The sequence below is a fragment of the Marinobacter flavimaris genome, assembly GCF_002933295.1.
GTDB lineage: Bacteria > Pseudomonadota > Gammaproteobacteria > Pseudomonadales > Oleiphilaceae > Marinobacter > Marinobacter flavimaris.
Window position 1 is genome coordinate 1 of the sequence record NZ_PSSW01000012.1, and the last position, 55,546, is coordinate 55,546.

Consider the following 55,546-nt stretch of genomic DNA (forward strand, 5'->3'; position numbering starts at 1 on the left):
TGACGACCATAGCGGTCTGGAACCACCTGATCCCATCCCGAACTCAGAAGTGAAACAGACCAGCGCCGATGGTAGTGTGGCGTTGCCCATGTGAGAGTAGGTCATCGTCAGGCTCCTAATACCGAAAACCCCAGCATCCTCGATGCTGGGGTTTTTTATTGCCTGAAATTCACGGCCTCACTCACGGCAGGCCGGTGATATACTCTCCCCATAACGAACGACATCTCAGAATGGAGCCTGCCAATGCCTGCCACTGATCACCTGGTTATTTTCGATACAACGCTCCGTGATGGCGAGCAAAGCCCCGGTGCCACCATGAACAAAGCCGAGAAGCTCCGCATTGCGAAAGCGCTGGAAAAGCTCCGGGTGGATGTTATTGAGGCAGGATTCGCGATTGCCAGCCAGGGCGATTTCGAGGCGGTGAAAGCGATCGCCGAGTCCATCAAGGACTCAACGATCTGCAGTCTAGCCCGGGCGCTCGACAAGGATATCGATCGCGCGGCAGAAGCTATCCGGCCGGCACAGCGCGGGCGTATTCATACGTTTATAGCCACGTCGCCCATTCACATGAAGCACAAGCTGCAGATGCAGCCGGATGAGGTGATTGAGCAGGCGGTTCGCTCAGTGAAACGCGCGCGGAGTCATGTCGACGACGTCGAATTCTCCTGCGAGGACGCCGGACGTTCCGAACTGGACTTCCTCTGCCGGATCATCGAGGCCGCCATCGATGCCGGTGCCAGCACGATCAATATCCCGGATACGGTCGGTTATGCCATTCCCGAGCAGTTCGGTGAAACCATCCGTCAGTTGTTGAACCGGATTCCAAACGCGGACAAAGCTATTTTTTCAGTGCATTGCCACAACGACCTGGGTCTGGCTGTGTCGAACTCCCTGGCGGCGGTTTCCCAGGGAGCCCGTCAGGTAGAGTGCACCATCAATGGGCTGGGTGAGCGGGCCGGTAACGCGGCGCTCGAAGAAATTGTCATGGCGGTTCGTACCCGCCAGGATCTGTTCCATATCGATACCCGCATTGATGCCCAGCACATCGTGCCGGCGTCTCGTCTTGTTTCTACAATCACCGGTTTTCCGGTACAGCCCAACAAGGCTATCGTCGGCGCCAATGCCTTTGCCCATGAATCCGGGATACACCAGGATGGGGTTCTGAAGCACCGGGAGACTTATGAGATCATGCGGGCGCAGGACGTTGGTTGGCATACCAACAGCCTCGTCCTGGGCAAACACTCCGGTCGGAACGCCTTCCGTACCCGTTTGCTGGAGCTCGGAATTCAGTTTGAGACCGAGACGGAGCTGAATGAGGCCTTTACACGGTTCAAGGCGCTGGCAGATCTGAAACATGAGATTTTCGATGAGGATCTTCAGGCGATTGCCACCGATACCCGGCAGAAAGAGGAAGACGGCCGTTATGGCCTGGTCTGTATGCAGGTCTGCTCGGAGACCGGAGTCGTACCCAAAGCCAATCTCACGCTGAGCGTAGACGGCAAAGAGCACAAGGTTGAAGCCGAGGGCAGCGGGCCGGTCGATGCCACGTTCAAGGCAATCGAATCTCTGGTGGATTCCGGCTGCAATCTCCAGCTGTATTCCGTAAACAACATTACCAGCGGCACCGATGCCCAGGGCGAGGTGACGGTACGCCTGGAGCGCGGTGGCCGCATCGTTAACGGCGTGGGTGCTGATACTGATATCATCATCGCGTCCGCCAAGGCTTACATTGAGGCCCTGAACCTGATCAGCAAGGGCGGAATTCGACAGCATCCCCAGGTCGCGGATGTGTGAGAATGGTTATTCGGTGAGTCGCGACAGGCGAAGGTAATGGTTGGATCGGAAGCAGAGCGTCAGTTTTATCTGGGAGCAGCGGGGATACGCATGTGGTATGCCCGGCAACCGTTGCCCGGCGCGGCGCCAAGCCCGGATTTTGAGTTTCCCGAGGAGAGTCAGGTTCCGGAGCCAATGCCTGGAACTTCTGAAACCATACCCAGTCCGGTAAGAGATGCCGGTCGCCCTGCGCCGCGTAAACCGACGGGCCCAGATAGAACTGAAGGCGTGGCCCGAATAGCGGATCTTCAGGCCTTGATGGAAGGTGAGGCTGTCGCGCCAGGCAACGCCTCCCGACAGCCTCCCCAATCGCCTGCCGTGTCGGATGACGCTGCGAACTCTCCGGAGCCCGCAGCGCCAGAGGACATGTCAGAGCAGCCTGCCGGGATTCCCTCTGAAAACGTTAACGTCATGATCTGGGCGGGAACCAGGGCGGTACTGATCGGAGGTATGTCTGCGGATGCCAGCAGTCGACTGCAGGAAACCCTCGCACTGAATATTCTCAAGAGCCTTGGTGAGGAGCAGCCTCAAGTGCTCGGGCAAGTCTCCTGGCCTATCTTCAACAATCTGTTGGTGCCCGGGAACTCCGGCCATGACTTTGTTGAGGTGATGCGCAGTGTTCTGTCGGGCCTGGAACGTCAGCAGGTTGTCGTCTTGCAGGGTGGAGAGGATGCAGAAAAAAGCTGGCTGAGCGAAGCCCTTGGACACGACGCAGCAGTCCGGTTTCCGCACACCCTTGCTGAGATTGCCGGCAACCCGACATTGAAGCGCTCCCTGTGGCAACAGATACGGCCTCTGGTCGCCCGTTAATGCCTTATCCGGAAACCTACCAAAAAGTTCTTGATGCCGATCTTATTGTGCGCCCCCTGGTGCCCGAGGATGTCCCGGATGTGCTCGATATAGAGCGCCAGGGTTATTCGCACCCCTGGAGCGAATCGGTGTTTCTGGATTGTTTCAAGGACAACTACCGGCTCTGGGGTGCCTGCCATGGGGGCAAACTCACCGCGTACGCTGTCGTGGCCTACATGGTTGATGAAGCGCATTTGCTGAATATCTGCGTCCACCCGAGAGCCCGCGGTGAGGGGGTGGGGCGCTATCTTCTGAGGCATGTTCTGGCAACCGCAGCTCATGAAGGTATGGCTCAGCTGTTGCTCGAAGTAAGGGACAGCAATCATGCCGCTATCGCGTTGTACCAGAATGAAGGCTTTCACGAGATCGGCCAGCGCCCCGGGTATTATCCGTCTGCCAGTGGGCGGGAGGATGCCCGGGTCCTGATGCTTGCCCTCGGCCAGTGATCACTGCAGTGCGAGTTAGCGTCACAGCGGCATAGGGCCTATAATGGCCGCCTTTTCCAGAACTTCAGATTCAGGTTGCTTTTCGATTATGTCTAACCTTTCCCAGGAAGTGGCCAAGCGCCGCACCTTCGCCATTATCTCGCACCCGGATGCCGGTAAGACCACGATTACCGAGAAGGTGCTATTGTTCGGGCAGGCAATCCAGAAGGCCGGTACCGTCAAGGGAAAGAAGTCTGGCCAGCACGCCAAGTCCGACTGGATGGAAATGGAGAAAGAGCGGGGTATTTCGGTAACCACCTCCGTCATGCAGTTTCCTTATGGTGGCAAGCTGGTGAACCTGCTGGATACGCCGGGCCACGAAGACTTCTCGGAGGACACCTACCGCACGCTCACGGCGGTGGACTCCTGTCTGATGGTTATTGACAGCGCCAAGGGTGTCGAGGAACGGACCATCAAACTGATGGAGGTTACCCGGCTGCGGGATACGCCGATTATCACGTTCATGAACAAGCTGGATCGGGACACCCGGGATCCGGTGGAGCTGATGGACGAGGTTGAGGAAGTTCTGAAAATTGCCTGTGCACCGATCACCTGGCCCATCGGTATGGGCAAGAGCTTCAAAGGGGTTTATCACCTGCTTCGGGACGAGGTTATTCTGTATCAGTCCGGCCAGGGCCATATGATTCAGGACAAGCGCGTTATCTCGGGGCTGGACAATCCCGAGCTTGATCAGGCGATTGGCGCTTACGCCGGCGATCTGCGTGATGAAATTGAGCTGGTCAAAGGCGCGTCCCACGAGTTTGATCAAGAAGCTTTTCTTGCCGGTGAACTGACGCCAGTCTTCTTTGGTACCGCACTGGGTAACTTCGGCGTGGACCACATGCTCGATGGTCTGGTGGAGTGGGCCCCGGCGCCGCAACCGCGGGAAACCGACCAGAGACTGGTCCAGCCGGCCGAGGACGGGTTCTCGGGCTTCGTATTCAAGATTCAGGCAAATATGGATCCACAGCATCGTGACCGTGTTGCCTTCCTCCGCATTGTCTCCGGCAGTTACAACCAGGGTATGAAGGCTCGTCATGTCCGTATTGGCAAGGAAGTCCGGTTTTCCGACGCGCTGACGTTCATGGCCGGCGACCGCGAACACGCCGAGCAGGCGTTTGCCGGCGATATTATCGGCCTGCACAACCATGGCACCATTCAGTTGGGTGATACCTTTACTGCTGGCGACGACATGAAGTTCACCGGCATCCCCAACTTTGCGCCCGAATTGTTCCGCCGGATTCGCCTGAAGGATCCGCTCAAGGCCAAGCAGCTCCAGAAAGGGCTGATACAGCTGTCCGAAGAGGGTGCCGTCCAGGTGTTCAGGCCGCTTCGGAATAACGATCTCATCGTCGGGGCGGTCGGTGTGCTGCAGTTCGATGTGGTGGTCAGTCGCTTGAAAAGCGAATACAAGGTGGAGGCCATCTACGAGCCAATTAACGTAGCTACTGCGCGGTGGGTCACCTGCAGCGATGAGCGCAAACTTGATGAGTTCCAGCGCAAGAATAACGACAACCTGGCCCTCGATGGGAGTGACAGGCTGGCCTACATTGCTCCGACCATGGTCAACCTGAACCTGGCCCAGGAGCGGTATCCGGACATCCAGTTCCACAAGACCCGGGAGCATTAACGGTTCCGGGCGGAGGTGACTGTGCAGCTGATCGACGCCCATTGCCATTTCGATTTTCCCCAGTTCGATGGCCGCCGCGATAAAGAGCTTGAGCAGGGCCGATCGCGCGGACTCCGGGGGCTGGTGATACCCGGTGTCCGGCGAGCGGACTGGGACCGCGTCCGCGAGACAGCGCTGGCTCATGATGGTCTGTTTTACTGTCTCGGCATTCACCCCTGGTTTGTGGAAGAGCATTCTGAAGAAGATCTGACTCAGCTCCGCCGATTGCTGGAGGGTCGTCCCGACCGCTGTGTGGCAATCGGTGAATGCGGACTCGATCGAATCCGGGGAAGTCTCGAAGCGCAGTTGCCCTGGTTTGAAGCCCAGGTGGCGCTGGCTGACGAACTGAATTTGCCGCTGGTGATCCACTCCGTCAAGACCCATGACGAAGTTCACGGTGTGCTCAATCGTCGCCAGTGGCAGGGTCGAGCACTGATTCACGGATTCAGCGGAAGCTTCCAGCAGGCTGCAAAGCTGGTCGATCTTGGGTGCTTTATCGGGGTAGGGGGTGTGATCACCCATCCCAGGGCCCGAAAGACCCGCGACGCAGTCGCAAAATTGCCACTGGAGGCGCTGGTGCTTGAGACAGACGCCCCGGACATGGCGCCGGAAGGCGTGCCACAGGGAGAGAACTCCCCACGCTATCTGCCGGATATTCTGGACGCGCTCGCGGAGCTCCGTGGCACGTCGCCGGAGCATCTGGCGCCGGCGCTTCTGGATAACGTGTCGGGGCTGTACGGTTGGGCGACTGCCGGTATAGGGGAATAACGAAACGAATCGACACAGGGTTGGCTTTCCTGGGTGGTTCGAGTATACTTCGCGCCCTGGCTTTTCAAGGCGATGTCATTATCTCAGCCCCGAATGATGGCAACGCAACACAGGTATGGAACCCCCTCCGGATGCCTTGCATTTACCGGCGGTGGTTTTTAACGTTTCTTATATAGCGTTCAAGGCGGAATCAATGAAGACTCTGAGTGCGAAACCAGAAACAGTAAAACGTGACTGGTACGTTGTAGACGCAGCCGGCAAGACGCTGGGTCGTCTGTCAACCGAAATCGCCCTTCGTCTGCGGGGCAAGCATAAGCCTGAGTACACCCCCCACGTAGACACTGGCGATTACATTGTAGTGATCAACGCCAGCCAGGTGCGGGTTACCGGCAAGAAAGCATCTGACAAGATGTACTACAGTCATACCGGCTTTCCGGGTGGAATCAAATCCATCAACTTCGAGAAGCTGGTCGACAAGGCACCCGAGCAAATCATCCAGAAGTCTGTCAAAGGCATGCTTCCGAAGGGACCGCTCGGTCGCGCCATGTTCAAGAAGCTGAAAATCTATGCCGGCGCTGAGCACCCTCACGCAGCCCAGCAGCCCAAAGAACTCGACATTTAACGGAAGGCGGATATGTCTGTAGCACAAAATTACGGTACTGGTCGCCGCAAGACATCCACGGCTCGGGTTTTTATCAAGCCGGGAAGCGGTAACATCTCCATCAACGGTCGCACCATCGAAGATTTCTTCGGTCGCGAAACCCTGCGCATGATCGTTCGTCAGCCCCTCGTGGTTGCCGAGTCTACCGATCGTTTTGATATCAACATTACCGTTAAGGGTGGTGGTATCAGTGGCCAGGCCGGCGCAATTCGCCACGGTCTGACCCGCGCTCTGATGGATTACGACGAAACTCTGCGCCCGGCGCTGCGTAAAGCGGGTTATGTTACCCGTGATGCACGTGAAGTTGAGCGTAAGAAAGTGGGTCTGCGCAAGGCGCGTAAGCGTCCTCAGTACTCCAAGCGTTAATTTCGCTGGAGCAGGATCCTGGAAAACCCGGCCCTTTTCGGTCGGGTTTTTTTATGTTCGAGTGATCTGTCAGCAAATTGATCTGGAGCAGAGGTGAGGCGCCAGCGGCGGCTTTCTGACTTGTAAGCCTCTGGTAATTTCATTACCATTTGGACGCTTATATTTTTGGGTTGTGAAGTCCTTTTGATGCGCATTGTCGGCTGTGTTGCGGGCGGTGGCATCGCCTGATGGGAGAAGACCATAATGAATAATGGCGACGTTAGCCAAGGCCGGCGCCGGTTTCTGATCGGTGCTACGTCTGTGGTGGGTGGAGTCGGCGTCGTCGGTGCGGCGGTTCCGTTCCTGGGGTCGTGGAACCCCAGTGCAAAAGCGGAAGCAGCCGGTGCACCGGTAACCGTCAATATCAGCAAGATTGAACCGGGTCAGCAGATCACCGTTGAATGGCGGGGTCAGCCGGTTTGGATCATTCGCCGTACCGACGAGATGAATGAGAACATCGAAAAGCTTAACGATCGGGTGAAAGATCCGAACTCGGAAGTGCCGCAACAACCTGAGTACATCGACGGCATACTCCGGTCGCTGAAGCCGGAATTTGCTGTGTTGGTCGGGCTGTGTACGCACCTCGGTTGTGTTCCGTCCTACCGGCCGGAAGTTGCACCGGCAGACCTGGGTGATGAGTGGCTGGGCGGTCTCTTCTGTCCTTGTCATGGTTCCCGCTACGACATGGCAGGAAGGGTATACGAGGCACAGCCAGCACCCACAAACCTTGTGGTTCCGCCGTACCGTTTCGACGATGATTCGACCCTCACGATTGGTCTTGATCCGGAGGCAGCGTAATGAGCAAATTACTTCACTGGGTGGACGAGCGCCTTCCGGTCATCGAAGCCTGGAACAAGCATCTGGGCAAGTACTATGCTCCGAAAAACTTCAACATCTGGTACTTCTTCGGATCACTGGCGATGCTGGTACTGGTTAACCAGCTGGTGACCGGTATCTGGCTCACTATGAGCTATAACCCGTCGGCGGAAGGCGCGTTTGCCTCCGTCGAATACATCATGCGTGATGTGGAATGGGGTTGGTTGCTCCGTTACCTGCACTCTAGTGGTGCTTCGGCATTCTTCGTAGTGGTGTATCTCCACATGTTCCGGGGGCTGATGTATGGCTCCTATCAAAAGCCGCGTGAGCTGATCTGGATCTTCGGTATGCTGATCTACCTGATCCTGATGGCTGAAGCGTTCATGGGCTATCTCCTGCCGTGGGGCCAGATGTCCTACTGGGGTGCGCAGGTTATCGTTAACCTGTTTGGTGCTATACCCGTGATCGGTGAGGATCTCTCTCTCTGGATTCGTGGTGACTACCTGATTTCCGGTATTACCCTCAACCGATTCTTTGCGCTGCACGTGGTGGCGCTGCCGATCGTGCTTCTGGGCCTGGTAGTGCTTCACATCCTGGCACTGCACGAAGTGGGCTCCAACAACCCCGACGGTATCGATATCAAGAAGAACAAGGACGAAAACGGTATCCCCAAAGACGGAATCCCGTTCCATCCTTACTACACCGTGCACGATCTTCTCGGCGTGGGCGTTTTCTTCTTCATCTTCTTTATCGTGGTGTTCTTCTTCCCGGAAGGTGGCGGGTTGTTCATCGAGAAGCCGAATTTCGAGCCGGCAAACCCGTTGAAAACACCAGATCATATTGCGCCCGTGTGGTACTTCACTCCGTTCTACGCAATGCTGCGTGCGGTGACGATCGACCTGTTCGGTCTTGACGCCAAGTTCTGGGGTGTTGTTGTGATGGGTGCGGCAATCGCCATCCTGTTCGTACTGCCCTGGCTGGATAAGAGCCCGGTACGGTCCATGCGTTACAAAGGCTGGTTGAGCCGTATTGCACTGGCCATCTTCGTGGTGAGCTTTGTGATCCTCGGCTATCTCGGTCTTGTACCCGCTACCGAAGGCCGCACAATGGTTGCCCAGATTCTGACGGTGCTGTACTTCCTCTACTTTATCCTCATGCCGTTCTATACGCGCATGGAGAAAACCAAGCCAGTTCCAGAGAGGGTGACAGGATAATGAGAAAGCTGATTTTTGGTCTTTTCATCGCGGTCCTGCCAGCTCTCGGGCTGGCAGCGGGTTCAACCGTGCCGCTGGACAGCTTTGAGTCAGATCACTCTGACAAGGCATCTCTCCAGCGCGGAGCGGCAACCTTTACCAACTATTGCATGGGTTGTCATTCCATGGAGTACGCGCGCTACAAGCGTGTGGCTGAGGATCTCGAAATTCCCGATGAGCTGTATGAGGAAAACCTGATCTTCACCGGCGCCAAAATTGGCGAGCTGATGAAAAACTCCATGAACAAAGACATGGCGGCTGACTGGTTCGGTGCTCCGCCACCGGATCTTACGCTCGAAACCCGTCTGCGTGGCGAAGCGTGGGTATATTCCTACCTCCGCGGTTTCTACAAGGACGAGTCCCGTCCGCTGGGCGTCAATAACGTGGTATTCCCGAATGTCGGTATGCCCCATGTTCTGGTTGATTTGCAGGGGCTCTGCGCCGTTGAACCGAAAATCGGAACGCCGGCCAGCGTTGAACCGTTGAGCGGGAATATCAACAACGCGGACGCTTGCCCGGACTACGCGATTGAAGGCAGCATGTCTGGAGCCGACTTCGACCAGGCGATGTACGACCTGACCAACTTCATGTCGTACATGGCGGATCCGGTCAAGCTTGAGCGTGAGCGTCTGGGGATCTTTGTTCTGATCTTTGTGGCCATCTTCTTCGTGTTCGCTTACCTGCTCAATCGTGAGTACTGGAAGGACGTACACTGAGAAATAGGGTATAATCCCGTCCCCTGAGTTCCAGCGGGCATAACCGGCCCGCTGGATTTTTGCGTTTTTTTCAGGATCATTTCGGTTTGTTTACTCGTGAGGTAGTTCTATGGGCGTTGTGACCAAGCGGTCATCAATGACGTTTTTCTCGGATCCGGCCAGCCATTACAGCCACAGGGTGCGTATTGTTCTGGCAGAGAAGGGTGTTACCGTCGATATCGTTGATGTGGATCCGGATAACCCGCCGGCTGAACTGGCGGACCTGAACCCATACAACGCCCTGCCGACGCTGGTAGATCGTGATCTTGTGCTCTATGAGCCCAACATCATGATGGAATACCTCGACGAGCGTTTCCCGCATCCGCCTTTATTGCCGGTGTATCCTGTGGCGCGAGCCAACAGCCGTCTGATGATCCATCGGATCCAGAAAGACTGGTGTGGCCTGGTCGACCAGATTCTGGCTCAGCCGAACGCCAAGGCGTCCGACACAGCTCGCAAAGAGCTGAAGGAAAGTCTGTTGGCAACGGCGCCGCTGTTTGGTGAGATGCCGTTTTTCCTGTCTGAAGAGTTCACCATTGTGGACTGTTGCATTGCTCCCATCCTGTGGCGTCTTCCGTCGCTGGGTATTGAGCTGAATGAGAAGCAGGCCAAGCCGCTGCAGAAGTACATGGAGAGCATCTTCAGTCGGGATGGCTTCAAGGCAAGCCTGTCAGATCTGGAAGAAGACATTCGCAGCTGATTTGGTAACGTTCCGCTTGCCGGAGCAGGAGAGTGGCAGTGGCTGAGAGTAAAAACACCATGACGTCCAGCCGTCCGTACCTGGTACGAGCATTCAATGAGTGGATTCTGGACAATGACTGTACCCCCTACATTGTAGTGGACGCAGGCATTCAGGGTGTGCAGGTGCCGACAGAGCATGTCGCGAACGGGCAGATTGTGCTGAATATCAGCCCGGGCGCCGTGCGCGGCCTGGTCATCGGGAATGGAGCGCTGGAATTCAGTGCCCGTTTCGGTGGCGTGCCCATGCAGGTGTTTATTCCGTTGCAGGCGGTGATGGCAATCTACGCCAAGGAAAACGGCGAGGGCATGGTCTTCGGCAGTGAGCCGGGCTCTCCCGATCCTGACGGTACCTCGAAGGAGCGCGATGGTGAGCAGGCGTCACCTGGTCAGGAGGATCGCCCCTCTGGCAGGCCTACCCTCAAGGTTGTGAAATAACGCCAGCGCACTCGTTTTGAAAAGCCAGCTTACGCTGGCTTTTTTTATCCCCCGAAGATTTTTGCGTCGATAAGCCCGCAAAGGGCATTGATGATGAGCAGCAGCAGAGGTGTAGCCTCCGTGGGACTGAGATCGTTCAGGGCGATTTCGTGGTCCTCTGGATGCAACAAAGAGGTTATGTCCGATTTCTCCCTGGCACTAAGAACCACAACACTCATTTCCCGATCATGGGCAACCTGGATAGCCTGGATAAGATTTGCCTTGTGGCCATCGTCGACGATCACGAACAACAGATCCCCGGGTTTGCCAATCGCCCGGACCTGACGCGAGAAGGTATCGTTGAAACGGTTATCCCGGCAGATGGCCGAATAGGTCGTTGCGTCGGCGCCGAGATTGATGGCGGGCAGTGCCGGCCTGTCCTGTTCGAAACGGTTCAGAAGCGCGGTACAGAAGTACTGGGCCAGAATGTTGGCATTACCGTTGGCGCAGGTAACTATTTTCCCGTCCTGGAGCAGAGTTTCCACGAAGGCATTGGCAACCTCCTCGATAGCAGGGCCGGCCGTACTCGCGGCCTGCGCGGTATGCTCCATATGGCTTGCGAACCACTGGTTGATCTGGTGTTCGGTGTCGGTCATTTTCGGTATCACTATCCTGCCAGAATTGCATTCCTGATCCATTGTACCCGGTATTTTTTGACGGTACCCGGGCTGATGGCAACCACATCTATCCGTGAGAGACTGTTCCAGAGCCCGTGCCTGTGCAGGTAAAACGAGACTGCACGAATCAGGCGTTTCTGTTTGGGGTAATTGATGGAGCTTGCAGGATCTACAAGGCTGCCAGCGCCCCGATAGCGGACCTCGAAGAATACGAGAGTCTCACCTTCCTGTCCGACGAGATCAATCTCGCCGCCGCGATTGTAGACGTTGCGCCCAATAATCCGGACGCCCCGACTGGCGAGGTAACGGGCTGCAACGCCCTCGAAGTGGTTACCCAGGGTTTTGGTGCCATCCATGGCTACTGTTTTTCTCCGTTGGTGTTATTCGCTGAGAGGTGGGGCTTCCTCTTGAGCGCCTTCCATCTCTCCCTCTTCGGTTACCGGTTCAGGAATGAGTTCAGGGGCGCCGTTGCGGAACTGGGCCCAGAGTTGTTCCCGATGGATGCTGCCCTCGGGCGTCATGGTCAGCACACCTGTTTGGCCTGATATCGAGGCGCTTTCAACCTGTTTCAGCAACGGCAGGCGTTTGCTCAGGTGCCACGCATCGGCGCCCATGGCGAAAAGGCGCCCGGGCTGGCCACGGGTTCCGGACAGATTTTCGGTAGCTCGCGTACGCAGCTCATTGTCGTCGCCCAGTACCCAGGGAATATCAGTGAAAATAACGCCGTTCAGGTCACGGTCCCGTGAAGGTGCGGGTGTGCCCTCATAGATAATGGAAGGCGAGTACACAGGCAGGTCCCCGCCGAAATAGAAGGCGAAAAGCGGTTTGAACTGTCGGGCGACAGTGGGCTCTGCCACCATGACGATGGCGTCGGCATCCTGCCGGCGACGCGGCTCGAATTCGACATTCATGCCAATGGTGCGTTCAACCTGGATGGCCCGGTCGCGGGAAACGGTAATGCCCAGCAGGTCAGCCGTTACCGCCCTGAGGTTGTCTTCCCGATAGAAGCGCTCGATATCCAGGGCAACCCCTTCATGGGACGCCATGCGTTTCAGCAACGCAGCCTCAACGCGATCGCCCCATTCGCCGCCGGGGATAAGCACCAGAACCTGCCGCAGCTGTTCTGCGGCAAGCCGGTCGGCAATTTGCCGGGCCTCGTCCTCTGCCGAGAGACCGAACTGGTAGAGTCCGTCAGCAGGCTTGGTATCCGCCGGCAGGTAATTCAGCCCGAGAGCGGGTACGGGCAGCGTATTCATGGAACCCAGTCCGGCCAGTGCCTCTTTTTCCAGGGGGCCGACAATCAGGTCGATATCCTGTTCCGATAGCTGCTTGTAAAGTTCGCTGAAAGACGTGCCGGCGGTATCAAAGATCCGAATGTCGGTTTTGCCCCGGTCAGCAGTGTCATCCAGGTAGTACGCTGCCAAAAAGCCATCCCGGATGGCCTTGCCCGCCGTTGCCAGCGGGCCCTGGAGAGGCAGGGCAAGAGCGATTTTTTCCGGACGGCTGTCCGCCAGTGTGGCGATCAGTTGGAGTTCCGAGGGCAGAATCTGGGCGGCAGGATGGCCGGGCCAGTTGTTTTGCCAACCCCGGATGAGTCGGCCCTGCTCGTCTATGCCGGTTTCTGCAGTGCGCACCAGGTTTGCCAGCTCCAGCCAGCCCTGGGCCTCATAGCCAATCGCTTCGGCAGAGGCCGAGCTCAGCTCGGTGCCCGGTACCTTCTCCAGCAGGGACCAGATGCGGTTATGAATCTGTTGCGCATCCGCGGTGTTATCCGTCTGGGCCAGCAGGATAAGGGTCATGGCCGCAGGCATCGGCTTGCCCGCCAGGTCATAAGTGTCCGCCTGCAGGTTGGCGGCCCGGGCCATCAGGTCGGCCGGGTACTCTATAAAGGTCGACGGCGTGAGTTCGGCGGCAAGCGCCTCTGCCCAGGATTCGTCCTCAAGGGCCTTGGCGCTTGCCATGGCTAGCAGGAGTTTCTGGTTGCCAAGGTCCGCAGCCGGTTGCGCCAGCTGCGAACTTTGAAGTAGCGTTCGTGCTGCCACGTGGTTGCCCTGGTCCTGAAACCTGCTGGCGATCCGGAGGAGGTAGGCCTGGGCGGTCTCGATATTATCTTCGTTGCCGGCAAGCTCGAGGGCCTGGTCGGCCGTTTGCGCGACGTGGGTTTCGAGATTGACGGTGGCGCAGCCCGCCGACAAAAGGGCGGCAGTAAATACGCTGGCCAGGGCTCGTTGATGAATACGGATATTTAACATGGCAGGCTCGACATACTCCGGATGATTGGGCTTGTAGCGCCAGACTAACGCTGGCAAGTTTAACAGCTCCGGGGTTAATTCACATGACGTAACTGTCACGCTCCCGGATACCCCATCACAGAGGCACACGCTTTGAAAAACGAGGTCAGCGATTACCCGTCGTCCGATAGCCGCAGGGATGAACCGGGCGGCACTCTTTATGTTGTTGCCACCCCGATTGGCAACCTTGATGATCTATCTCCAAGAGCAACCCGGACCCTCGCCCACGTGGATGTGGTCGCGGCAGAGGATACGCGCCACAGTGGCCGGCTATTGAGCCATCTGGGCATTCAGAAGCGAATGATCGCATTGCATGACCATAACGAAAAAGATCGCGCAGCCGGAATCCTCGCTGAGCTTAAGGCCGGGCGCGATGTGGCGCTGATCTCCGACGCCGGTACACCGCTTATCTCCGATCCCGGATACGTGCTGGTGCGCGACGCCAGGGCTGCGGGGTATCGGGTGAGCCCGATTCCGGGGCCCTGTGCACTGGTAGTGGCTCTGAGCGCGGCCGGCCTGCCGACGGATCGCTTTCTGTACGTGGGATTTCTGCCTGCCAAGCGCTCGGGTCGCAGGGCCAGTCTTGAGCCGCTGGCCAGTGAGCCGGCCACTCTGGTGTTCTATGAATCGCCGCACAGGATTCTGGAGTCGGTACGGGATATTGCCGAGGTGCTGGGCGAGGATCGTGAGATGGTTCTGGGGCGGGAAATCACCAAGACCTTCGAAACCTTCTATTCCGGTTCGATTGCGGAGGTTCTGGCAGAGTTGGAGCAGGATCCCCACGGAACCCGTGGGGAGTTCGTGGTCATGGTTCGAGGTGCGATGGCGCAACCTGGTAATGATGACGCGGCTACCATGGATGTGGACCGTGTGCTTCGGGTTTTGCTGGCAGAGCTTCCGGTGAAGAAGGTCGCCAAAATGGCCTCGGAGCTGACCGGTCTGTCGAAGAATGAGCTGTACCAGCGCGCACTGGCGCTGAAAGACAGCTGAGTACAGTGGCGTTTTCCCTTGCAAGGCTCTGAGCGCAGGAGTATTGTCTCGCCCGAGCTCGCCAGACAGTCGCCGCCGGTTTTCCGGGGGAGGAAAGTCCGGGCTCCACAGGGCAAGGTGCCAGGTAACGCCTGGGCGGCGCGAGCCGACGGAAAGTGCAACAGAAAGTATACCGCCTAAGCGCCCTCGGGCGCCGGTAAGGGTGAAACGGTGCGGTAAGAGCGCACCGCGTGGCTGGCAACAGTCCACGGCGATGGTAAACCCCACCTGGAGCAAGACCAAATAGGAATCCAATGGCGTGGCCCGCGCTGGATTCGGGTAGGTTGCTTGAGGTCTGTGGTGACGCAGACCCTAGATGAATGACTGTCCAAGACAGAACCCGGCTTATCGGCGAGCTCGCTCTTTTCCCTTCCTGTGACATTCGTCATTCTCAACAGATGTCCTTTATAGCCAAAAAATCTTAAACCTCACTTGCAGTCTTCAGACTTTTTTGCAGGTATTTGATTTTACTTCTTTTCTTTTCCGTAATCTCACCATTTCATCGAATCCGCCTCCGTAACCTCTTGTCATAAAAGGAACTTTTGCAAGTGTGGCGCTGTTTGCGGCGCTTGCATTGTGTATTGCGTGTTTCTATAGTGTGCAGAAGTGGGAAAAAGTGGTTTCTAGTGGTTTTTTGTGGATATCGGGCACCCAGAGACAGCGTAAATGAGTAATTTTCTCGGCAGTCATGCCATCAATATGGATGCGAAGGGTCGCCTGGCGATCCCCTCCAAGGTACGCGAAGAGCTCGCGCAGGCCTGTGGTGGGCGCATTGTATTGACAGCAAACGCTGACGAGGAGCGGTGTCTGCTGGTCTATCCGGAGCCCGAATGGGAAGTTCTACGTCCTAAAATCGAGGCGCTTCCCAACATGAATAAGGCGGCCCGGCGGCTGCAGCGCCTGATCCTGGGTAATGCTGCGCCCATGGAGCTGGATTCGGCCGGGCGCATTCTGATTCCGCCAACCCTTAGAAGCTATGCCCATCTGGAGAAAAAGCTGATGTTGATCGGGCAAGGCAAGAAGCTAGAGCTCTGGAGTGAAGAGCGCTGGTTTGCCTGGCTGGATGAATCCTCTGATGACGAAGACATGCCGCCCGAGATGGAGGCGCTGTCCTTATGACCACCGATCGCAACCAGGAGGCCGGGGCAGCGTACTCGCATCGCTCGGTGCTCCTGGATTCGGCGGTCGACTATCTGGTCAACGACCCCGACGGTTATTACGTGGATGGCACCTTTGGGCGGGGTGGTCACAGCCGCCTGATTCTCGGTCGCCTCGGCCCGTCGGCGCGGTTGCTGGGTATCGACAAGGATCCCGAGGCGATACGCGCGGCGAAGGAATTGGAAGCCCAGGATAACCGGTTCCACAGTTTCCACGGTTCGTTTGCGGAGCTGGGCGCTGCGGTGGTCGGTCAGGGTTGGCAGACAGTGAATGGTGTGTTGCTGGATCTCGGCGTGTCATCGCCGCAGCTTGATGATGCCTCCCGTGGATTCAGTTTCATGCGTGATGGTCCACTGGACATGCGCATGAATACCGAACAATCGCCCAGCGCCGCCGAATGGCTTGCAACAGCGGACGAGTCGGATATCGCAAACGTGATTTTCCGTTACGGCGAAGAGAAATTCTCGCGGCGCATTGCCCGGCTACTGGTCGAGCGTCGGCAGGAAGCGCCCGTCGAAACCACTCGCCAGTTGGCAGAGTTGGTCAGCGAGGCGGTCCCGAAAAAGGAAAAGCACAAGCATCCGGCTACCCGGACCTTCCAGGCAATCCGGATTTTTATCAACCGGGAGCTGGAAGATCTCGAAGTGGGTCTTCAGTCTGCTGTTGACCACCTCGCTCCTGGAGGGCGTCTGGTGGTCATCAGTTTTCATTCGCTGGAAGACCGGTTGGTCAAGCGGTTCATGAGGGATCTGGCGCGCGGGCCACAGCTGCCCAAAGGGGTGCCCGTAACCGCGGAACAGGAAGCCTCGGATTTCCGGCTCGTTGGCAAAGCCAGCAAGGCCGGCGCCGAAGAAGTAAGTGACAACGTACGTGCCCGCAGCGCAGTCATGCGGGTGCTCGAACGCACCGATATCAGGAAAAACTCGCAGGGGAGCGCGTAACCATGGGCGCTGTTGCCATTGAAGAGCCGGTAAAAACGGCGAAGCTCAACAAGCAGAAGGTCCGGGACGGTGTTGCAACCGCGGTCCGTATCTCAAGGCAGGTTTTCGCTGCCACGAAGCAGGGCAAGGTGCTTGTCTCGCTTGGTCTGGTCGCCGTGTTGCTGGCTTCCTCTATTGGCGTGGTGGTCAGTGCCCACGAGAACCGGGAGCTTTTCAACACGCTGTCGCAACTTCAGTCCGAGCGCGACCGTTATCAGAGCGAATGGAGCCAGCTTCTGCTCGAGCAGAGTGCGTTAAGCGCTCATGGCCGGGTCGAAAAGCTGGCGGCTGAGCGTTTCGGCATGGTGGTGCCGGGACGTCAGGATATTGTGCTGGTGCCACTGATGTCGCCGGTTACCAGCCGGTAATCAACGAGAACAACAACGATTCAGGGTGATCGACGTGTCCGATCAGGGAAAGAAGACAACATGGGGGCAGCGTTTGGCGTCCGGGCTGGCAGCCTGGCGCTTTGGCTCCGTCGTGGGCGTCTTTCTCCTGGTGGTGGGTGTGCTTGGCTGGCGCCTGGTCGATCTCCATGTCGTAGATAATGATTTCCTGCGCAAGCAGGGTGATGTCCGTACGATCCGGGTTGAGAGTATTGATGCTCATCGTGGTGTTGTCACCGATCGTTATGACGAGCCTCTGGCCGTCAGCACGCCAGTGCAGACCATCTGGGCGAATCCTTCTGAAGCCAATCCCTCCGAGGCGCGACTCACCAACCTTGCGCGGCTGCTCGATATCAATGAAGCCTCTCTTCGGCAGCGTCTCGAAGAATACTCCGGGCGGGAATTCATCTATCTGCGCCGCAAGGTTCAGCCGGATCTGGCCAGAAAGGTTCTCGAATTGGAGATTGACGGGATATACACCCGTCAGGAGTACCGTCGCTATTACCCCGCCGGCGAAGTGACTGCTCACGTTGTGGGCTTCACCGACATCGACGAACGCGGGCAGGAAGGGATCGAGCTCGCCTACAACCAGTGGCTGTCCGGTGAAACCGGCCGGAAGCGGGTCCTGAAAGACAACCGCGGCCGGGTTATCAAGGATCTGACCCTGATTCGCGATGCCAGCCCCGGCCAGAACCTCGCCCTCAGCATCGACCTGCGCCTCCAGTACCTGGCCTATCGGGAACTCAAGGCTGTGGTGGCGGCTCATAATGCCAGAGGGGGTACGCTGGTCATGCTCGACGTTGATACCGGTGAGGTCCTGGCGATGGTCAACCAGGGGTCCTATAACCCCAATGACCGCAGTCAGCTCGCAGCGGAAAATCTTCGAAACAAGGCTATCACCGACCTGTTCGAGCCAGGCTCAACCATGAAGCCGATCACCATGGCGGCGGCGCTGGAATCCGGCAGCTACTCGGTTAACAGCACCATTGATACCAACCCGGGTTTTCGCCGTTTCGGTCGTTTCACCATCCGGGATCATCGCAACTATGGCGTCATGGATATGACCGAGATCATCGTCAAGTCCAGCAACGTCGGAATCAGCCGGATTGCTACCGACCTTGGCGGCGATGTGATTCGTGATCTCTACGCCCGTCTGGGGCTTGGCCAGCCAACGGGGATCGGTTTTCCCGGCGAAGCCGTGGGTGTATTGCCATCGCCGCCCAAGTGGCGCCCCGTGGAAGAGGCGACACTGTCCTACGGATACGGTATGAGCGTGAACGCTCTTCAACTGGCCCAGGCCTATATGGTGATCGCCAATGGTGGCGTGCGCTATCCCCTGAGCCTGGTCCGGCAGAACAAGAAGCCGGAGGGGCAGCGAGTGCTCTCGGAGCAGGTCACCCTCCAGGTTCGCAATATGCTGCGCGAGGCCGTTTCAAGGGGTACCGGTAAGCGGGCACAGCCTGGATTCTACTCGGCCGGCGGCAAGACCGGGACTGTTCATCTTGTTGGGGCCCAGGGTTACGAGGATAGCCAGTACAAGGCGATTTTTGCCGGTATGGCGCCTATTGATAACCCCAGGCTGGTTACGGTTGTGGCCGTTGATGCGCCGCAGTCCGGAGAATACTACGGTGGTGAAGTGGCCGCGCCAGTATTCTCACGGGTAATGAGTGACGCACTGCGACTGTTGAATGTGAAGCCTGAACTGGAAGTGGGAGAGGCCGAAATGGCTGCTTCTGCATCCGGAGAGCGAGGGTAGGCCTATGTGCATCACATCTCTCAGCACGTTATTGCAGGGTATCGTAGCGGTTCCGTCGGTGTTCGACGTGACCATCCACGGACTGAAAACCGACAGTCGGGAAGTCGCCTCCGGCGATGCCTTTATCGCCCTCTCGGGCGCCCGAACGCCGGCTGACTTCTATGTCGATAAGGCCATTGCAGCGGGCGCAACGGTCATCCTCCTGGAAGCGCAGCAGGCGGGAGAGTGCACCGAACACCACGGTGCCTTGATCGTACCTGTCGCTGGCCTACGCAGTCTGGTGGGGCGAATCGCTGATCGCTTTTTCGAGCATCCGTCGCAACGACTTCGCCTGATTGGCGTGACCGGAACCAATGGCAAGACGTCGGTCTGCCAGTATGTCGCACAGCTGCTCAAGGAAACGGGAACGCCCTGCGGCATCCTCGGCACCCTGGGCTATGGCATGCCCGGCGCCCTGCAGCCTGCGACGCATACGACACCGGATGCGGTTCAGGTTAACCGGGTGCTGTCCCGGATCGTGAAACAGGAAGGTCGGGCAGCCGTGATGGAGGTGTCCTCCCATGCCCTTGATCAGGGCCGCGTGGATAACCTCTCGATGACCGGCGCTGTATTCACGAATCTGACCCGGGATCATCTGGATTATCACGGTTCCATGGAAGCCTATGGTGCCGCCAAGGCGCAGCTTTTCCAGCGTGAAGAGCTGCATTTTTCGGTAATCAACTTTGACGATCCATTTGGTCGACAGCTCTTCGAACAGCTGGACGGCAAATGTGATCGCGTGCGCTACAGCCTGCACGAGGCCCAGACCGAGCTCTGGTTACGGGAATTCCGACCAACCGACGAAGGCTTTGAAGCTGAGGTCGATGGCGAGTGGAGCCGGTTTGTTGTCTCGGTTCCGCTGATGGGAAGTTTCAACGCGAGCAATGTGTTGGCGGCTATGGCAACGGTTCTGACGCTTGGCGTGCCGATCGAGCGCGTGCAGCAGGCTGTGGGTCGGCTCACACCGCCACCGGGCAGGCTGGAGCGGTTTGTGGGTGCTAATGGTGTCAGGGTGGTGGTCGATTACGCCCACACCCCGGATGCCCTCGCCAATGCTCTGACAGCACTGCGTCCGCACGTTACCGGTGAACTGGTGTGCGTGTTTGGTTGCGGCGGTGACCGTGATGCCGGTAAACGTCCGGAAATGGCCCGGGAAGCCGAGAGGCTTGCAGATCGGGTGGTCGTTACTGATGACAATCCCCGCAGTGAGGACCCCGAAACAATTGCGCGGCACATCCTCGCCGGTTTCACGGACGCTGCCCGGGTCTCTGTTATCCATGACCGGGCCGAGGCCATTCAGTCGACGATCCGCTCGGCCACGCCAAACGACGTAGTTCTGATCGCAGGGAAAGGCCACGAGGCTTATCAGGAAATCGCCGGCCAGAAATACCCGTTCAGTGATGCGGAGCAGGTTCGCCACGTCTTGAAACTCAATGGGGGTGTGGCATGATGCGCGCCTTTTCGCTGGCGGAAGCCAAGGGTTGGCTGGGCGCCCAGTGCGCTTCGGGCGACCTTGCGTCGGTGAGCTTCGCCGGGGTTTCCACTGATACCCGCACCCTCGAGCCTGGCCAGCTGTTTGTGGCCCTGCGCGGCGAAAATTTCGATGGCCACCGTTTCCTGCAACAGGCCATGGATAAAGGCGCAGTTGGCCTGGTGGTCGATACGTCTGATACCAACCTGGCTCTGCCTCAGTTGGTAGTGAATGACACACTGGAGGCCCTTGCCCGGCTAGCGGCCGCCAACCGTGAAGAAAGCACAGCGGCCATCCTCGCGATCACTGGCAGCAGCGGCAAGACCACCGTCAAGGAAATGTGCGCCGCCATTCTGTCGCAGATGGGCAAGACGCTGTCAACGAAAGGCAACCTGAACAATCACATCGGCGTTCCGCTTACGCTGTTCGGCCTTTCTCCGGAACACCAGTACGGCGTGATTGAACTGGGTGCCAGTGGGCTGGGTGAAATTGCCCATACCGTCGCCCTGGCAAAGCCCCGCGTTGCCATTCTCACCAATGCTGGCGAGGCCCATCTGGAAGGGTTTGGCAGCTACGAGAACATTGTCCTGGCCAAGGGCGAAATCATTGACGGCGTCGCGTCAGACGGGCTGATGGTGCTCAACGGTGACGATCCGGCCTTCGCGCAGTGGCGCACCCGAGCCGGGGCCCGCCGCGTCGCAGGTGTCAGCCGTCTCGGCGCCGAGGCGGATTATCACGCAGTCATTGAGGGCCAGGACGCCGGAACCAGAACCTTTCAGGTCAGCGGCCCGAACGGCTGGCTATGCAGGGTCACGCTGGGCCTGGAGGGCGATCACAACATCACCAACATGCTGCTTGCCATCGCGGCAACCCGTGAGTTGGGTGCCAGTGATCAGGCGATTGTTGCAGGGCTGGCCAGTGTTGCGCCGGTGAAAGGGCGGCTTCAGGTCTTGGAGTTGTCGCCGGAAATGACGCTGATTGACGACAGTTACAACGCCAACCCGTCGTCCATGAAAGCCGCGCTCGGCGTGCTGGCCGGCCGTGCAGGTCAGAAGATTGCTGTACTCGGTGCCATGGCAGAGCTTGGCGCCAAGGCAAATGCGTTGCACAGGGAAGTTGGAGTGTGCGCCCGGGAGCATGGTATCGATCGACTGATTACCGTGGGGCCGGGTTGTGAAGGTTATGCCGACGGGTTTGGCGAGTCCACGGAACTCGGGCTGAGCCATGAGCAGGCCGTTGAATCGGCGATTGGGGATAAAAACACACCATTGACAGTGCTGGTCAAGGGTTCTCGCAGTTCCGCCATGGAGCGTGTGGTGGAGGGAATTAAAGAAAAGGTGAATAACTCATGCTGCTCTGGCTGACAGAGGTCCTATCACAGTATTTCTCCGCACTGACGGTGTTTCAGTACCTGACCCTGCGTGGAATTCTGGGCACACTCACCGCGCTGCTGATTTCGCTGATCATCGGCCCCGTGATGATCCGCAAGCTGAGCCAGTACCAGATTGGTCAGGCGGTGAGAGATGACGGTCCGCAAACCCATCTCAGCAAAGCTGGCACCCCGACTATGGGTGGCGCACTGATCCTGGTGGCCATTGGCATCAGTACGCTGCTCTGGGCGGATCTTGGTAACCGCTACGTCTGGGTCACCCTGCTGGTGACGCTCCTGTTCGGCGCAATCGGTTGGGTTGATGACTATCGCAAAGTCGTGGAACGTAACCCGCGGGGCCTGCCGGCCCGCTGGAAGTATTTTTGGCAGTCGGTTATCGGCGCTACGGCGGCTGTAGTGTTGTTCTTCAGTTCCGCCTTGCCCCAGGAGACGTCTCTGTATGTGCCCTTTGTAAAGCAGGTATCCCTCACCCTTGGCCCGGTGCTGTTCATTCTGCTCACCTATTTCGTGATCGTTGGCAGCAGCAACGCCGTCAACCTGACCGACGGCCTGGATGGTCTGGCAATCATGCCAACGGTGATGGTCGCCGGAGCGCTTGGTATCTTCGCTTACCTGTCCGGCCACGCCCAGTTCGCCAATTACCTGTTGATCCCGCATCTCCCGGGCACCGGGGAGCTTATCGTATTCTGCGGCGCACTCGTTGGCGCCGGGCTTGGTTTCCTCTGGTTCAACACCTACCCGGCTCAGGTTTTCATGGGGGATGTGGGCGCCTTGGCCCTCGGTGCCGCCCTGGGTGTGGTCGCGGTGATTGTTCGCCAGGAAATAGTGCTGTTCATCATGGGCGGTGTGTTCGTGATGGAAACCGTGTCGGTGATCCTGCAGGTAGCGTCCTTCCGTCTGACCGGGCGGCGGATATTCCGCATGGCGCCGCTGCATCACCACTTTGAACTGAAAGGCTGGCCGGAGCCACGAGTGATTGTCCGGTTCTGGGTTATCACGGTCGTTCTGGTCCTGATTGGCATTGCCAGTCTGAAACTGAGATAGGAAAGCGCTGCAACTATGAGTGTCATTGTTTCGGATCGTCGCACACTGATCGTAGGGCTCGGTAAAACCGGGCTTTCCTGCGTGCGCTATCTGTCCGAACAGGGGCGGGACGTTGCTGTGGCCGATAGCCGCACGGCTCCTCCGGGTCTTGATCAGCTGAAGGTCGGTTGGCCGGATATTCCGGTACACCTCGGGACCTTTGACGCAGAGCTGTTTGCCGGTTTCAACGAACTGGTGGTCAGCCCGGGAATCAGCATTGCCGAACCAGCCATTGCAGCTGCCGCCCGCCAGGGAGCAAGAATCCGGGGTGACATTGATCTGTTCGCCGAGGCTGCCGATGCGCCGATCGTCGCGATCACTGGCTCCAATGGCAAAACCACCGTCACCACACTGGTGGGTGAGATGGCCAGAGCGGCGGGCCGGACCGTCGCCGTTGGCGGCAATATCGGTACCCCGGCCCTTGATCTTCTTGGCCAGGGCGCAGACCTGTATGTGCTCGAGCTTTCGAGTTTCCAGCTTGAGACCACGGACGAGCTGAACGCCCTTGCGGCAACGGTGCTCAACCTCAGTGACGACCACATGGACCGTTACCCCAACAAGATGGCGTATTTCCAGGCCAAGCAGCGGATATTCCGGGGTTGCAAGAACGCCATTGTTAATCTGGACGATGCCTTGAGCACACCCATGGCAAGGGACAACCTGAGGTTCCTGTGTTTCGGCTTCCATCGGGTGAATCCGGAGACGTTCAGCACCCGGGACGATGACCAGGGCACCTGGATTACCTTCGGGTTTGATAACCTCTTGCTGGCCAGCGAGTTGAAGCTGATGGGTCATCACAACATCAGCAACGTGATGGCCGCTCTGGCACTGGGCCATGCCGCTGGTCTGCCCATGGATGTGATGCTGACGGTCGCCCGTGAATTTCCGGGGCTGCCGCATCGCTGCGAGTTTGTGCGCCGGCTGAACGATGTGGATTTCATCAATGATTCCAAGGGCACCAATGTCGGAGCCACAGTGGCCGCCATTGAAAGCCTTGCACCGGACAATGGCAAAGTCGTGCTGATCGCCGGTGGTGATGGCAAAGGTGCCGATTTTATCGCCCTGGAAGCGCCCATTGCATTGCATTGCCGGGCTGTGCTGTTGATTGGTCGCGATGCGCCGGCCATCGCCGATGTGCTGGGCAGCGGTATTCCGGTTCACCGGATGGACAGCCTCGCCGAGGCGGTTGCCCGTTCCGCCGAGCTGGCGGTGCCCGGGGATCGGGTATTGCTCTCGCCGGCCTGCGCGAGCTTTGACATGTTCCGTGATTATCTTGATCGCGGTGACCAGTTCCGTTCTCTGGTGGAGGCGCTGTGATGCACGCAGATCTTTCCCTGCAGAACCGGAACCAATGGCTTGGCGAGGTTCAGCCTCTGCCCATGCTGGTGATCAGTTCGGTCGCATTGCTGGTGATGGGCGTTGTCATGATTTCCTCGGCATCCATGGATATGGCCGCTGAAACCATGGGTAACAGCTACCACTATGTGATTCGCCAGCTGATGTTTGCCGGTCTTGGTTGCCTGCTGGCGCTGGTAGCGGTGAACGTGCCGGTGGCCTGGTGGGAGCGCAGCGGCTGGCTGCTGCTGGGCATCGGTCTGTTGGTCCTGGTTCTCGTGTTGACGCCCCTGGGCCGTACCGTGAACGGCTCCACCCGCTGGATTCCATTCGGCCTGTTCAACGTCCAGGTCTCGGAAGTGGCGAAACTCTGCCTGATTGCCTACCTGGCCGGCTACGTGGTCCGTCGCCGGGATGAACTGCTCAATACCTGGCCTGGTTTCCTGAAGCCGTTGGTCGTCCTCGGTTTGGCATCGGTTCTGCTGGTTATTCAGCCGGACTTCGGTGCCACTGTGGTGTTGGTGACGGCAGCGGCGGGGATGATTTTCCTGAGCGGTGTCCGGCTGAGCCGGTTCGTGCCCCTGATCGGCACGCTGGTGGTCCTGGGTGCCATTCTGATCGTTACCCAGCCTTACCGTCTGAAACGGGTTGTCAGCTATCTCGATCCCTGGAAAGACCAGTTCGACAGCGGTTACCAGTTGACCCAGTCCCTGATTGCCTTCGGTCGCGGAGACTGGGGTGGTGTCGGCCTGGGTAACTCCATCCAGAAGCTGTTCTATCTGCCGGAGGCCCACACCGACTTTATCTTCGCCATTATCGCTGAGGAATTCGGTCTCCTGGGATCCTTGCTGGTACTTAGTCTGTTCACTCTGCTGGTGGTGACCGGATTCGTCATTGCCCGCCGGGCCGAGAAGGCGGACATGCCGTTCGGCGCGTGTTTTGCCTATGGGCTGACCCTGCTGATTGGCCTGCAGGCAGGCATCAACATGGCGGTTAGCACCGGGCTTCTGCCCACCAAGGGGCTGACTCTGCCGCTGGTGAGCTACGGTGGATCCAGTCTGATGATTACCTGTATCTGCATTGGCGTTCTTGCCCGTGTGGAAATGGAGCGCCTGGATCAGGAAAAGCTGGCCCGAGAGAAGACCGGTCCGAAGACGCGGGGAGGTGCGGTGTATGACTGAACAGCGTCGCTTCCTGATGATGGCCGGCGGTACCGGCGGGCACGTGTTCCCGGCCCTGGCAACGGCTCGGGCGCTTGAGGCTCGTGGCCACCAGGTGTACTGGCTCGGAGCCAGTGGCGGAATGGAACAGAGGCTGATCGGCGAAACCGATATCCCGCTGTCACTGATTCATATTTCCGGTTTGCGGGGCAAGGGTAAGCTCGCTCTCTTGCTGGCGCCGTTCCGGCTGATGCGGGCGCTGGGTGAAGCCTTCACCATCCTGCGCCGGGTTCGCCCGGATTGCGTTGTAGGCATGGGCGGATTTGTTACCGGGCCCGGTGGTGTTGCCGCCTGGCTGAACCGTACGCCGCTGGTGATTCATGAACAGAACGCCATCGCCGGAATGACCAACCGCATCCTGGTCAGGTTTGCAGAAACCGTGCTGGAGGCTTTTCCGGGTAGCTTCGGGCCGAAAGTGGTTACCCGCTGTACCGGCAATCCGGTGCGGGAAGACCTCGCGGCCTTGCCTGTTCCGGAAAGGCGCCTGGCGGACCGTGAAGGTGCTCTCAGATTGCTGGTGATCGGCGGCAGTCTCGGCGCGCAGGTCTTTAATGAGCAGCTCCCCGAGGCGCTGGCGATGTTGCCGGAAGGTGACCGGCCCGTGGTCCGCCACCAGTGTGGTGAGCGCCATGCCGAGGCGGCGAAGCAGGCCTATGAGGAGCATGGCGTGGAGGCGGCCGTTGAGCCGTTCATCAAGGACATGGCCGAGGCCTATCAGTGGGCCGACCTGGTGCTGTGCCGGGCAGGCGCGTTGACCGTTTCGGAATTGTGCGCCGCGGGTATCGGCGCTGTCCTGGTGCCTTTTCCCCACGCCGTGGATGATCACCAGACGAAAAACGGGCAACAAATGGTGTCGGCGAAGGCAGCCATTCTGATTCCACAGGCAAAAATGACCCCGGCGGTGCTTGCGGAAACCCTGGGTGATCTGGCCCGGAATCGTGACCGGGTAAACGAAATGGCGAAGGCCGCCCGAACATTGGCCCGCCCTGATGCAACGGAGAGAGTCGTGAATTACTGTCTGGAGGCCGCCAATGGCTGATGCAAATAATCCGCCCCTGGTCTATCAGGTGCCTGAAATGCGCCGGATCCGTCACATCCACTTTGTGGGGATTGGTGGTGCGGGGATGAGCGGCATCGCCGAGGTTCTCAAGAATCAGGGCTACGACGTTTCCGGATCGGATCTGAAAGAAGGGGCGGTTACCGATCGTCTCAAGGGTATGGGCGTAGAAGTGCAGATCGGTCACCGGGAAGAGAACAGCGCCAGTGCCGATGTGGTTGTGGTGTCTTCAGCGGTGTCTGCGGAAAACCCGGAAGTCGTGGCGGCCCGCAGTCGTCGGGTGCCGATCGTGCCCAGGGCAGAAATGCTCGCGGAAATCATGCGCTATCGCCACGGCATCGCCGTCGCTGGAACCCATGGCAAGACCACAACCACCAGCCTGATCGCATCCATTCTGGGTGAGGCGGGCCTGGACCCGACTTTCGTGATTGGCGGCAAGCTGAACAGCGCCGGCACCAACGCTCAGTTGGGCGGTTCCCGCTATCTGGTGGCGGAGGCAGACGAGAGTGATGCGTCCTTCCTGCATCTGACGCCGGTGATTTCAGTGGTAACCAACATCGAAGCGGACCATATGGATACCTATGGCGGCGATGTCGAGAAGCTGAAGCAGACCTTTGTGGACTTTCTGCACAACCTGCCGTTTTACGGTGTTGCGGTGATGTGCGTCGATGACGGTTACGTTCAGGAGATCATCCCCCGGATATCCCGCGCCATCATCACCTACGGAATTGACAACCCGGAGGCGGATTACCGGGCCGAGAGTATCAATTCCGACGGTTTGCGGACCCACTTTGTGGTGAAGCGTCCGGCCGGGCGCAGCGACCTCGCGGTCGAGCTGAAAATGCCGGGCCGTCATAACGTGCTGAACGCGCTGGCGGCCATAGCCGTGGCCACAGACGAAGGCGTCGCCGATGATGCAATCTGCCGCGGGCTGGCCGGATTTGCCGGTGTCGGTCGCCGGTTCCAGGTCTACGGCGATTACCAGACCCCCAAGGGCACGGTCACCCTGGTGGACGATTACGGTCACCACCCGACGGAGGTAGAGGCTGTTATCCGGGCTGCACATGATGCCTGGCCCGATCGGCGTCTGGTCATGCTTTACCAGCCGCACCGCTTTACGCGGACCCGCGACCTTTATGAAGACTTTGTCCGGGTGCTTTCGGAAGTGGACGGCCTGCTTTTAATGGACGTGTATTCCGCCGGCGAACCGGCGATTCCGGGGGCCGATGGTCGGGCCCTGTGCCGCAGTATTCGCCAGCGGGGGCAGGTGGAACCGGTATTTGTTGAGGACAACCTGGAAATCGAGTCCCTGCTGGCCAATGTGCTGCAGGACGGTGATCTGCTGATAACCCAGGGCGCCGGCGATATTGGCGGCGTGGCAGCGCGGCTGGCAGCCGCGGGAGTGATAGCTGGTGAGTGACATGCATCATGGGGAACCACAGGCTTATCAGGCCGAACCGGAGCTCGTTCGGTCGCTCGGTCGGGTGGCCGTGTTCATGGGTGGAGATTCCGCTGAAAGGGAAGTGTCCCTGAAAAGCGGCAAGGCGGTACTGGCGGCGCTGGTGTCAGCCGGCGTGGATGCGTTTGCCGTGGACGTCCGCGGCTGCCTGCTGAGAACCGTCGACAACCCTGATTTTGACCGGGTGTTCATCGCGCTGCATGGTCGTGGAGGCGAGGACGGTACCTTGCAGGCCATCCTTTCGCAGGCCGGTATTCCCTACACCGGCAGCGATGTGCTGGCCTCGGCACTGGCCATGGACAAGCTGAGAACCAAGTACGTGTTCGAAGGCTGTGGCCTGCCAACGCCGAAGTTCCGCACCATGTCCGGAGCAGATCAGGCCGAACAGATCATTGGTGAACTGCGGGCGCCCTTGAGTGTGAAACCTTCCCGGGAAGGCTCCAGCATCGGCATCCGCAAGGTACACACGGCGGCCGAACTGGCTGACGCCTACGAAGCCGCCGCCGCGCTGGACAATCTGGTGCTGGTGGAGGAGTGGATCGAAGGGCCGGAGTTCACCGTCAGTCTGTTGCAGGATCGGGCGCTTCCGGCCATTGGCCTGAGCGCAAGCACCGAGCACGTTTTTTACGATTACGAGGCCAAGTACCTGGCAGACGATACCCGGTATCGCATTCCCTGTGGTCTGGCGCCTGAAGACGAAGTCCGTCTTCAGCACCTGGCACTGGAGGCCTTCCGGGTTGTTGGCTGTCGGACCTGGGGCCGGGTCGACATCATGCAGGACAGCGACGGCAAGTTCTGGCTGCTGGAGGTCAATACCGTGCCCGGTATGACGGACCACAGTCTTGTGCCCATGGCTGCAAAGGCCGCAGGCATCAGCTTCGAAGAGCTGGTGGTCCGGATACTGAAAGACAGTCTGGAGGGCGCCAATGCTTGAAACACTGCTGATCCGGAGCCGGGCGATTCCGTCCGAGCCCCCGCGACGCCGGGGGGCAACGTCCCTCGGTCCCGAGCGGGACCGGTTTGGCGTGTTGAAGGGTGTGCTGGCAGCTGTACCCTGGCTCCAGGTGGGCATGGGCGCGGTGATTGTGCTGTTGGCTGCACTGGTGCCCTGGGGCACTGGCAAGGTGCTGGGCGCCATGGATCAGCAGATCCTTGCCGTCGATGTGAAGGGAGAATTTGTGGGCGATAGCCGGGTCGCCATTGAGCGCGCCGCTGGCGACTGGATCGGCAAGAGCTATTTCGCCACGGATCTTTCGGAAATCAAAGACAGCCTGGAACGTCGGCCCTGGGTTGCGTCCGCGGCGGTGCGTCGGGTATGGCCGGATCGCCTGGTGATCGATATCAGGGAGAAGAAACCCCTGGCTTACTGGACCGATGGACGTCTCGTAAGCCGCACCGGTGAGCTGTTCGCGCCGGCGAATCCCGAAGTTGCGGGTCGGTTGCCACGACTCGCAGGGCCGGATGAAAGGGTGCGGGATGTGATCGATATGGCGCGGGACATGAGCGACAAGCTGGTCGCCCGGGGGCTTGGATTTTCAGGCCTGACGCTGGAACACCGGGGTGCGTGGACCCTGCAGCTGGCCAACGGCATCGAGGTGGTGCTTGGCCGCGATCAGGTGGCGCAACGGTTTGATCGGTTTATCACGGTTTATGAAAACCGACTGGCAGCAAGGTCGGACGAAGTCAGTCGGGTAGATGCCCGCTACACCAACGGTGTGGCGGTCAAGTGGAAGGCTGTCGAGACAGCCTCCAGCCCAAAATCATAGCAACGGTTAATTCAGACCTACGGTTTGGTGGAACACATGTCATCGGTTGAAACGGAAAACATGATTGTCGGCCTCGATATCGGAACCTCGAAGGTGGTTGCGATTGTCGGCAAGCGCAAGATGGACGGCACCATCGAAGTGGTGGGCATTGGTTCCCATCCTTCCCGGGGCCTCAAGCGTGGAGTGGTGGTGAATATTGAAACCACCGTCCAGGCAATTCAGCGCGCGGTGGAAGAGGCGGAATTGATGGCCGGGTGCCGCATTCACTCGGTGTATGCGGGTATTGCCGGCAGCCACATCAAGAGCCTGAATTCCCACGGCATTGTTGCAATCCGTGACCGTGAGGTCACCCAGGCCGATATAGACCGGGTCATTGACGCCGCCCAGGCGGTTGCGATTCCTGCAGACCAGAAGATTCTCCATATTCTGCCCCAGGAGTTCGTGATCGACAGCCAGGAAGGCATCAAGGAACCCATGGGCATGTCCGGTGTGCGCCTGGAGGCAAAGGTTCATCTGGTGACCTGCGCGGTCAATGCTGCCCAGAACATAGAGAAATGCGTGAAGCGCTGCGGGCTTGAGGTGGATGACATCATCCTGGAGCAGCTGGCATCCAGCCACGCCATTCTCACCGAGGATGAGAAAGAGCTGGGTGTCTGCGTGGTGGATATCGGTGGTGGCACCACGGATATTGCGGTGTTTACCGGCGGTGCTATCCGGCACACGGCGGTGATTCCGATCGCCGGCGACCAGGTGACCAACGACATTGCCATGGCGCTGCGCACACCGACCCAGAATGCTGAAGAAATCAAGATCAAGTATGCCTGTGCACTGACCCAGCTGGCCGGTGCGGATGAAACCATCAAGGTGCCCAGTGTTGGCGATCGCGCGCCGCGCGATCTGTCCAGGCAGGCCCTGGCGGAGGTGGTGGAACCGCGCTACGAGGAGCTGTTCACCCTGGTTCAGTCAGAGTTGCGCCGGTCCGGATTTGAAGACCTCATTCCGGCAGGCATCGTGATAACCGGCGGTTCCTCCACCATGGAAGGCGTGGTGGAGCTGGCCGAAGAGATCTTCCACATGCCGGTAAGGCTGGCCTGTCCGCAGGCGGTTTCCGGCATGACGGAGGTAGTCAACAATCCGATCTACGCCACTGGCGTTGGGTTGTTGATTCATGGTTTCCGCCAGATGGATCTGGGGCGGGCACCGGTGCTCAAGGGTGAAGATGCACCCTCGCTGTTTGAGCGCATGAAAGCCTGGTTTACCGGTCATTTCTGACGGGGCCGGGCGGGTAGTACACGAAGGTATCTCGAAAACACAATCTCGAACAAACAGCCCGGAACAAGGGCTGAAAACAGCACGAAGGAGTAGGGGAAATGTTTGAACTCGTCGATAATGTCCAGCAAAACGCTGTCATTAAAGTCGTCGGTGTAGGCGGTGGTGGCGGCAACGCCGTGCGCCATATGCTTAACAGCGACATCGAAGGTGTGGAATTCATCTGCGCCAACACGGACGCCCAGGCGCTGACCGATATGGACGCGCGTCAGATCATCCAGCTCGGTGGCAACATCACCAAGGGGCTGGGTGCCGGCGCCAATCCGGAAGTCGGTCGCCAGTCTGCCCTGGAAGACCGCGATCGTATCGCCGAAGCCATCAAGGGCGCGGATATGGTCTTCATTACCGCGGGCATGGGCGGTGGTACCGGTACCGGTGCCGCGCCGATCGTAGCGGAAGTAGCCCGCGAACTGGGCATCCTGACCGTTGCCGTGGTCACCAAGCCTTTCATGTTCGAAGGCGGCAAGCGCATGAGCGTTGCTGAATCCGGTCTGAAAGAGCTGGAAGAAAGCGTCGACTCCCTGATTACCATTCCCAATGAAAAGCTGCTGGCGGTCATGGGCAAGAAAACCAGCCTGCTGGACGCATTTGCCGCAGCTAACGATGTGCTTCTGGGCGCAGTTCAGGGCATCGCTGATCTGATTACCCGCAACGGTATGATCAACGTCGACTTCGCCGACGTGAAGACGGTCATGTCCGAAATGGGTATGGCGATGATGGGCACCGCCCGTGCCACGGGTGAAAATCGTGCGCGGGAAGCCGCCGAAGCGGCCGTTCGCAGCCCGCTGCTCGAAGACATCAACCTGCAGGGTGCCAAGGGTATTCTGGTCAACATTACCGCGGGCATGGATCTCAACCTGGGCGAATTCTCCGAGGTTGGCGACATTGTGCGTGAGTTTGCTTCTGACTCTGCCACCGTTGTTGTCGGTACCGTTATTGATCCGGAAATGACCGACGAACTGAAGGTAACGGTTGTTGCGACCGGCCTGGGTGGTGATCGTGAGAAGCCGACCAAGGTGGTGGACAATACCCGCACTCTGGATGGAAAAACCGATTACAACCAGCTGGATCGTCCCGCTGTTCTGCGTCGCCGGGCCGTTTCCCATGGAAACGTGGCTATCGACCAGAGCAAGGATAGCGAGGAGCAGGGTGTCGACTATCTCGATATTCCCGCATTCCTCCGTCGGCAGGCTGACTGATAATCTGGTGCAATTGTGATCCGGTTGTGGTTCTTGTGCGAAACATGGAACCCGGCATCCGGTAAATACGTGCACTGATTGCCATGAGTTGGATGCTGGATGAACATTCAGCAACAACGGATTGGTTAAATGGTATTCAGTCTTATTTTCTGATATTCTCCGGGCAGATTTTTGCCTAGAATATCGCCTTTTTGTGACGGAATTATGTACCGATGATCAGACAACGGACACTTAAAAACACCATCCGTGCCACCGGTGTTGGCTTGCACTCGGGTGAGAAGGTCTACCTGACCCTCAAGCCTGCCCCGGTGGACTCCGGTATCATCTTCCGCCGTACCGATCTTGACCCGATGGTTGAGATTCGTGCCTGCGCGGAAAATGTAGGTGAGACCATGCTGTCCACGACGCTGGTGAAAAACGGTGTCCGTGTGGCGACTGTGGAGCATTTGCTCTCGGCCATGGCTGGTCTCGGGATTGATAACTGTTTCGTCGAACTAAGTGCCGCGGAAGTGCCCATCATGGACGGCTCTGCCGGTCCTTTTGTGTTCCTTCTGCAGTCCGCCGGCATTGCCGAGCAGGATGCAGCCAAGCGTTTCATTCGCATCAAGCGTGAGGTAACGGTTGAGGAAGGCGACAAGAAGGCCACCCTGCTGCCTTTCGAAGGCTTCAAGGTGAGCTTCGGTATCGACTTTGATCACCCCGTGTTCAAGGGCCGCGCCCAGACAGCAACCGTCGATTTTTCCAGCACCTCCTTTGTCAAGGAAGTGAGTCGCGCTCGGACTTTCGGGTTCATGCGTGACATCGAAAAATTGCGTGCCATGAACCTTGCTCTCGGCGGCAGTGTGGACAACGCCATCGTTGTTGATGACTACAAGATCCTCAACGAAGACGGTCTGCGCTATGACGACGAATTTGTGAAGCACAAGCTGCTTGATGCCATCGGCGATCTCTATCAGTTGGGCAACAGCCTGATTGGTGAGTTCCGGGGGATCAAATCCGGCCACGATCTGAACAATAAGCTGTTGCGCAAGCTCAGGGCAGAAGAGGATGCCTGGGAAGTGGTTACCTTTGATGACGAGGCCACTGCCCCGATTTCCTACATGAAGCCTGTGCTGGCGGCGGGCTGAAGCAGGACGCTTTAATCCCGGACGTGGCTAGCGAGTTTTTCGAGAACCTCGCGTAATGCTTTATCCTTCGTGTGCCCGGCCTCCTCTTTGAGGAGCCGGGCATTTTCTTTGCTCAAGGGTTCTTTTTTGAACACCGGTTTTTCCCGAAATCTGGGCGGTGCAACCTTGACCTTCAGTTTCCAGACGAACCGGAACAGTTCGTTCTCTCGCAGCTTTTCCATGATTTCGTGCTGGCGGAACCGGATCTGACTCGCTTTACCCGCGGTTTCGGTGGTCAGGACCAGCTCTCCGTCCTTGCAGCTGACAAAGCGTGTCCCGTTGAACAGCTCGCTCGGCAGGGCGGCCAGGACTTCTCCTTCCGCCTGTCGATGGAGCTCGGCCTTTGCCACAAGATCCTTCAGTACCGGGGTTCTGCCAAGCTTGTCGAAGGTCATTTTTTGTTCGCTTTTGCGTTTCATGGCGGCGTTTTTACTCGACGGCTGCGTTTACGATTGGTTACACTTCGGCACGGTTTATGCGTAGTGCCTGTATTACACTCGTTTTACATTGTGATAAATGAGTATGTCTACCGGGCGCTGCAATTTTTTCAGTATGTAGCTGTTGCCAAAGGATGGCAGACCCCCTTCGGATTTTTCCGGGGCGCAACACTACAGGATGCGGTTGCGGCTCAACGATGAAACCAGATGACGATATGAACATTATTCTCGTTGGCAAACGCCACGGAAAGTCCCGTGTGCTGTCGATCAACAGCACGCTTGCTGCCGGCTTGCTGTTCCTCGTGCTCTCCCTGCTGGTCGCGGCCGGCTGGGCCGGGTATCAAATGGCTGTGCAGCAAGTAGAGGCCAGAGAGCCCACCAACTCCGAGCTGGTCGCCGAGTGGAAGCAGAAGCTGGCAGACCAGAAGGCAGAACTGGCCAGTATCGAGGAGAACGTCCAGCAACAGGTGGATGCGCTGACTCTTCGTCTCGGCGAGATCCAGGGCCGTCTCCTGCGGCTGGATGCGCTGGGCCAGCGGTTTGTTGAATCCGGCCTGGTGGCCAGTGACGAATTCAACTTCGATCAGCCGGCTGCAGTCGGCGGGCCAGAAGATGCCTTGTCCGGGGATTCCTTCTCCGCACCTGAGCTGACCCGGATGATTGAGGAAATGGAATGGCGAATCGAAGACCGCGAACAGCAACTGCGGTTGCTCGACCAGCTGGCCTCCAGCAAGCGGCTCGAAGACGAATTGTACCTGGAAGGCCGCCCGATCACCTGGGGCTGGCTGTCTTCGAAGTACGGTTACCGGTCCGATCCGTTTACCGGCAAGCGGACCTGGCATGCCGGTGTTGATCTGGCCGGCAAGGATGGCAGCGACATTATTTCGGTCGCCGGCGGTGTCGTTACCTATGCCGGAGAGCGCTATGGCTACGGTAACCTCGTGGAAGTCGACCATGGTGATGGTCTGATAACCCGCTATGCCCACTGCAAGACTATCAAGGTGAAGGTGGGCGATGTTGTCCAGAAAGGCCAGGTAGTCGCGCTGATGGGCAGCACAGGGCGTTCCACCGGGCCTCACGTGCACTTTGAAGTCATCCGGAATGGCAAGTCTGAAAACCCGGAAACCTACATCAAGCGGGCGAGCCGCTAATTCGGTTCCGGCCCGCAAGCCGTTGTCAGTACTTTCCCGCCAGTCGGCCTCCGGCCAGTTTTTATCCGTGAATCCGGTGCCTCATCAGCGACTTATTGCGCCTGTGTGAGGCCTACCTTTTGTCCTGTTACAAAATAAGGTTAGAATGCCGGCTTCCTCCGTTTAATCAAAGAAGCAGTGGTCTATGTTCACAAAGCTTGCAACCAAGATGTTCGGCAGTAAAAACGCCAGAGAAATCAAGAGAATGCGCAAGACGGTCATGCGCATTAACGAGCTTGAAGAGCAATATGGCAATCTGTCCGACTCCGAGTTGCAGGGTAAGACCGCGGAGTTTCGTCGTCGGATCGACGAAGGCGAATCCCTGGATGCGCTTCTTGCGGAAGCCTTCGCAACCGTGCGTGAAGCGGGCCGCCGGGTTATGGGCATGCGTCATTACGACGTCCAGCTGATCGGTGGTATCACCCTGCACGAAGGCCGGATCGCGGAAATGAAGACCGGTGAGGGCAAGACGCTGGTTGCTACCGCTTCCGTGTACCTCAACGCGTTGTCCGGCAAGGGTGTCCACGTGGTTACCGTGAACGATTACCTGGCCCGTCGTGATGCCGACTGGATGGGCAAGCTCTATCGGTTCCTGGGCATGCAGGTGGGTGTCGTGGCCTCGGGCCAGCCAGCGGAGGAAAAGCGGGCAGCCTACCAGGCCGATATTACCTACGGTACCAACAACGAATTCGGCTTCGACTACCTGCGCGACAACATGGCGTTCAGTACCGAAGACAAGGTCCAGCGCGGGCTGAACTATGCGATCGTGGACGAGGTGGACTCCATTCTGATCGACGAAGCCAGAACGCCGCTGATTATCTCCGGGGCAGCCGAGGACAGTTCAAAGCTGTACCAGGCCATCAATGAACTGATCCCCAACCTCGAAAAGGGCGAAGTGCCTGAGGAAGGAGAGCCGACCGGTGACTTCACCATCGATGAGAAATCCCGCCAGGTCGAGCTGACAGAGAGCGGTCACGAGAAGGTTGAAGAGCTGCTGCTTGAGCGTGGCCTTCTGAAGGAAGGTGAAAGCCTCTATTCCGCCGCCAACCTCAGCCTGTTGCACCATGTGCACTCAGCATTGCGGGCCCACCACCTGTTCCAGAAAGACGTGGATTATATCGTCCAGGGCGGCCAGGTGGTCATCGTCGACGAGCATACCGGTCGTACCATGCCGGGTCGTCGCTGGAGTGAAGGTCTGCACCAGGCCGTTGAGGCCAAAGAGGGCGTCAAGATTCAGGCCGAAAGCCAGACGCTGGCATCGACCACCTTCCAGAATTATTTCCGGCTGTACGACAAACTGGCCGGCATGACCGGTACGGCAGATACCGAAGCCTTCGAGTTTCGCCAGATCTACGGCCTCGATGTGGTGGTCATTCCTCCCAACAAACCGATCCAGCGGACCGATTACAACGACCTGGTCTACCTGACCCAGGAAGAGAAATTCCACGCCATTATTGACGAGATCAAGGATGTCACTGCCGAAGGACGTCCGATTCTCGTCGGTACCGCCTCCATCGAGGCCTCCGAACTGCTCTCCATGCTGCTCAAGAAGGCGCGGATCGAACACAAGATCCTGAACGCCAAGCAGCACGAATCCGAAGCCCATATCATTGCCCAGGCGGGCCGCCCCGGGGCGGTCACCATCGCCACCAACATGGCCGGCCGTGGTACCGATATCGTGCTGGGCGGTAACTGGGAACACGAAGTTGCCGCCATGGACAATCCCTCAGAAGAGGAGATTGCCCGGGCCAAGGCCGAGTGGACCGAGCGTCACAATCAGGTGCTGGAGGCCGGTGGTCTGCACATCATTGGTACCGAGCGTCACGAATCCCGTCGAATTGACAACCAGCTTCGCGGTCGTGCCGGGCGTCAGGGTGATCCTGGCTCCTCAAGGTTCTTCCTGTCTCTGGAAGACAACCTCATGCGCATCTTTGCCCCAGACCGGGTGAAGAGCCTGATGCAGGCCATGGGCATGAAGAAGGGGGAGGCCATCGAGCACCGGATGGTGACCAACGCGATCGAGAAATCCCAGCGCAAGGTGGAAGGTCGCAACTTCGACATGCGTAAGACCCTGCTGGAATACGATGACGTGGCCAACGACCAGCGCACGGTTATCTACGACCAGCGCAACGAAGTCATGTCTTCCGACGACATTTCGGACATGGTGACGACCATTCGGGAAGACGTTGTCGACTCGCTGATCAGTGAATACATTCCGCCCCAGAGTATGCCGGAACAATGGGACGTCGCCGGGCTGGAAGCACAGCTCCAGTCGGAGATGGCGATTGATCTGCCGGTTCAGAAGTGGCTGGAAGAAGACAACAAGCTGTACGAAGAAAACCTGCGCCAGAAGATTCTCGACGAGATCGTGGCTGCCTACCAGGCCAAGGAAGAGATTGCCGGTTCCGAGGCCATGCGCAAGTTCGAGAAGCAGGTGTTCCTGCAGGTGCTCGATACCCTCTGGAAAGAGCATCTTTCCAACATGGACCATCTGCGCCGTGGTATCCATCTGCGGGGTTATGCCCAGAAGAACCCCAAGCAGGAGTACAAACGCGAGGCGTTCAACCTGTTTGAAACCATGCTTGATACCATGAAGCGGGATGTTACCCGGGTACTCTGCCACGTGCGTGTCCAGAGCCGTGAGGAGATGGAAGAAGTCGAGCGCCGTCGCAAACAGGAGCTGGAAGAAGAGCTCGCAAAGGCCCGTCTGCGCCACGACGAAACCAGCGCCACGGCCCAGAGCCAGGGTGAGGGTGAGGCTGACGAAGCCCGGCAGTCGACTCCGGAAACCTTCGTTCGACAGGAGCGCAAGGTGGGTCGAAACGAACCCTGCCCCTGCGGGTCCGGCAAGAAGTACAAGCAGTGTCATGGCAAGGTCAGCTGATTCAGAGCACTGACCGCACCATCGGAACCCGCACTCTGCCAGCCACAACTGGTGGGATGCGGGTTTTTTCGTTTTCAGCGGGTCGTGTGTTACCTCGAACGCACCCCCAGACAAGAGGAGTGGCAGAATGGCGGTAGGTCCGGGAACCTTACCTGAGTTTTATCCGGTAGCCGGAATCAAGGTCGGCATAGCCAGTGCCGGTATAAAGAAGCCGGGACGTAAGGACGTGGTTGTTTTCGAGCTGGCCCCGGAAAGCCGGGTTGCCGGTATCTTCACGAAAAACCAGTTCTGTGCAGCACCGGTTACCCTCAGCCGCCGGCATCTGGCCGAGACCTCGCCCCGGTACCTCTTGATCAACACGGGCAATGCCAACGCCGGTACTGGTGAGCAAGGTATGCGGGATGCTATGGCCTGTTGCCAGGCCCTGGCAAAGCAGGCGGGCGTCACGGAAGCCGAAATTCTGCCGTTTTCCACGGGGGTGATTGGCGAGCCGTTGCCGGTCCAGAAGATCGTTGGCGCGCTTCCGGAGGCTTTGGCGAACACTGCCGAGAATCGCTGGGCTGAAGCTGCCAGTGGTATCATGACCACGGACACCCGCCCCAAGGGCGCTTCCTGTCAGGTTGAGCTGGATGGTCACACGGTAACCATCTCGGGCATCAGCAAGGGTGCGGGCATGATTCGTCCCAACATGGCGACGATGCTCGGTTTTATTGCCACCGATGCCCGGATTGCGCCGGAGCTGCTGCAGACACTTGCCTCGGAATTGGGGGAGAAGTCCTTCAACCGCATCACTATCGATGGCGACACCTCTACCAATGACGCCTGCATGCTGATGGCCAGCGGCCAGTATTCCGGCCCAGAGATTACGGCCTCCAGCGCGGCGCTGCCGAAGCTGCGGGAGGCCTTGCAGGCAATCTATCTGGAACTGGCCCACGCCATTGTCCGCGACGGCGAAGGAGCAACGAAGTTTGTCACCATCGACGTCAGCGGAGCGGCCGGTCAGCAGGAGGCTCTGGACGTTGCCTATACCGTGGCGCATTCGCCGTTGGTCAAGACCGCACTGTTCGCCTCGGACCCCAATTGGGGCCGGATTCTGGCGGCGGTTGGTCGCGCCGGTGTCGAAGGACTGGACCTCAATGCCCTTGAAATCTATCTGGGCGATGTCTGCCTGGTCCGCAACGGTGGCCGGGCCGAGGATTACTCGGAAGCCCGCGGGCAGGCCGTGATGGATCGGGAAGAGATCACCATTGCCATCGACCTTAAGCGGGGTGATGTTCGGGAAACCGTGTGGACCTGCGATTTCTCCCACGATTACGTGACTATTAACGCCGAGTATCGTACCTGAGCATGTCTGCCAGAGAGACGCCGGTCAAAGAGGTTCACGTTGCTGTGGCGGTCATCGTCCGTGATGGCCGGGTGCTGATCGCCCGACGGCCAGACCACGTTCACCAGGGGGGCTTACTGGAGTTTCCCGGTGGCAAGGTGGAGCCTGGCGAGACGGTTCAGGCGGCGCTTGTGCGCGAAATTGCCGAGGAAACCGGTCTTCACGTGCCGGCGGGTTCCCTGGAGCCTGTTATCGGTATTCGGCACGATTATGGCGACAAGCGGGTTTTCCTGGACGTCTGGGAAACCAGCGCTGCCGAGGGCGAAGCAAGGGGATGTGAGGGGCAGCCCGTGGAATGGCTGACCCCGGAGCAGCTTCGGGATGAGGATTTCCCCGCCGCCAACCGGCCGATCATTCGCGCTCTGCGTCTGCCCCGGCAGTTGGCAATCACCGGTTCCGAGAATGGCCTGGAGCCAGCCCTTGCGCACCTGCAGGAGGGGCTGAGCGCCGCTCGACCACCGCTGGTACTGCTCCGGGCTCCGGCGTTGAGTCCGCTGGCCTATCGGGAGTTGGCGGCGAACGCGTTGCCGGTTTGTGAAAAGACCGGAGCTACACTGATTGTGCACGGTGGACCGGAGGTATTCCGCGCCATACCCGGCGCCCATGGGCTGCACCTGCCCTGGCGCGAGGCGGCCAAGCTCTCGGCCAGACCGGTTCCGGAAGATGTCTGGCTGGGGGTTTCCTGCCATGACAGGCAGGAAATCGATCATGCGACGGCTATCGGAGCGGACTATGTGACCCTGGGGCCAGTCCAGCCGACCGAAAGCCATCCGGGTGCGCCGACCCTGGGATGGTCGGTCTTTGCCGACCTGGTGTCGGAAGCGGTGCTTCCGGTATTTGCCCTGGGCGGTTTGTCGCCCGGCGATCTCCGCGAGGCTCGCCAGCGGGGCGGTCAGGGCATCGCCGGTATCCGCTTCTGGTGGCCCCAAAGCTGACACTTGTCAGCGACGCCGTGGCCATGTCTGTTATGCTGTCGTTCCTGCATTTTTCACCATCTTGCACAACCGATTCCGGGAGAGACCGTGAGTAAACTGACCCATCTCGACGACAAGGGCGAAGCCCGCATGGTGGACGTGACCGACAAGGCGGCCACCGAACGCGAGGCCCGCGCTGAAGCTACCATCCGCATGGCGCCGGAAACCCTGAACATGATTATTGAGGGTGAGCATCCCAAAGGGGATGTCCTGGCTGTTGCCCGCATCGCCGGTATCATGGCCGCAAAGAAAACCCATGATCTGATTCCCTTGTGTCATGCGCTGAACCTGACGTCTGTAAAAGTTGAACTGACTCCGGGCGACGACGGGGCATCTGTACATATTCTGACCCGCTGCAAACTTTCCGGCCAGACCGGTGTCGAGATGGAGGCGTTAACCGCGGCAAGCGTGGCGGCACTGACGCTATACGACATGTGCAAGGCGGTCGATCGTGGCATGGAGATTGATTCCGTGCGTCTGCTGGAGAAGAAAGGCGGCCGCAGTGGCCACTGGGTCGCCGATAAAGCCTGATCTGGCGGACCGCCGCGCTCGTAAGTGTTGGTTACCAAGACCACTCCGGAGGAGCGACAGTGCCGAGACTACGCCAAGCGGGCGGGCCCGTGATAGAATGCGCGGCCCGATTGACTGAACCACGAGGAAACACTGTGGCTGTTCGTTACATCCAGACCTGCCGGTTGCCGACCCCGTTCGGGGTATTTGATATGCACGGCTTTGAAGAACCGGACACCGGAAAGGAACACGTCGCCCTGACTCTCGGCGACCTGGATAGCGACGAACCCATGCTGGCCCGCACGCATTCCGAATGTCTGACCGGCGACGCCCTCTATAGCATGCGGTGTGATTGCGGCTACCAGCTGGAAGAGGCGCTGCGCAGCATTGCCCGGGAAGGTCGGGGTATCCTCATGTATCTGCGTCAGGAGGGTCGGGGAATCGGCCTGTTGAACAAGATCCGCGCCTACCATCTGCAGGATCAGGGCGCGGATACGGTAGAGGCCAACGAGCGTCTGGGTTTCGCGGCCGATCTTCGTGACTACAGCATGTGCAAGGACATGCTGGAGCATCTCGGTATCAGGAGCCTGAGGCTGATGACCAATAATCCCCGCAAGGTCAAAGCGCTCTCCTCCTACGGCATCGACATTACGGAAAGGGTACCTCTGCACGTGGGCCGCAACCCCCACAATGAACACTACCTCGATACCAAGCAGAGCAAGCTCGGCCACTGGCTGGAGACCCATCAGGACGACGATCCCGAAATCTGAGCTGGGTTTGTCGCCACATACGAAAAAGCCCGCGAACTCCGCGGGCTTTTTGCATTCTCAGGTTTGTGTTCCGTCTATTTGACGGCTTTCAGGTTCTGGTGGCGCAGGGTCTCGATCCGCGTGCGGATAGACGATTCAATACCTGCGGCATCCAGACCACATTCTTCCAGCAGCTCCCCGTGCTTGCCGTGGTCCATAAAGGTATCGGGCAGGCCCAGTTGAAGTACCGGCAAGGTAACCAGGCGGCTGTTCAGGAATTCGGTCACGGCGCTGCCTGCACCACCGGCAATGGCGTTTTCTTCCAGGGTCACCAGCAGTTCATGCTGCTCGGCCAGCTCCAACACCAGTTCTTCATCCAGGGGTTTGACGAAACGCATGTCTGCGACCGTCGCGCCGATGGCTTCTGCAGCCTCCAGAGCAGGCGCCAGCAGGGTGCCAAAGTTGAGGATGGCAACACCTTTGCCGTTGCGAATCCGGCGGCCCTTGCCAATCTCAAGCGGCGTCAGTTCCTGCTGAATTTCGGCACCGGGGCCTGTGCCACGGGGGTAGCGCACCGATGCCGGTCCTTCGTAGAGCATGCCGGTCTGGAGCATCTGGCGGGTTTCATTTTCGTCCGACGGTGTCATCACCACCATGTTCGGCACGCAGCGCAGGTAGCTGATGTCGAAAGCGCCAGCGTGGGTCGGGCCGTCTTCACCGACCAGGCCTGCGCGATCAATCGCGAACAGCACATCCAGGTTCTGGATAGCGACATCGTGAATCAGTTGATCGTACGCCCGCTGCAGGAACGTCGAGTAGATGGCGACCACCGGCTTGGCGCCGTCACAGGCGAGCCCTGCGGCCAGCGTGACTGCGTGCTGTTCGGCGATGGCGACATCGAAGTAGCGTTCCGGGAAGCGCTGTGAGAATGCCAGCAGATCCGAGCCTTCACACATGGCCGGGGTGATGCCCACCACGCGCTGATCCTGTTCGGCGGAATCGCACAGCCACTGCCCGAAGACGTTGGCATATTTGGGCTTCTTCGGTTTCGACTTGACCGGTTCGGGTTTACTGGGTGGAACCGGCTCGATCTTGTTGATGGCGTGATAGCCGATCGGATCGGCTTCGGCCGGGGCAAAACCCTTGCCTTTGGTCGTCACCACATGCAGGAACTGCGGACCTTCAAGTTCGCGGATGTTCTCCAGGGTTTCAACCAGCAGGGGCAGGTCGTGGCCATCGATCGGGCCGATGTAGTTGAACCCCAGTTCCTCGAACAGTGTGCCAGGGGCAATCATGCCCTTGAAGTGTTCCTCGGTCTTCTTGGCCAGCGCCATCAGGTGTGGCGCTCCCTGCAGAACCTTCTTGCTGCTATCGCGAACCTGATTGTAGGTGCGACTGGACAGCAGTTTGGCAAAGTAGTTGGACAGCCCGCCAACGTTCCGGGAAATCGACATGTCATTGTCGTTGAGGATCACCAGCATGTCGGCGTGCAGGTGACCGGCGTGGTTCAGTGCCTCGAACGCCATGCCGGCGGTCATGGCGCCGTCACCAATAACGGCAATGCTCTTTCGACCGGTCTGCTGCAGGCGTGCTGCGATCGCCATGCCCAGCGCTGCGCTGATGGAAGTGCTGGAATGGCCGACGCCAAAGGTGTCGTACTCGCTTTCGGCCCGTTTCGGGAAGCCGGCCAGACCGCCTTTGCGGCGGATGCTTCCCATGGACTCTTTCCGTCCGGTCAGGATCTTGTGGGGGTAGGCCTGATGGCCGACGTCCCACACCAGGCGGTCGCTCGGCGTATCAAAGACGTAGTGAAGGGCGACAGTAAGCTCAAGCACGCCCAGGCCGGCCCCGAAATGACCGCCAGTCTGGCCCACTGACCATAACAGAAAGGCCCTGAGCTCCCGGGCCAGCCGGGTCAGCTGTTCCGGGGCCAGCTCTCTGAGCTGGGCCGGTTCGTCAATCCGGTCCAGAAGCGGCGTATTGGGCCGCTGTGACGGGATTTCCTTGAAAATATAAGTGTCCTGCATCTGCTCGGGTCTTTTCCGGTACGTTCAGTAACTGACTGGCATTATAAGGGAACAGGGGAAGCTTTTTCACACAAAGCGGGCCAGTTGTTACGAAAATATTTACGGCCAGTGTGCGCCTTCGGAGCGCCGGGATTCAATGGGTTCTTGCCACCACGTAATCGGCCATTGCCCGCAGGGGGTCTGCTTCGGGACCAAACGCCTGCAAACTTTGCTGGGCCTGTTCCAGCAGATTGGCCAGGTGCTCCCTGGCGCCTTCCAGGCCAAGCAGGGCGGGGTAGGTGGGTTTGGCGCGGGCGGCATCCGAGCCCTGGGGTTTGCCAATGACCGTTGTATCGCCCTCGATGTCCAGAAGGTCATCCTGAACCTGGAAGGCCAGGCCCAGGGCTTTGGCATACTGGGTCAGGGAAGCCAGGGCGTGTTCGTCGACCGACGGCGCCGTCAGGGCGCCAATTCGCACGCTGGTTTCGATAAGGGCGCCAGTCTTGTGGCGGTGCATGGTTTCAAGTTGCGCCAGGGCCAGGGTTTTGCCGACGGACTCCAGATCGATGGCCTGGCCACCAACCATTCCTCCGTGGCCACTGGCCCGGGCCAGTTCCCGGACCATGATCAGACGCACCGATTCAGACAGTCCCGGCGCTTCGGCAAGCCAGCCAAAAGCCAGTGCCTGCAGGGCATCGCCAGCAAGGATGGCGGTGGCTTCGTCGAAGGCAATGTGGGTAGTGGGCCGTCCGCGGCGCAATTCATCGTCATCCATGGCCGGCAGGTCATCGTGGATCAGCGAGTAGGCGTGGATCAGTTCCACTGAGCAGGCCGGGATCAGGGCCTCGTCACCGGTTTGTCCCATTGCCTTTGCCGCTGCAAGACACAGTGCCGGCCGGATTCGCTTGCCACCGCCCAGCACGCTGTAGCGCATGGCTTCCTGCAGCCGGCCAGAGGCGGAATCACGGGTAATGCACCGGTCCAGTTCCGCATCGACGCGGGCCCGGCAGGTTTCCAGAAAATCAGAGGCAAGCAGGTTCTTTCCGGACATCAGTCAGCATCATCCGGTGAGAACGGGCGGGTTTCCAGGGTGCCGTCGCTGTTCTGGACCAGTTGTTCGACCCGTTGCTCGGCGCTCTTCAACGCCTGCTGGCATTCACGGGTCAGCTTTACACCCCGCTCGAACGCCGTCAGGGACTGTTCCAGGGACAGCTCGCCCTGCTCCAGATCGCGAACCAGCTTTTCCAGTTCATCAAGAGACTTCTCAAAATCAGCTATCGATGTGGCGCCTTGTTCACCGGCCATCAGGGGCCCTCCGATCGGGTGGCAGAATTTCGCGGATTATACCAGAGCCAGATCGCTATCGCCGCCAGTGGAAGTGACGTCGTTCACCGGTCCGGGCATCCGGACCCCAGTTCTGTTCCGTCACCTCGATTTCACCGCTGGCTGAAACGGTCACCACGGTGGTTGCCCGTGTGCCGTAGTCCGAACCCACGATGAATGGCGACGACAGAAAGCGTTCCGTCTCCAGGCCAACGCCTGTATCGGGCAGCATATGGTCTGGCGCGGGCGTGCTGTCCTGGAGCAGCGGAATCAGCTCGTTGTGCAGTGTTGCCGCATCCCGTCCGGCGGCGGCAATGGTATCTCCCGCAGCCTGCCGGAGGCGCAGAAGCTTGGGCCAGGGCGTCTGCAACAGATGATTGCTCAGTCCGTAGACCCCACGGTGGATTTGTCGGCCCGGATGGGCATCCCGATTGCTGAAATACCATCCGTCTGCTGTGGTCAGCTGCACCAGGTTGAAGCCGGAAAACTGGTCGGCGGTGTCGAGCAGATAGCGTTCAAGATGCTCCCGGGAATCAGTGAGTGCCCGCAAAGGCAGTTCACCACGACTGATACGGCCGGTTTCCGGTGCCCCTTCCCGGACGTTGGTCACGGCGCTGACCTCTCCCGCGGTATTAATCGCAAGCCAGGTGCCACCGGAGAGCAAGTCACGGCCGGCAAGCACCCGGGTACCGGATTCGGTGGTCCACCAGTCCATGGCGGCCGTCGGGCGGCGGAAAAATTCATCCCGATTGGCGGCAACCACCAATGGGAAATGAGGGTTCTGGCCAACGGCGAAAGCGATCAGGCACATGGTGTAGGTGTGGGCTCCCGGATTTAATGAAGTTGACTCTTGCGCTGTGTATCATACCAGCCTTGGTTTCCCGGGTGCGGCTCAAACAATGACTCTGTTTTACGTAATAGCTTCTTATCTGGCCCTCGGTGCCCTGGCAGGCACCGTGGCGGGGCTGTTCGGCATTGGTGGCGGGCTGATCATCGTGCCCGTGTTGATGTTCACCTTTGGTCTGCAGGGAATCGATCCGGATATTATTCCCCATCTGGCTGTAGGCACCTCGCTCGCGACCATCGTGTTCACCTCGGTCAGCTCCATTCGCTCCCATAACAAGCACGGCGCCGTGCGTTGGGATCTGTTCCGGCCCATGACGGTCGGGATTATTGGCGGCGCCCTGGTTGGTGCCTGGACGGCATCCCTGATGAGCGGGCGCGCGCTCGAACTGGTCATCGGCATTTTTGTCATTCTGGTAGGGCTGAAAATGTTTTTCCAGGTTGACCCCAAGCCGGGTCGCGACGTTCCCGGGGTGGCAGGCCTCGGCGTCGCCGGTGGTTTTATTGGCTGGGGGTCGGCGATTTTCGGAATCGGCGGGGGAACCCTTACGGTGCCTTACCTGAGCTGGTGTAACGTGCGGATGCAGCAGGCGGTCGGTACATCTGCCGCCTGTGGCCTGCCCATCGCCGTGTCCGGTGCGCTGGGTAACATCTGGACCGGGTGGCATCATCCCGCAGTGCCGGAACTGAGCGCCGGCTTCATTTATCTGCCTGCGCTCATAGGTATCATTCTCACCAGCGTTTTCTTTGCCCGGGTTGGCGCCAATCTGGCCCATCGGCTGAACCCGCAGATTCTCAAGCGTACGTTCTCCATCATGCTCCTGCTGGTGGGTCTCCGTTTTCTCCTGAGCTGAGAGGTAGTTGATGCTGCAGCATCCCCAGATTGATCCGGTGGCCATTGCCATCGGCCCCCTCAAGATCCACTGGTACGGTCTGACTTATCTGTTCGGTTTTCTAGCCGGCTGGTGGCTTGGACGCATTCGCACCCGCAAGCCCTGGTCGCCTATCAACGAAGAGCAGATGGGCGACCTTCTGTTTTACCTGGCCCTGGGGGTCATCCTGGGCGGCCGCTTCGGCTATGTCCTGTTCTACAACTTTGACGCCTTCCTGGCGGACCCGCTCTGGCTGCTGCGGGTCTGGGAAGGGGGCATGTCTTTCCACGGCGGTTTGCTGGGCGTGATGTTTGCCATGTGGTGGTATGGCCGCAAGGTGGGCAGCGGATTCTGGCGCCTGGCCGACTTCGTGGCGCCGCTGGTGCCCCTTGGACTCGGCGCAGGGCGGATCGGCAACTTTATTAACGGCGAGTTGTGGGGCAAGCCCACTGACGTTGCCTGGGGTATGGTGTTTCGAACGGCTCCGGATTCTCTCGCCCGTCATCCCTCCCAGCTTTACCAGTTTGCCCTGGAAGGCGTTGCCCTGTTCGTGATCCTGTGGTGGTTCTCATCCCGGCAGCGCCCGACCATGGCGGTTTCCGGTCTGTTCCTCATTTGCTACGGCGTGTTCCGCTTCCTGGTGGAATTCGTGCGTCAGCCGGATCCGCAGCTGGGCTATCTTGCCTTTGACTGGCTTACCATGGGGCAGGTACTGTCCTTCCCGATGATCGTTGCCGGCGCCGCCCTGATGTTTATTGCCTACCGGAGACAAGCCCGATGAAAGCCTATCTCGACCTTATGCAAGACGTTGTTGATAACGGATTCGACAAGGGAGACCGCACCGGTGTCGGCACCCGGTCGGTGTTTGGCCGTCAGATTCGCTTCAACCTCCAGGAGGGCTTTCCGCTGGTCACTACCAAGAAAGTCCACCTGCGCAGCATCATTTACGAACTGCTCTGGTTCCTGCGGGGCTCCACCGACAACTCCTGGCTGCAGGAACGGAAGGTCTCGATCTGGAACGAGTGGGCATTGGAGAATGGTGACCTTGGGCCTATCTATGGCAAACAGTGGCGAAGCTGGCAGTGCCCCAATGGCGAGGTGGTTGACCAGATCAGCGAAGTGATCGAGCAGATTCGCACCAAACCGAATTCCCGCCGGCTGATCGTGTCCGCCTGGAACCCCGCTGAGCTTCCGGATGAGTCCATCGGTCCCCAGGATAACGTTCGCGAGGGTCGCATGGCGCTGGCACCCTGTCACTGCCTTTTCCAGTTCTACGTGGCCGACGGCAAGCTCTCCTGCCAGCTTTACCAGCGAAGCGCCGATCTGTTCCTGGGCGTACCTTTTAATATTGCCTCGTACGCCTTGCTGACGCACATGATTGCCCAGCAGTGTGATCTGGATGTCGGTGAGTTTGTGCATACCTTCGGCGACTGCCATCTGTACCAGAACCACCTGACCGACGACATCGTCTTCGAGCAGCTGAAACGCGAGCCCCGGGCCCTGCCTAAACTCGTGATCAAGCGCAAGCCCGCGAGCATCTTCGAATACGAGCTGGAAGATTTCGAGTTTGAGGGTTATGACCCCTATCCGGGCATCAAGGCGCCGATTGCCATTTGACCGAACCCCGAAGAGACGAGTACATGAGAAAAGCCCTGATCGTTGCCATGTCCCGTAACCGGGTTATTGGCCGTAACAACAAACTGCCCTGGTATCTTCCGGGTGACCTTCGTTATTTCAAGCAGGCTACCATGGGCAAGCCCATTATCATGGGCAGGAAGACCTGGGACTCCATTGGGCGGCCATTGCCGGGACGGATGAACGTGGTGATCTCGCGCAATGAAGAGTGGGAAGCACCAACCGGAACAGTGGCCGCGAAGTCTTTGCCCGAAGCGCTGGTGAAGGCCGAGGCGCAGGCGGAGCTGGAAGGTGGTGACGAAGTGATGATTATCGGTGGCGGGCAGATCTACGCCGAGGCATTGCCGATGGTTGATCGGATGTACGTCACCCAGGTGCACGCTGAGGTGGACGGCGATGCGTTTTTTCCGGAAGTAAACTGGGATGAGTGGGAAGAAATCGGACGGGAGGATTTCTCCGCGTCCGATAACAACCCTTACGACTACAGTTTCGTGGTCTATCAGCGTCAGGCTTAAGCCTGACGAGGCGGGCGCTTGCCTGCGGGCTTGCCGCCCTTGCCGGGCGGTTTGCCTCGACCACCGGGGCCGCCACGACCCTTCGGGCCACCTTTCTTGAAACCGCCTTTCGGGCCCTTGCGATTCTCGCCCGGACGACCGCCGCCACCTTTACGATCACGGCGGGGAGGTGTTGCCGACACGGTTGGCAAGGCCTCTGGTTGCTCGAGGGGCAGGGAGCCTGGCTGGGCTGCTTCCATCCAGCAGGCGAGGGCGCCGGCTACCATGGCCATGTCCATGTCATTGCGCTCGGCGATTTCGTCCAGCAGCGACATCGTCTTTGCCAACTTCTTGTCTTCCGCAAAGCCCAGCAGTTGGGACTCGAACTGCTGCTCCCTCATTTTCTTGAGCTCAACGGGAGACGGCAACTCGTAAGCTTCCATCGGCGAGTTTGTTGCGCGTTCAAGCGTTCGCAGCCAACTGCGCTCGCGGGGTGTTACCAGCAGGATCGCCTTCCCTTCGCGACCGGCACGACCAGTACGACCGACCCGATGGATGTACGCTTCAGTGTCGTAGGGAACGTCGTAGTTGATGACGTGTGTGATACGGGAAACGTCCAGACCGCGCGCTGCCACGTCTGTGGCAATGATAATGTCTTTCTTCCCGCGCTTCAGGTCTTCAACCGTTTGTTCACGCTGGCGTTGGTTCAGGTCACCGCTCAGGGGCGCGACCGCGTGGCCCCGGGCAGAAAGCTTTTCGGCCAGCATGGTGGTTTCCGCTTTGGTGCGCACAAAAATTATGGCGGCATCAATCGGCTCAACTTCCAGAATGCGGGTCAGGGCATCCAGCTTGCGCTCAGCATAGACCGGCAGAACGAACTGGGAGATACGCTCGACCGTGCGGGTTTCGCTTTCAATGCGAACTTCTGTGGCGTTGCGCAGGTAGGTCTGGGCCACTTTCTTGATCTGCGGCGGCATGGTGGCCGAGAACAATGCCCGTTGGCAGTTCTCCGGGGTCTTCGCCAGGATCGCTTCCACGTCGTCGATAAAGCCCATGCGCAGCATTTCGTCGGCTTCATCAAGAACCAGCGCTTTCAGGCTGTCCAGCTTCAGGGTACCTTTGCGCAGGTGGTCGAGCATCCGGCCCGGTGTGCCCACGATCACCTGGGCACCGCGACGCAGGCCCTTGATCTGGGGATAAAAGTCCTGGCCACCGTAAATGGGCAGAACGTGGAAATTCCGGAACTTGCTGGCATAGGTGGTAAACGCTTCCGCCACCTGGATGGCAAGTTCCCGTGTTGGGGCCAGAACCAGAATCTGGGGATCGGTAACAGAAGCGTCAATCCGGCTCAGCAGGGGCAATGCAAATGCCGCGGTCTTACCGGTTCCGGTCTGGGCAACGCCCAGCAGATGGTTACCGGCCAGCAGCGCGGGGATCGCCTGGGCCTGGATGGGTGACGGGGTTTCGTAGCCAACGGCGGACACAGCTTCAAGTACGGCTGGATCCAGCCCCAGTTCGGCAAAGGACAATTCAGACATTGATTCACTCGGAATTCGGGAGGTAGAGCATTGCCGGGCAATGCATGTTGTGCCGACATTATAGCGGCTTTGTTGCTGCTTTAATACGCAAAACCCCGGCGAGGCTATAGGTAGTTGCCGGGGACAGGCCATTGCGTTGCCATCCGATCTTGGGCACTCTTCGTAGCTTTCCCGATAGGTTGCTAACAGGAACTCGAAATGACCTTTGACGAATTATTGCGGGCGGCCCGTGGCAGTGAGGAGCTGGCCATGCCCGAGAGCTGGTCCCAGTGCAGAGCCACCTTTGGCGGTCTCACGGCAGCGTTGATGTTTGAGCGCATGGAAAAGCTTGTCGCCGAGGGCCGTGCGATGAGGTCATTGCAAGTATCATTCGTGGGGCCGGTGGAGCCGGAAGTCCCCGCCAGTTTCGAGGCCGAGATTCTGCGTGAGGGAAAAGCGGTCAGTCAGGTACAGGGCCGCATTGTCCAGAAGGGTGAACCCCGGCTGGTCTGCCTAGCCAGCTTTGGCGGAGACCGGGACTCGCAGGTGCAGGTGGATGCCCTGCCAGCGCCCGAGGCAAACCCGGTCAGCCAGTGCCCGGGGCTGGACTACATCGAGGGTGTTACCCCGGAATTCATTCGGCAGATTGAGATGCGCTGGGCCTTCGGTAACCTGCCGTTCAGCGGCAAGGGGGGTCGGGAGCTCGGCGGCTGGGTGCAGTTCCGGACACCGCCGGAAACGTTCTCTGATGCCCACATTATTGCTCTGGTGGACGCCTGGCCACCGGCGGTTCTGCCCTATGTAAAACAGCGGGTGAGGACCAGTTCCCTGAGCTGGGCGCTGGATATTGTACATCCGAGGCCGGTTATGGAGCCGGGTGACTGGCTCCTGTACAAGGTTTCCATTGATCAGGCGGGTGCCGGTTATGGTCACACCCAGGCCGGAATCTGGACCGCCAGAGGCGAGCTCGTGGCGCTGAGTCGCCAGACGGTAACGGTCTTCGGTTGACGGAAATGGCGGCTCAGGCCGCCATTTCCGATTTCAGAGCATCGATGATGATACGGGCGAAATCTTCCGGTGAATCTTCCTGGAGAAAGTGCCCGCCTCTGAGTGTGATATGAGGTTGTCCGTGGGCACCGGGAATCCGGCGCTGCATGTGCCTGTCGCCGCCCCGGGTAATCGGGTCGCCACTGCTGAAGCAGGTGATGAAGGGCTTCTTCCACTTCTCCAGGACCTGCCAGGCCGCCTTGTTGGCGTCGCTGTCCGGTGTATCCGGTTCCGTCGGAACCAGTTTTGGAAACGCCCTGGCTCCGGCCTTGAACTCTGCTGACGGGAATGGGGCTTCGTAAGCGGCAATTTCAGCTTTGCTCAGGGTGCGATCGGTGCCCAGTTGCACGATACGACCGACCGGGAACCAGGGGCTATGGGTGGCAAATGCCTTCCACATGGAAAATACCGCTGGAACAGGCGTTTCGCCGGTCGGAAGCATGCCGTTTCCGACGATGATTCGGCTGAATCGCTGACGGTGTTCCGCGGCCAGTCGCAGGCCCAGCAACGATCCCCAGTTCTGGCACACAAGGGTGATATTGGTCAGGTTGAGCTGTTCAAGCCAACTGGCCAGCCACGTGAGATGGCGGCCGTAACTGTAGTCTGTAACCGACGCCGGCTTGTCGGATTTGCCGAAGCCGATCAGATCCGGGGCCAACACCCGGTGACCGGCCTCGGCCACCAGAGGGATCATGTGCCGGTACAGGTAGGACCAGGATGGTTCGCCGTGGAGCATGAGAACCGGCGAGGCGTTTCTAGGGCCTTCGTCAACGTAGTGCATCCGGAGACCCGGTTCTACGTCAAGATGGTTTGGAGCAAAGGGGTAATCCGGAAGACCTGCGAAGCGGGCTTCATCGGTTCTCAGAATACGCATGCCATCGACTGTCCTGACTGATTGGTTGCGTGATTGCCGGGCGGCATCCGGTGCTAATAGTGCCCTACTACAATCGTCGAAGATCAGGATAAAGCAGATGGAAATTTTGTGTGTTTGAGTTGCGTAACAGAGCGTTGTGGCTTTGAATCAGGACGCAATGCCAAACAGGCGTTCGGGGTTGTCAACGCGGGCCAGAGCGTTATCGCAACAATTGACGGCGCCGCAATCGTCTGCTGAGCAAAGGCCAATGGTCTGGCACTCCATGTTCTGGTGCTGGTCGCCCTCATTCCGGAAAATCCGGGCCCTGGAGAGAATCGAGTGGCAGTGGCCACAAAGGAGTGTGGGAACCGCGCTGCCTTCAGCAAGAAGTGCTGTGTATTGATGTTGTTCAGTCATAAATATCCTCCTGATACTGCCCAACATATGGGCCAAGTATGACATTTCAAAGTCGGGATGCCGGTGTTATACGGCTTAACTGTCAGGATCGACCAGTGGCCGACGGTTGGAGCGCTTGTCATCCCAGTCAAGTTCCTTGGGGTCATACCAGCCGATTGCCCCCAGCACTCTCTCCCGAGTCTGTGGCGACAGGGTAGGCCACAGCTCCTGGAAGTCCTCGAGGCCGAGCTCCCTCTGCTTCATCTGCTTGCTCTGGAGCCGGTTGATAATGCGTGGTAGCTGCAGGGCCTCGCCTAGCTGACCCGGCACCATGACTTCCTGACCCATCACTTTGCGCCGGTGCGTTCGGGCGGCCAGAACCTTGCGCAACTCGGTGGCCGCATCCAGGGCTGTTTCGATGGTGAAGGTTTCCAGTTCCAACAACATGACCTGTCTATTAGTTGATCAACAACCGTCCACTATAACCCGAAGACAGCTACAGTGGCCACGCCAGCGTGGTAGGGTAGAATGACTCGTTATATCGCAGAACCAACATCAGGGAACCGCATAATCTATGTACGCAAAACTTGAAACACGGACTTTTCTGGCGTTGCTGGTCGGCGTTTCCCTTGCCTTTGTTTTTCTTATGAAGCCCTTTTTCGGGCCCATATTCTGGGCGGTCGCCATCGCCCTGATTTTCCACCCGGTGCAGCAACTGCTGGAGCGGAAACTCGGGGACAGGCCCAATGTAAATGCACTGATTACCCTGTGTATCTGCATGTTCATCGTGGTTATCCCGGTTCTGGTACTGGTGACCTCATTGGTTGCCGAGGGCGTCGCGCTTTATCAGCAGATCCAGAGTGGTGAAATACGCCCCGGGGAATACATAGATCGGGTCAACCAGTCGTTCCCCGCCATCCAGGCCTTCCTGGCACAGTTTGATATCAGCTTTGCCGAGCTGAGGGACCGAGCCGTGAGTATCTTTGTCGGAGGAAGCCAGTTCCTGGGCAGGCAGGCGCTGGGCGTGGGCCAGAATACCTTCCAGTTTTTTCTGGGCCTGGCCTTGATGGTGTATCTGGCGTTCTTTCTGCTTCGGGATGGCCGTGCGCTGGTCGAGCTGATGATTCGGGCTCTGCCGCTGGGCGATGAGCGGGAGCGGTTGCTGTTTGCCAAGTTTGCGGAGGTGACCCGCGCGACCGTCAAGGGCAACCTGCTGATTGCCATCATCCAGGGGGCTCTGGGCGGGCTGATTTTCTGGATCCTGGGCATCAGCGGTGCGTTGCTCTGGGGTGTGGTTATGGCGATCGTATCGCTGTTGCCGGCTGTGGGTGCGGCGTTGGTCTGGGTGCCGGCAGCCATCTACCTGGCGGCCGTGGGCGATGTTGTCGAAGCGGTGGTGCTGACAGCCTTTGGCGTGGTGGTCATCGGGTTGGCAGACAACCTGCTGCGCCCGGTACTGGTTGGTCGTGATACCAAACTGCCGGACTACATTGTTCTGTTGTCGACCCTTGGGGGCATTGTCATGTTCGGCATCAACGGATTCGTAATGGGACCGCTGGTAGCTGCACTGTTTATGGCGTTCTGGGGCATTTTCATCCGCGAATTCAGCGAAGAAGCCCACCGCCCAGCCGCTTCTGCGGACGAAGAGACCCCTGCGCAAAGCAAGAAAACGGGACATGATGTCCCGTAAGGCGACATGCGACAAAAGTATGGTAGTCTTTTAACCGTTTGCCCCAGCCTGTGGAGATAGGCACCACACAACAAGAAAGAAACGGATATCGATGAGATATCAGGAGTTAGCAGGTGAGTACCATGAGAAACGCAACAACCCGATTGGGACGCCTGGCCGCAGCGGCCGGATTGGCGGTCACACTGGGCTTTGCCCCTGCAGCCTTCGCGGATGAGATCGTTGCACTCAAGAACGCGCTCTACGGAGCAGGATACGACATTACCAATGTCAGCCCGCAGATGGATGACTCAACCCGGTCCGCGCTAACCCGGTTCCAGCAGGATAATGGTCTTCAGGCCACGGGAAATCTGGACGATCCGACCAAGGAAGCCTTGGGTATGATATCGGTTCAGGTTGCCGCTTCGGCACCGTCACAGTCCGCCGCAGCCAGCAGCGCGCCGGCTCAGGAGTCGGCTTCTTCCGCGGCAGAAACCTCGGCCCCGGAGCCTGAGCAGGATGACGCCATTGAAGAAGAGGAAGATGGCGGCTGGTCGCTCTGGTAATCGGAGTTTCCTGAACAAAAAAGCCCGGCGAGATGTCCCGCCGGGCTTTTTTGTTGGTTCAGGATCTCAGTGCTCAGTCGAGCTTTTCGAGATCCCTAACGGCGCCCTTATCGGCGCTCGTGGCCAGTAGCGCATAGGCTTTCAGGGCTGCAGACACCTTGCGGTCCCGTGGCAGTTCCGGTTTCCAGCCCTTGGCGTCCCTGGCTTCCCGGCGACGATCCAGTTCGGGCTGATCCAGCTCCACGTTGATGCTCCGGTTCGGAATGTCGATGCGGATTGTGTCGCCATTTTCGATCAGGCCAATGGCTCCGCCGGCGGCCGCTTCCGGCGACGCGTGGCCGATGGACAGGCCGGAAGTGCCGCCAGAGAAACGTCCGTCCGTCAGTAGCGCGCAGTCTTTGCCGAGTCCCTTGGATTTCAGGTAGCTGGTCGGATACAGCATTTCCTGCATGCCCGGTCCGCCACGGGGCCCTTCGTAGCGAATGATGACAACTTCGCCCGGCTTGACCTCGTCAGAGAGAATTCCGGCAACGGCGGAATCCTGGCTCTCGAATACCCTTGCCTTGCCTTCGAACACGAAGATGCTCTCGTCTACGCCCGCAGTCTTGACCACGCAGCCGTCCAGGGCAATATTGCCATAGAGTACGGCCAGGCCGCCCTCGGAACTGTAGGCGTTCTCAACCGAACGGATGCAGCCGGTTTCCCGGTCACCGTCCAGGGTTGGCCAGCGGGTGCTCTGGGAGAACGCGGTCTGCGTGGG

At 58.9% G+C, this 55,546-nt stretch carries 55 protein-coding genes, 1 rRNA gene and 1 other RNA gene (1 of these 57 cut by a window edge); 44 read left to right on the forward strand and 13 right to left on the reverse strand.

Features of this window, described 5'->3' with window-relative positions; all coding sequences use genetic code 11:
* From rrf to MDHKLMBL_RS18030, 13 genes are all read left to right on the forward strand, one after another.
* Positions 1 to 113, forward strand: a 5S ribosomal RNA gene (gene rrf, locus MDHKLMBL_RS17970); the annotation flags it as partial.
* 130 nt (positions 114 to 243) lie between these two features.
* Positions 244 to 1,794, forward strand: coding sequence for a 2-isopropylmalate synthase (locus MDHKLMBL_RS17975; protein WP_008176567.1), 1,551 nt, complete (start codon positions 244 to 246; stop codon positions 1,792 to 1,794).
* A gap of 36 nt (positions 1,795 to 1,830) precedes the next feature.
* A complete protein-coding gene (locus tag MDHKLMBL_RS17980; RefSeq protein WP_008176565.1) occupies positions 1,831 to 2,643 on the forward strand; it encodes a hypothetical protein in 813 nt (270 codons plus the stop codon).
* A complete protein-coding gene (rimI, locus tag MDHKLMBL_RS17985) occupies positions 2,643 to 3,128 on the forward strand; it encodes a ribosomal protein S18-alanine N-acetyltransferase (RefSeq protein ID WP_008176564.1) in 486 nt (161 codons plus the stop codon). The genes MDHKLMBL_RS17980 and rimI overlap by 1 nt, the downstream gene beginning before the upstream one ends.
* An 88-nt stretch (positions 3,129 to 3,216) precedes the next feature.
* Positions 3,217 to 4,797 (forward strand): peptide chain release factor 3, encoded by a 1,581-nt coding sequence (gene prfC, locus MDHKLMBL_RS17990; protein WP_008176562.1) that lies wholly within the window; start codon positions 3,217 to 3,219, stop codon positions 4,795 to 4,797.
* Between the two features lie 21 nt (positions 4,798 to 4,818).
* Complete coding sequence (locus tag MDHKLMBL_RS17995; protein WP_008176559.1) at positions 4,819 to 5,604, forward strand: TatD family hydrolase; 786 nt, start codon at positions 4,819 to 4,821, stop codon at positions 5,602 to 5,604.
* Positions 5,605 to 5,797: 193 nt separating this feature from the next.
* Positions 5,798 to 6,226 (forward strand): 50S ribosomal protein L13, encoded by a 429-nt coding sequence (rplM, locus tag MDHKLMBL_RS18000; protein WP_008176556.1) that lies wholly within the window; start codon positions 5,798 to 5,800, stop codon positions 6,224 to 6,226.
* Between the two features lie 12 nt (positions 6,227 to 6,238).
* Positions 6,239 to 6,631: a 30S ribosomal protein S9 gene (gene rpsI / locus MDHKLMBL_RS18005; RefSeq protein ID WP_008176554.1), complete on the forward strand. Its 393-nt coding sequence runs from the start codon at positions 6,239 to 6,241 to the stop codon at positions 6,629 to 6,631.
* A 243-nt stretch (positions 6,632 to 6,874) separates the two neighbouring features.
* A complete protein-coding gene (petA, locus tag MDHKLMBL_RS18010) occupies positions 6,875 to 7,468 on the forward strand; it encodes a ubiquinol-cytochrome c reductase iron-sulfur subunit (protein WP_008176552.1) in 594 nt (197 codons plus the stop codon).
* Entirely contained in the window at positions 7,468 to 8,700 is a 1,233-nt protein-coding gene (locus tag MDHKLMBL_RS18015) for a cytochrome b (RefSeq protein ID WP_104271795.1), read from the forward strand. The genes petA and MDHKLMBL_RS18015 overlap by 1 nt, the downstream gene beginning before the upstream one ends.
* Entirely contained in the window at positions 8,700 to 9,455 is a 756-nt protein-coding gene (locus tag MDHKLMBL_RS18020; RefSeq protein WP_104271797.1) for a cytochrome c1, read from the forward strand. The genes MDHKLMBL_RS18015 and MDHKLMBL_RS18020 overlap by 1 nt, the downstream gene beginning before the upstream one ends.
* A gap of 109 nt (positions 9,456 to 9,564) precedes the next feature.
* Complete coding sequence (locus MDHKLMBL_RS18025; protein ID WP_014576091.1) at positions 9,565 to 10,194, forward strand: glutathione S-transferase N-terminal domain-containing protein; 630 nt, start codon at positions 9,565 to 9,567, stop codon at positions 10,192 to 10,194.
* Positions 10,195 to 10,253: 59 nt separating this feature from the next.
* Positions 10,254 to 10,670 carry a ClpXP protease specificity-enhancing factor gene (locus tag MDHKLMBL_RS18030; protein WP_169702205.1) on the forward strand — a complete coding sequence of 139 codons (417 nt, stop codon included), beginning with the start codon at positions 10,254 to 10,256 and terminating at the stop codon, positions 10,668 to 10,670.
* A gap of 44 nt (positions 10,671 to 10,714) precedes the next feature.
* Here MDHKLMBL_RS18030 and MDHKLMBL_RS18035 read toward each other — a convergent pair whose 3' ends face one another.
* From MDHKLMBL_RS18035 to MDHKLMBL_RS18045, 3 genes are read right to left on the reverse strand one after another with little or no spacing between them, the layout of a single operon-like run.
* Complete coding sequence (locus MDHKLMBL_RS18035; protein ID WP_008176542.1) at positions 10,715 to 11,305, reverse strand: D-sedoheptulose-7-phosphate isomerase; 591 nt, start codon at positions 11,303 to 11,305, stop codon at positions 10,715 to 10,717.
* 11 nt (positions 11,306 to 11,316) lie between these two features.
* A complete protein-coding gene (locus MDHKLMBL_RS18040) occupies positions 11,317 to 11,682 on the reverse strand; it encodes a YraN family protein (RefSeq protein ID WP_104271799.1) in 366 nt (121 codons plus the stop codon).
* Between the two features lie 24 nt (positions 11,683 to 11,706).
* Positions 11,707 to 13,635 (reverse strand): penicillin-binding protein activator, encoded by a 1,929-nt coding sequence (locus MDHKLMBL_RS18045; protein ID WP_227497880.1) that lies wholly within the window; start codon positions 13,633 to 13,635, stop codon positions 11,707 to 11,709.
* A gap of 75 nt (positions 13,636 to 13,710) precedes the next feature.
* Between MDHKLMBL_RS18045 and rsmI the strand changes: the two genes are divergently transcribed.
* The 18 genes from rsmI to lpxC all read left to right on the forward strand — a co-directional run bounded on the left by rsmI (position 13,711) and on the right by lpxC (position 33,401).
* Positions 13,711 to 14,607, forward strand: a complete 897-nt coding sequence (gene rsmI / locus MDHKLMBL_RS18050; RefSeq protein WP_008176535.1) for a 16S rRNA (cytidine(1402)-2'-O)-methyltransferase — start codon at positions 13,711 to 13,713, stop codon at positions 14,605 to 14,607.
* A gap of 53 nt (positions 14,608 to 14,660) precedes the next feature.
* An RNA gene (gene rnpB / locus MDHKLMBL_RS18055) (RNase P RNA component class A) lies at positions 14,661 to 15,010 on the forward strand.
* 302 nt (positions 15,011 to 15,312) lie between these two features.
* Positions 15,313 to 15,765: a division/cell wall cluster transcriptional repressor MraZ gene (gene mraZ, locus MDHKLMBL_RS18060; RefSeq protein WP_008176533.1), complete on the forward strand. Its 453-nt coding sequence runs from the start codon at positions 15,313 to 15,315 to the stop codon at positions 15,763 to 15,765.
* A complete protein-coding gene (gene rsmH, locus MDHKLMBL_RS18065; RefSeq protein ID WP_014576097.1) occupies positions 15,762 to 16,745 on the forward strand; it encodes a 16S rRNA (cytosine(1402)-N(4))-methyltransferase RsmH in 984 nt (327 codons plus the stop codon). Before mraZ ends, rsmH begins: the two co-directional genes overlap by 4 nt.
* A gap of 2 nt (positions 16,746 to 16,747) precedes the next feature.
* Entirely contained in the window at positions 16,748 to 17,152 is a 405-nt protein-coding gene (gene ftsL / locus MDHKLMBL_RS18070; protein ID WP_014576098.1) for a cell division protein FtsL, read from the forward strand.
* Between the two features lie 34 nt (positions 17,153 to 17,186).
* Entirely contained in the window at positions 17,187 to 18,926 is a 1,740-nt protein-coding gene (locus tag MDHKLMBL_RS18075) for a peptidoglycan D,D-transpeptidase FtsI family protein (RefSeq protein WP_104271801.1), read from the forward strand.
* Between the two features lie 4 nt (positions 18,927 to 18,930).
* Positions 18,931 to 20,415: a UDP-N-acetylmuramoyl-L-alanyl-D-glutamate--2,6-diaminopimelate ligase gene (locus MDHKLMBL_RS18080; RefSeq protein ID WP_092030365.1), complete on the forward strand. Its 1,485-nt coding sequence runs from the start codon at positions 18,931 to 18,933 to the stop codon at positions 20,413 to 20,415.
* Positions 20,412 to 21,800 carry a UDP-N-acetylmuramoyl-tripeptide--D-alanyl-D-alanine ligase gene (locus MDHKLMBL_RS18085; RefSeq protein ID WP_104271803.1) on the forward strand — a complete coding sequence of 463 codons (1,389 nt, stop codon included), beginning with the start codon at positions 20,412 to 20,414 and terminating at the stop codon, positions 21,798 to 21,800. Before MDHKLMBL_RS18080 ends, MDHKLMBL_RS18085 begins: the two co-directional genes overlap by 4 nt.
* On the forward strand, positions 21,785 to 22,870 hold the full coding sequence (gene mraY, locus MDHKLMBL_RS18090; protein ID WP_008176520.1) for a phospho-N-acetylmuramoyl-pentapeptide-transferase: 1,086 nt from the start codon (positions 21,785 to 21,787) through the stop codon (positions 22,868 to 22,870). Before MDHKLMBL_RS18085 ends, mraY begins: the two co-directional genes overlap by 16 nt.
* 15 nt (positions 22,871 to 22,885) lie before the next feature.
* Positions 22,886 to 24,226, forward strand: coding sequence for a UDP-N-acetylmuramoyl-L-alanine--D-glutamate ligase (gene murD, locus MDHKLMBL_RS18095; RefSeq protein WP_104271807.1), 1,341 nt, complete (start codon positions 22,886 to 22,888; stop codon positions 24,224 to 24,226).
* Positions 24,226 to 25,425, forward strand: a complete 1,200-nt coding sequence (gene ftsW, locus MDHKLMBL_RS18100) for a putative lipid II flippase FtsW (protein ID WP_104271810.1) — start codon at positions 24,226 to 24,228, stop codon at positions 25,423 to 25,425. Before murD ends, ftsW begins: the two co-directional genes overlap by 1 nt.
* Positions 25,418 to 26,503, forward strand: a complete 1,086-nt coding sequence (gene murG, locus MDHKLMBL_RS18105; protein ID WP_092030361.1) for an undecaprenyldiphospho-muramoylpentapeptide beta-N-acetylglucosaminyltransferase — start codon at positions 25,418 to 25,420, stop codon at positions 26,501 to 26,503. The genes ftsW and murG overlap by 8 nt, the downstream gene beginning before the upstream one ends.
* A complete protein-coding gene (gene murC / locus MDHKLMBL_RS18110; RefSeq protein WP_053114559.1) occupies positions 26,496 to 27,941 on the forward strand; it encodes a UDP-N-acetylmuramate--L-alanine ligase in 1,446 nt (481 codons plus the stop codon). The genes murG and murC overlap by 8 nt, the downstream gene beginning before the upstream one ends.
* A gap of 1 nt (position 27,942) precedes the next feature.
* A complete protein-coding gene (locus MDHKLMBL_RS18115; protein ID WP_199185536.1) occupies positions 27,943 to 28,914 on the forward strand; it encodes a D-alanine--D-alanine ligase in 972 nt (323 codons plus the stop codon).
* Complete coding sequence (locus tag MDHKLMBL_RS18120; RefSeq protein ID WP_104271816.1) at positions 28,907 to 29,746, forward strand: cell division protein FtsQ/DivIB; 840 nt, start codon at positions 28,907 to 28,909, stop codon at positions 29,744 to 29,746. Before MDHKLMBL_RS18115 ends, MDHKLMBL_RS18120 begins: the two co-directional genes overlap by 8 nt.
* Positions 29,747 to 29,782: 36 nt before the next feature.
* Positions 29,783 to 31,018 (forward strand): cell division protein FtsA, encoded by a 1,236-nt coding sequence (gene ftsA, locus MDHKLMBL_RS18125; protein WP_008176504.1) that lies wholly within the window; start codon positions 29,783 to 29,785, stop codon positions 31,016 to 31,018.
* 98 nt (positions 31,019 to 31,116) lie between these two features.
* Entirely contained in the window at positions 31,117 to 32,274 is a 1,158-nt protein-coding gene (gene ftsZ, locus MDHKLMBL_RS18135) for a cell division protein FtsZ (RefSeq protein WP_008176500.1), read from the forward strand.
* Positions 32,275 to 32,486: 212 nt separating this feature from the next.
* On the forward strand, positions 32,487 to 33,401 hold the full coding sequence (gene lpxC / locus MDHKLMBL_RS18140; RefSeq protein ID WP_008176497.1) for a UDP-3-O-acyl-N-acetylglucosamine deacetylase: 915 nt from the start codon (positions 32,487 to 32,489) through the stop codon (positions 33,399 to 33,401).
* Between the two features lie 11 nt (positions 33,402 to 33,412).
* Here lpxC and MDHKLMBL_RS18145 read toward each other — a convergent pair whose 3' ends face one another.
* Positions 33,413 to 33,859 carry a DUF721 domain-containing protein gene (locus MDHKLMBL_RS18145; RefSeq protein WP_104271818.1) on the reverse strand — a complete coding sequence of 149 codons (447 nt, stop codon included), beginning with the start codon at positions 33,857 to 33,859 and terminating at the stop codon, positions 33,413 to 33,415.
* Positions 33,860 to 34,074: 215 nt separating this feature from the next.
* Here MDHKLMBL_RS18145 and MDHKLMBL_RS18150 point away from each other — a divergent pair, with 215 nt between their 5' ends.
* The 6 genes from MDHKLMBL_RS18150 to ribA all read left to right on the forward strand — a co-directional run bounded on the left by MDHKLMBL_RS18150 (position 34,075) and on the right by ribA (position 41,589).
* Positions 34,075 to 35,028, forward strand: a complete 954-nt coding sequence (locus MDHKLMBL_RS18150) for a M23 family metallopeptidase (protein WP_014576111.1) — start codon at positions 34,075 to 34,077, stop codon at positions 35,026 to 35,028.
* A 184-nt stretch (positions 35,029 to 35,212) separates the two neighbouring features.
* Positions 35,213 to 37,951, forward strand: coding sequence for a preprotein translocase subunit SecA (gene secA / locus MDHKLMBL_RS18155; RefSeq protein WP_008176491.1), 2,739 nt, complete (start codon positions 35,213 to 35,215; stop codon positions 37,949 to 37,951).
* Positions 37,952 to 38,078: 127 nt separating this feature from the next.
* Complete coding sequence (gene argJ, locus MDHKLMBL_RS18160; RefSeq protein WP_008176490.1) at positions 38,079 to 39,296, forward strand: bifunctional glutamate N-acetyltransferase/amino-acid acetyltransferase ArgJ; 1,218 nt, start codon at positions 38,079 to 38,081, stop codon at positions 39,294 to 39,296.
* Between the two features lie 2 nt (positions 39,297 to 39,298).
* A complete protein-coding gene (locus MDHKLMBL_RS18165) occupies positions 39,299 to 40,270 on the forward strand; it encodes a Nudix family hydrolase (RefSeq protein ID WP_014576113.1) in 972 nt (323 codons plus the stop codon).
* 87 nt (positions 40,271 to 40,357) lie between these two features.
* Positions 40,358 to 40,840, forward strand: a complete 483-nt coding sequence (gene moaC, locus MDHKLMBL_RS18170; RefSeq protein WP_008176486.1) for a cyclic pyranopterin monophosphate synthase MoaC — start codon at positions 40,358 to 40,360, stop codon at positions 40,838 to 40,840.
* A gap of 134 nt (positions 40,841 to 40,974) precedes the next feature.
* Positions 40,975 to 41,589, forward strand: a complete 615-nt coding sequence (ribA, locus tag MDHKLMBL_RS18175; RefSeq protein WP_008176485.1) for a GTP cyclohydrolase II — start codon at positions 40,975 to 40,977, stop codon at positions 41,587 to 41,589.
* A gap of 74 nt (positions 41,590 to 41,663) precedes the next feature.
* Here the strand turns inward: ribA and dxs are convergent, their stop codons facing one another.
* From dxs to MDHKLMBL_RS18195, 4 genes are all read right to left on the reverse strand, one after another.
* The gene (gene dxs / locus MDHKLMBL_RS18180) at positions 41,664 to 43,595 is read right to left on the reverse strand and encodes a 1-deoxy-D-xylulose-5-phosphate synthase (RefSeq protein ID WP_008176482.1); all 1,932 of its coding nucleotides are present in this window, start codon (positions 43,593 to 43,595) and stop codon (positions 41,664 to 41,666) included.
* Positions 43,596 to 43,728: 133 nt separating this feature from the next.
* On the reverse strand, positions 43,729 to 44,625 hold the full coding sequence (locus MDHKLMBL_RS18185) for a polyprenyl synthetase family protein (protein ID WP_104271822.1): 897 nt from the start codon (positions 44,623 to 44,625) through the stop codon (positions 43,729 to 43,731).
* The gene (locus MDHKLMBL_RS18190; protein ID WP_008176478.1) at positions 44,625 to 44,879 is read right to left on the reverse strand and encodes an exodeoxyribonuclease VII small subunit; all 255 of its coding nucleotides are present in this window, start codon (positions 44,877 to 44,879) and stop codon (positions 44,625 to 44,627) included. The genes MDHKLMBL_RS18185 and MDHKLMBL_RS18190 overlap by 1 nt, the downstream gene beginning before the upstream one ends.
* Positions 44,880 to 44,934: 55 nt before the next feature.
* Positions 44,935 to 45,708 (reverse strand): NRDE family protein, encoded by a 774-nt coding sequence (locus MDHKLMBL_RS18195; RefSeq protein ID WP_104271824.1) that lies wholly within the window; start codon positions 45,706 to 45,708, stop codon positions 44,935 to 44,937.
* An 88-nt stretch (positions 45,709 to 45,796) separates the two neighbouring features.
* On the opposite strand from MDHKLMBL_RS18195, the gene MDHKLMBL_RS18200 reads away from it, so the two are divergent.
* From MDHKLMBL_RS18200 to MDHKLMBL_RS18215, 4 genes are read left to right on the forward strand one after another with little or no spacing between them, the layout of a single operon-like run.
* The gene (locus tag MDHKLMBL_RS18200) at positions 45,797 to 46,594 is read left to right on the forward strand and encodes a sulfite exporter TauE/SafE family protein (RefSeq protein ID WP_041646103.1); all 798 of its coding nucleotides are present in this window, start codon (positions 45,797 to 45,799) and stop codon (positions 46,592 to 46,594) included.
* A 10-nt stretch (positions 46,595 to 46,604) separates the two neighbouring features.
* Positions 46,605 to 47,393: a prolipoprotein diacylglyceryl transferase gene (gene lgt, locus MDHKLMBL_RS18205; protein WP_008176473.1), complete on the forward strand. Its 789-nt coding sequence runs from the start codon at positions 46,605 to 46,607 to the stop codon at positions 47,391 to 47,393.
* Entirely contained in the window at positions 47,390 to 48,229 is an 840-nt protein-coding gene (locus MDHKLMBL_RS18210; RefSeq protein WP_092030347.1) for a thymidylate synthase, read from the forward strand. The genes lgt and MDHKLMBL_RS18210 overlap by 4 nt, the downstream gene beginning before the upstream one ends.
* A gap of 23 nt (positions 48,230 to 48,252) precedes the next feature.
* Complete coding sequence (locus MDHKLMBL_RS18215; RefSeq protein WP_092030345.1) at positions 48,253 to 48,762, forward strand: dihydrofolate reductase; 510 nt, start codon at positions 48,253 to 48,255, stop codon at positions 48,760 to 48,762.
* Here the strand turns inward: MDHKLMBL_RS18215 and MDHKLMBL_RS18220 are convergent.
* A complete protein-coding gene (locus tag MDHKLMBL_RS18220; RefSeq protein ID WP_104271826.1) occupies positions 48,759 to 50,279 on the reverse strand; it encodes a DEAD/DEAH box helicase in 1,521 nt (506 codons plus the stop codon). The two genes, MDHKLMBL_RS18215 and MDHKLMBL_RS18220, sit on opposite strands and share 4 nt — an antisense overlap.
* Positions 50,280 to 50,477: 198 nt before the next feature.
* Between MDHKLMBL_RS18220 and MDHKLMBL_RS18225 the strand changes: the two genes are divergently transcribed.
* Positions 50,478 to 51,266 (forward strand): acyl-CoA thioesterase, encoded by a 789-nt coding sequence (locus MDHKLMBL_RS18225; protein ID WP_104271829.1) that lies wholly within the window; start codon positions 50,478 to 50,480, stop codon positions 51,264 to 51,266.
* Between the two features lie 13 nt (positions 51,267 to 51,279).
* Here MDHKLMBL_RS18225 and MDHKLMBL_RS18230 read toward each other — a convergent pair whose 3' ends face one another.
* The 3 genes from MDHKLMBL_RS18230 to MDHKLMBL_RS18240 form a co-directional block, all read right to left on the reverse strand.
* A complete protein-coding gene (locus tag MDHKLMBL_RS18230) occupies positions 51,280 to 52,179 on the reverse strand; it encodes a haloalkane dehalogenase (protein WP_008176462.1) in 900 nt (299 codons plus the stop codon).
* 147 nt (positions 52,180 to 52,326) lie between these two features.
* Positions 52,327 to 52,575, reverse strand: coding sequence for a hypothetical protein (locus tag MDHKLMBL_RS18235; RefSeq protein WP_104271832.1), 249 nt, complete (start codon positions 52,573 to 52,575; stop codon positions 52,327 to 52,329).
* 75 nt (positions 52,576 to 52,650) lie between these two features.
* Positions 52,651 to 53,001, reverse strand: coding sequence for a hypothetical protein (locus MDHKLMBL_RS18240; protein ID WP_008176458.1), 351 nt, complete (start codon positions 52,999 to 53,001; stop codon positions 52,651 to 52,653).
* 127 nt (positions 53,002 to 53,128) lie between these two features.
* On the opposite strand from MDHKLMBL_RS18240, the gene MDHKLMBL_RS18245 reads away from it, so the two are divergent.
* Both MDHKLMBL_RS18245 and MDHKLMBL_RS18250 read left to right on the forward strand, forming a co-directional pair.
* Positions 53,129 to 54,244 carry an AI-2E family transporter gene (locus MDHKLMBL_RS18245; RefSeq protein ID WP_008176456.1) on the forward strand — a complete coding sequence of 372 codons (1,116 nt, stop codon included), beginning with the start codon at positions 53,129 to 53,131 and terminating at the stop codon, positions 54,242 to 54,244.
* Between the two features lie 122 nt (positions 54,245 to 54,366).
* A complete protein-coding gene (locus MDHKLMBL_RS18250; protein ID WP_008176454.1) occupies positions 54,367 to 54,786 on the forward strand; it encodes a peptidoglycan-binding domain-containing protein in 420 nt (139 codons plus the stop codon).
* A gap of 73 nt (positions 54,787 to 54,859) precedes the next feature.
* Here the strand turns inward: MDHKLMBL_RS18250 and ilvD are convergent, their stop codons facing one another.
* Positions 54,860 to 55,546, reverse strand: partial view of a dihydroxy-acid dehydratase gene (gene ilvD, locus MDHKLMBL_RS18255; RefSeq protein WP_008176452.1) — the end only. It continues 1,149 nt past the right edge of the window; the window shows 687 of its 1,836 coding nt (coding positions 1,150-1,836); the start codon falls outside the window, past its right edge; its stop codon occupies positions 54,860 to 54,862.

Bases quoted from the DNA above. Each gene is read 5' to 3' on its own strand.
- mraY (WP_008176520.1), top strand. From the start codon at position 21,785: ATGCTGCTCTGGCTGACAGAGGTCCTATCACAGTATTTCTCCGCACTG.
- MDHKLMBL_RS17975 (WP_008176567.1), top strand. From the start codon at position 244: ATGCCTGCCACTGATCACCTGGTTATTTTCGATACAACGCTCCGTGAT.
- rsmH (WP_014576097.1), top strand. From the start codon at position 15,762: ATGACCACCGATCGCAACCAGGAGGCCGGGGCAGCGTACTCGCATCGC.
- MDHKLMBL_RS18030 (WP_169702205.1), top strand. From the start codon at position 10,254: ATGACGTCCAGCCGTCCGTACCTGGTACGAGCATTCAATGAGTGGATT.
- secA (WP_008176491.1), top strand. From the start codon at position 35,213: ATGTTCACAAAGCTTGCAACCAAGATGTTCGGCAGTAAAAACGCCAGA.
- MDHKLMBL_RS18190 (WP_008176478.1), bottom strand. From the start codon at position 44,879: ATGGCCGGTGAACAAGGCGCCACATCGATAGCTGATTTTGAGAAGTCT.
- MDHKLMBL_RS18235 (WP_104271832.1), bottom strand. From the start codon at position 52,575: ATGACTGAACAACATCAATACACAGCACTTCTTGCTGAAGGCAGCGCG.
- MDHKLMBL_RS18120 (WP_104271816.1), top strand. From the start codon at position 28,907: ATGCTTGAAACACTGCTGATCCGGAGCCGGGCGATTCCGTCCGAGCCC.
- MDHKLMBL_RS18185 (WP_104271822.1), bottom strand. From the start codon at position 44,625: ATGTCCGGAAAGAACCTGCTTGCCTCTGATTTTCTGGAAACCTGCCGG.
- MDHKLMBL_RS18165 (WP_014576113.1), top strand. From the start codon at position 39,299: ATGTCTGCCAGAGAGACGCCGGTCAAAGAGGTTCACGTTGCTGTGGCG.
- rplM (WP_008176556.1), top strand. From the start codon at position 5,798: ATGAAGACTCTGAGTGCGAAACCAGAAACAGTAAAACGTGACTGGTAC.
- MDHKLMBL_RS18240 (WP_008176458.1), bottom strand. From the start codon at position 53,001: ATGTTGTTGGAACTGGAAACCTTCACCATCGAAACAGCCCTGGATGCG.
- dxs (WP_008176482.1), bottom strand. From the start codon at position 43,595: ATGCAGGACACTTATATTTTCAAGGAAATCCCGTCACAGCGGCCCAAT.
- ftsW (WP_104271810.1), top strand. From the start codon at position 24,226: ATGCACGCAGATCTTTCCCTGCAGAACCGGAACCAATGGCTTGGCGAG.
- rpsI (WP_008176554.1), top strand. From the start codon at position 6,239: ATGTCTGTAGCACAAAATTACGGTACTGGTCGCCGCAAGACATCCACG.
- MDHKLMBL_RS18035 (WP_008176542.1), bottom strand. From the start codon at position 11,305: ATGACCGACACCGAACACCAGATCAACCAGTGGTTCGCAAGCCATATG.
- argJ (WP_008176490.1), top strand. From the start codon at position 38,079: ATGGCGGTAGGTCCGGGAACCTTACCTGAGTTTTATCCGGTAGCCGGA.
- MDHKLMBL_RS18215 (WP_092030345.1), top strand. From the start codon at position 48,253: ATGAGAAAAGCCCTGATCGTTGCCATGTCCCGTAACCGGGTTATTGGC.
- MDHKLMBL_RS18040 (WP_104271799.1), bottom strand. From the start codon at position 11,682: ATGGATGGCACCAAAACCCTGGGTAACCACTTCGAGGGCGTTGCAGCC.
- prfC (WP_008176562.1), top strand. From the start codon at position 3,217: ATGTCTAACCTTTCCCAGGAAGTGGCCAAGCGCCGCACCTTCGCCATT.
- lpxC (WP_008176497.1), top strand. From the start codon at position 32,487: ATGATCAGACAACGGACACTTAAAAACACCATCCGTGCCACCGGTGTT.
- MDHKLMBL_RS18020 (WP_104271797.1), top strand. From the start codon at position 8,700: ATGAGAAAGCTGATTTTTGGTCTTTTCATCGCGGTCCTGCCAGCTCTC.
- MDHKLMBL_RS18015 (WP_104271795.1), top strand. From the start codon at position 7,468: ATGAGCAAATTACTTCACTGGGTGGACGAGCGCCTTCCGGTCATCGAA.
- mraZ (WP_008176533.1), top strand. From the start codon at position 15,313: ATGAGTAATTTTCTCGGCAGTCATGCCATCAATATGGATGCGAAGGGT.
- MDHKLMBL_RS18250 (WP_008176454.1), top strand. From the start codon at position 54,367: ATGAGAAACGCAACAACCCGATTGGGACGCCTGGCCGCAGCGGCCGGA.
- MDHKLMBL_RS18220 (WP_104271826.1), bottom strand. From the start codon at position 50,279: ATGTCTGAATTGTCCTTTGCCGAACTGGGGCTGGATCCAGCCGTACTT.
- MDHKLMBL_RS18115 (WP_199185536.1), top strand. From the start codon at position 27,943: ATGCATCATGGGGAACCACAGGCTTATCAGGCCGAACCGGAGCTCGTT.
- MDHKLMBL_RS18210 (WP_092030347.1), top strand. From the start codon at position 47,390: ATGAAAGCCTATCTCGACCTTATGCAAGACGTTGTTGATAACGGATTC.
- lgt (WP_008176473.1), top strand. From the start codon at position 46,605: ATGCTGCAGCATCCCCAGATTGATCCGGTGGCCATTGCCATCGGCCCC.
- MDHKLMBL_RS18025 (WP_014576091.1), top strand. From the start codon at position 9,565: ATGGGCGTTGTGACCAAGCGGTCATCAATGACGTTTTTCTCGGATCCG.
- MDHKLMBL_RS18145 (WP_104271818.1), bottom strand. From the start codon at position 33,859: ATGAAACGCAAAAGCGAACAAAAAATGACCTTCGACAAGCTTGGCAGA.
- murG (WP_092030361.1), top strand. From the start codon at position 25,418: ATGACTGAACAGCGTCGCTTCCTGATGATGGCCGGCGGTACCGGCGGG.
- MDHKLMBL_RS18245 (WP_008176456.1), top strand. From the start codon at position 53,129: ATGTACGCAAAACTTGAAACACGGACTTTTCTGGCGTTGCTGGTCGGC.
- MDHKLMBL_RS18230 (WP_008176462.1), bottom strand. From the start codon at position 52,179: ATGCGTATTCTGAGAACCGATGAAGCCCGCTTCGCAGGTCTTCCGGAT.
- MDHKLMBL_RS18080 (WP_092030365.1), top strand. From the start codon at position 18,931: ATGTGCATCACATCTCTCAGCACGTTATTGCAGGGTATCGTAGCGGTT.
- murD (WP_104271807.1), top strand. From the start codon at position 22,886: ATGAGTGTCATTGTTTCGGATCGTCGCACACTGATCGTAGGGCTCGGT.
- MDHKLMBL_RS17980 (WP_008176565.1), top strand. From the start codon at position 1,831: ATGGTTGGATCGGAAGCAGAGCGTCAGTTTTATCTGGGAGCAGCGGGG.
- MDHKLMBL_RS18085 (WP_104271803.1), top strand. From the start codon at position 20,412: ATGATGCGCGCCTTTTCGCTGGCGGAAGCCAAGGGTTGGCTGGGCGCC.
- ftsZ (WP_008176500.1), top strand. From the start codon at position 31,117: ATGTTTGAACTCGTCGATAATGTCCAGCAAAACGCTGTCATTAAAGTC.
- MDHKLMBL_RS18200 (WP_041646103.1), top strand. From the start codon at position 45,797: ATGACTCTGTTTTACGTAATAGCTTCTTATCTGGCCCTCGGTGCCCTG.
- ftsA (WP_008176504.1), top strand. From the start codon at position 29,783: ATGTCATCGGTTGAAACGGAAAACATGATTGTCGGCCTCGATATCGGA.
- rimI (WP_008176564.1), top strand. From the start codon at position 2,643: ATGCCTTATCCGGAAACCTACCAAAAAGTTCTTGATGCCGATCTTATT.
- MDHKLMBL_RS18195 (WP_104271824.1), bottom strand. From the start codon at position 45,708: ATGTGCCTGATCGCTTTCGCCGTTGGCCAGAACCCTCATTTCCCATTG.
- ftsL (WP_014576098.1), top strand. From the start codon at position 16,748: ATGGGCGCTGTTGCCATTGAAGAGCCGGTAAAAACGGCGAAGCTCAAC.
- petA (WP_008176552.1), top strand. From the start codon at position 6,875: ATGAATAATGGCGACGTTAGCCAAGGCCGGCGCCGGTTTCTGATCGGT.
- MDHKLMBL_RS18225 (WP_104271829.1), top strand. From the start codon at position 50,478: ATGACCTTTGACGAATTATTGCGGGCGGCCCGTGGCAGTGAGGAGCTG.
- MDHKLMBL_RS18150 (WP_014576111.1), top strand. From the start codon at position 34,075: ATGAAACCAGATGACGATATGAACATTATTCTCGTTGGCAAACGCCAC.
- murC (WP_053114559.1), top strand. From the start codon at position 26,496: ATGGCTGATGCAAATAATCCGCCCCTGGTCTATCAGGTGCCTGAAATG.